This is a genomic window from Arsenicicoccus cauae, from assembly GCF_043162025.1.
GTDB lineage: Bacteria > Actinomycetota > Actinomycetes > Actinomycetales > Dermatophilaceae > Arsenicicoccus > Arsenicicoccus cauae.
Genome location: NZ_CP171001.1, coordinates 3,098,446 through 3,155,182 on the forward strand (window position 1 = coordinate 3,098,446; position 56,737 = coordinate 3,155,182).

Consider the following 56,737-nt stretch of genomic DNA (forward strand, 5'->3'; position numbering starts at 1 on the left):
CGGCTGGATCGATCACGCGGTCCCGGGTCTTGCAGTTGGTCTGACCGCACTCCATAGTGGCTTCAATGGTCTGACCGGAGGCGTCGGTCGACCGCGTGACCGACCTGAGAACTATGGAGTTCCCATGACCTTCCGCCCCGACCTGGACCCCGTCGGAGGCAGCCTCCTGCTGTCGGCCCTCGTGGCCCTCCTGCCCCTCGCCACGATCTTCGTGACCCTCGGCGCCCTGCGCTGGAAGGCCCACGTGGCCGGCCTCACCGCCCTCGCCGTCTCCCTGGTCGTGGCCGTGCTGGCCTTCAAGATGCCGGTCGGGCTGGCCCTGCTGTCCGCCACCGAGGGCGCGGTGTTCGGCCTCTTCCCCATCGTCTGGATCGTGTTCACCGCGATCGTGCTCTACCAGGTCACCGTGGTGAGCGGTCGGTTCGAGGACCTGCGCGCGGTGTTCAACATCATCAGCGACGACCCGCGGGTGCAGGCCATCTTGATCGCCTTCTGCTTCGGGGGGCTGCTGGAGGCCCTCGCGGGCTTCGGGGCTCCCGTGGCCATCACCGGCGTCATGCTCATGGCCGTCGGTTTCTCCGCCCTGCGCGCCGCCACCGTCGTGCTGCTGGCCAACACCGCACCCGTCGCCTTCGGCGCCATCGCCATCCCGATCATCACCGCGGGCAACCTCACCAAGATCCCGTACACCGAGATCGGCGCCTACGTCGGGCACCAGACCCCGGTCCTTGCGATGTTCGTCCCGCTGTTCCTCGTCTTCCTGGCCGACGGGCGACGCGGCCTGCGCCAGACCTGGCCGATCGCGCTCGTCACCGGCGTGGCGTTCGCCGTGGCCCAGTGGATCTCCGCGACCTGGGTGTCGGTCGAGCTGACGGACATCATCGCGTCCCTGGTCGGGCTCGCCGCGGCCGTCGTGATGCTTCGCCTCTGGCAGCCCGAGGGCCGCGACGCCGCCCTGGAGCGCATGAGCGAGGAGAAGCGCGAGGAGCGCGCGGGCATGACCGAAGAGCAGCGCGCCCAGCTGCCCAGCTCGTCCGACGCGCCCGCCGCGACCCACCTGGCGCCTTCCCGCATCGCCATGGCGTTGTTCCCCTACCTGCTCGTCATCGTGATCTTCTCGTTGTCCAAGCTGGTCTCCCCGATCAAGGCCTGGCTCGCCTCGACCGACGTCAAGGTCCGCTGGCCCGGCCTCGACGGGCACGTCCTCAACGCCGCGGGCAAGGTCAACGGCTCCACGGTCTACACCTTCCAGTGGCTCTCCAGCCCCGGCACCATGCTGCTGATCAGCACGGTGATCATCGCCCTCGTCTACCGGGTGAGCGCCCGCGACACCGCCCGGCAGCTCACCGAGACCGCCCACAAGCTGCGCTTCTCGATCCTCACCATCGCCTCGGTGCTGTCGCTGGCGTACGTCATGAACCTGTCTGGGCAGACGATCACGATCGGCACCTGGATCGCCGGGACGGGTGCGGCGTTCGCGTTCTTCTCCCCCGTCCTCGGCTGGCTCGGCACCGCCGTCACCGGCTCGGACACCAGCGCCAACGCGCTCTTCGCGACCCTGCAGCAGACCGCCGCCAAGCACGCCGGCATCGACCCCACGCTGCTCGTCGCCGCCAACACCTCCGGCGGCGTCGTGGGCAAGATGGTCAGCCCGCAGAACCTCACGATCGCGGCCACGGCCGTCGGTCTGCTCGGGCGCGAGTCCGAGATCCTGCGCCGCGTGATCTGGTGGAGCCTCGGCCTACTCGTCGTGCTCTGCCTGCTCGTCGGCCTGCAATCCACGCCCGTTCTTGCTTGGATGCTGCCATGAGCCCCGAGCGCCCCGGTGAGGGCAAGACCGTCGCGTTGTTCGCCACCTGCGTCAACGACACCATGTATCCCGGCACCCCCCAGGCCGTCGTGCGGCTCCTGGAGCGGTTGGGCTGCGAGGTCGCGTTCCCGCCCGAGCAGACCTGCTGCGGGCAGATGTTCACCAACACGGGCTACCTCGACGAGGCCCTGCCGACGGTCCGGACCTACCTCGCCGCGTTCGAGCGCTTCGACTACGTGGTGGGACCGTCGGGGTCCTGCATCGGGTCCGTCCGCGAGCAGCACCCGATGCTGGCGGAGCGGTCGGGCAGCACCGAGCTCCAGCGGCGGGTCGCCGACGTCGTGGCCAAGACCTACGACCTGCCCGAGCTGCTCGTGGACGTCCTCGGGGTCACCGACGTGGGGGCCTACTTCCCGCACCGGGTGACCTACCACCCGACCTGCCACTCGCTGCGTATCACCAAGGTCGGGGACCGCCCCTACCAGCTGCTGCGCGCGGTCCGCGGCATCGACCTGGTCGAGCTGCCGGACGCGGACCGCTGCTGCGGCTTCGGCGGGACCTTCGCGCTCAAGAACTCCGACGTCTCGGTCGCCATGACCGCCGACAAGGCCCGCCACATCGCCGACACCGACGCGGAGTACGTCGTGGCAGGAGACAACAGCTGCCTGATGAGCATCGGCGGCGTGCTCGCCCGCCAGCGCACCGGCATCCGCACCATCCATCTGGCCGAGGTGCTCGCCAGCACCGAGGAGACCATGGAGGAGCCCGTATGACCCAGCCCGCCCACCGCCTCACCCCCGCGCCGCCCTCGGGGGAGCTCGCCGACTCGCCGCCCTTCCCGGCCGCCGCGCGCCGTGAGCTGGCGAACCCCGTGCAGCGCAAGAACCTCCACCACGCCATGACCACCATCCGCGACAAGCGCGCCCGCGTGGTGGCCGAGCGGCCCGACTGGGAGCAGATGCGGGTGGCCGGCGAGGAGATCAAGGACCGCACCCTGCGGCACCTCGACCACTACCTGCTGCAGCTCGAGGAGTCCCTCACCCGGGCCGGCACGACCGTCCACTGGGCGAGCGACGCCGAGGAGGCCAACCGGATCATCGTGGGCCTGGTGCGGGACGCGCTGCGCGACCAGCCGCGCCAGGTGGACCCCACGGGGCGCGAGGTCCCCCCGGAGGTGGTCAAGGTCAAGTCGATGGCCACCCAGGAGATCGAGATGAACGAGGCCCTCGAGGCCGCGGGCATCGCCGCGTGGGAGACCGACCTGGCCGAGCTCATCGTGCAGCTGGGCCACGACCGACCCTCGCACTTCCTGGTCCCGGCGATCCACCGCAACCGCGCCGAGGTCCGCGAGATCTTCCTCGACGAGATGGGCGACTACGGCCGCCCCGCGCCGGACGACCTGGACGCCGAGCCCGCGCACCTCGCAGGGGCCGCCCGCCTGCACCTGCGCGAGAAGTTCCTGCGCGCCTCGGTGGCGATCTCGGGGGCGAACTTCGCGGTGGCCGAGACCGGCACGCTGTGCGTCGTCGAGTCCGAGGGCAACGGTCGCATGTGCCTGACCCTTCCCGAGACGCTGATCTCGGTGGTCGGGATCGAGAAGGTCGTGCCGACCTTTGCCGACCTCGAGGTCTTCCTGCAGCTGCTCCCCCGGTCCTCCACCGCCGAGCGGATGAACCCGTACACCTCGTTGTGGACGGGTCCGACGCCCGGTGACGGGCCGCAGCAGATGCACGTGGTCCTGCTCGACAACGGCCGCACCAAGGTGCTCGCCGACGACTTCGGCCGCACCGCGCTGCGCTGCATCCGGTGCTCTGCGTGCCTCAACGTGTGCCCGGTCTACGAGAAGGTCGGGGGCCACGCCTACGGCTCGGTCTACCCCGGGCCGATCGGTGCCGTGCTGACGCCGCAGCTGCGCGGCACCGCCTCCGCGGTCGACCGCTCGCTCCCCTACGCCTCATCCCTCTGCGGGGCGTGCTTCGACGTGTGCCCGGTGCGCATCGACATCCCCAGGATGCTCGTCCACATGCGCGGCAAGGTCGTCGAGGCCAAGAAGGCCGACCGGATGCCGCACTCCGAGGCGGGGGTGATGCGCGCCACCTCGTGGATGATGGCCGACCACCGGCGCTGGGGTGCCGCCATGAAGGGCTCCGGCCTGGCGGGGCGCCTGCTGGGGTCGCGGTTCGACCACTTCGGGACGCTGCCGTGGCCGGCGTCGAAGTGGACGAACGCGCGCGACGTGCAGATGCTGCCCACGGAGTCCTTCCGCGACTGGTGGGCCCGCGAGCGCGCAGATCGTCCCGGCACGCCGGGGCATGGCGGGCCTGCCGGTCCTCGGCACGACGCGTCCACCGAGGCGCACCGGGCGTCCGACCAGCGCGCGCACGGCAGCACCGAGCAGCCCGAGGCAGAGCAGCGATGAGTCGGGAGCAGATCCTCGGACGGGTCCGGGCCGCGCTGGCGGACGTGCCGCGCTCCACGCCCGAGGCGGACGTCCCCGTCGCCTGGGAGTACGCCCGCCCCACACCGGTGGACGACCTGCTTGGTCGGTTCGTCGAGCGGGTCGAGGACTACCGGGCCGTGGTGGAGCGGTGCGCCCCGGACGACGTCGGGGCCCGCGTGACGGCGGCCCTGCAGAGCCACGGTGTCGACACGGTCGTGCTCCCCGACGGGCTCGACGAGGGGTGGCGCGCCACCATCGCGGCCGCCGGGCTGTCGCTCCTCGAGGACGCGGACCTCACGGCCGCCCAGCTCAACGCGGTCGACGCCGTGGTCACGGGGGCGTCCGTGGGGGTGGCCGAGACGGGCACGATCGTGCTGGACCACGGCCCCGACCAGGGTCGTCGCGCCCTCTCGCTGGTGCCTGACGTGCACGTGTGCGTCGTGCGGGCCGACCAGGTCGTGTCGGACGTCCCCGAGGCGGTGGCCCGGCTCGCCGGTGTGGCCCGCACAGGTCGCCCGCTCACCTGGATCAGCGGGCCGAGTGCCACCAGCGACATCGAGCTGTCCCGCGTGGAGGGCGTCCACGGCCCCCGGACGCTGCACGTGATCCTCGCCGACTGACCCAGGGGCACACCCCTGGGTCAGCGGCGGGTGCGGGCCCCATGCCGCATCCCGGCCCCGCCCGTCAGAGCCCGAGGTAGTGCTCGAGCCCCACCGTCACGCCGGGGTGCTCCGCCACGCGCCGCACGCCCTCGACCACCCCGGGCATGAACGAGACCCGGTCGAAGGAGTCGTGCCGGATCGTCAGCTGCTCTCCCTCGGCACCGAAGAGCACCTCCTGGTGCGCGACCAGCCCGCGCAGCCGGACCGAGTGGACGGGGACGCCGTGCACACGGGCACCCCGGGCGCCGTCGGGGTCCTGCTCAGTCGCGTCCGGCACGTCGCCCAGGCCGGTCTCGGACCGGGCGGCCCCGATCAGGTCGGCGGTGCGGGCGGCCGTGCCGGACGGTGCGTCGACCTTGCGAGGGTGGTGCAGCTCGATGACCTCGACGGACTCGTAGAAGCGGGCCGCCTGCTCGGCGAAGGTCATCATGAGGATCGCGCCGATGGCGAAGTTGGGGGCGATGAGCACACCGGTCCCCTCGGGGGCCGCCGCCACCTGGTCGCGCAGCGTCTGCAATCGCGGCTCGGTCCAGCCGGTCGTCCCCACGACCACGTGGACGCCCTGCGCGACGCAGTGCGCGACGTTGGCCGGCGACGCGTCCGGCACCGAGAACTCCACGACCACGTCCGCGCCGGCCAGGTCGCCCAGCTCGTCCCCCACGTCGAAGCGCCCGACAAGCTCGAGGCCCTCCGCCGCGTCGACCGCGTCGCAGACGGTGGAGCCCATGCGCCCGGAGGCGCCGATGACAGAGACCTTGATGATGTCGCTCACGCCGTCCACCCTAGGCGCCGGTGCGGCGGCGCGCCGCGAGCGACCAAGCGCGCCGTGGCCGGGGCGAGCGGCATGCCGCGGCATAGAGTGGCAGGACCCCAACGACGAGGAGGTCGCTCGCATGACCGTCACGACCAGCGCACTGGATCGCAGCGTCGGCACCATCACCTCCCGCCGCCTGGTGGACCGGGTGTCCAAGGCCCACGACGCGTCCCACTACCTGCTCACGCCGCAGGCCGTGGTGACCGCGCGCACCGTCGATGACGTCGCCCGCACCCTCGCGGCGGCCCGGGCGGACGGCGTCCCCGTGACCTTCCGCTCTGGCGGGACCAGCCTGTCCGGGCAGGCGCTCTCCGACGGCATCCTCCTCGACACGCGCACCCACTTCCGTGGCGTCGAGGTGCTCGACGGGGGCGAGCGCGTCCGCTGCCGGCCTGGCGCCACGCTGCGCTCGGTCAACGCCCACCTGGCCCGCTACCGGCGACGTCTGGGGCCGGACCCGGCCAGCGAGATCGCCTGCACCGTGGGCGGGGTCGTGGCCAACAACTCCTCGGGCATGCAGTGCGGCACCGAGCTCAACACCTATCGCACCCTCGACTCCCTGGTCCTGGTCCTGCCGAGCGGCACCGTCGTCGACACCAGCCTCCCGGACGCCGACGAGTTCCTCCGCCGCGCCGAGCCGGAGCTGTGGGAGGGGCTCGCCGGGCTGCGCGACCGGGTGCGCGCCGACCCGGACTCGACGGCGCGCATCGCGCACCAGTACTCGATGAAGAACACCATGGGCTACGGCGTCAACGCGTTCGTCGACTTCGACGAGCCGGTGCGCATCCTCGAGCACCTGGTCGTCGGGTCCGAGGGGACCCTGGGCTGGGTGGCCGAGGTCACCTTCCGCACCGTGCCCATCAGCCCCTATGCCGCCACCGCCCTGCTCGTGGTCGACGAGATCGGCCAGGCCACCGACGCCCTCGGTGATCTCGTCGGGGCCGGCGCCAAGGCCCTCGAGCTGCTCGACGCCGCGTCGCTGCGCGTCGTGCAGCGCTACCGCGAGGCGAGCCCCGAGCTGGCCGGCCTCGACGTCGACCGGCACGCGGCCCTGCTCGTCGAGGCGACCACCGACGACAGCGCGGAGCTCGACCGCCGCATCGGCGAGCTCGACGACGTCGTCGCCTCCCTCGGCCTCCCTCACCGCGCCACCTTCACCCGCGACGCGCGCGAGCGGGCGGACCTGTGGCACCTGCGCAAGGGGCTCTACACCTCGGTGGCCGGGGCCCGGCCGCAGGGCACGACCAACCTGCTCGAGGACATCGCCGTCCCGCTGGCCTCGCTCAGCGCCACGGTCGCGGACCTGACGGAGTCCTTCCGGCGCCACGGCTACGACGACGCCGTCACCTTCGGTCACGCCAAGGACGGCAACCTGCACTTCATGATCAACCCGCGCCTGGACGACCCGGCCGCGCTCGAGACCTATGAGGCGTTCACCGAGGAGATGGTGTCTCTGGTGCTCGGGCACGAGGGCACCCTCAAGGCCGAGCACGGCACCGGGCGGATCATGGCGCCCTACGTGCGCCGGCAGTTCGGGGACGAGCTCTACGCCGTGATGCAGGAGGTCAAGCGCCTCGCCGACCCGTCCGGGGTGCTCAACCCCGGGACTCTGCTCGACGACGACCCCGGCGCTCACCTGCGGCACCTCAAGACGATGCCCGCCGTCGACCCGGCGGTGGACCGCTGCGTGGAGTGCGGCTACTGCGAGCCCGTCTGCCCCTCACGGGATCTCACCACCACGCCGCGGCGCCGCATCACGCTCCTGCGCGACCTCGGCCGGCTCCCCGAGGACCAGGCCGCGGAGCTCCGCGCGGCCTACGACTACGAGGCCGTGGACACCTGCGCGGTGGACTCGCTGTGCGTCAAGGCGTGCCCGGTCGGCATCGACACCGGCCTGTTCATGAAGTCCCTCCGCGCCGACCGCCACTCGGCGAGGACCCAGCGGGCCGGCATACGGCTGGCCGAGGGCTGGGGCACCACCATGACGATGTTGCGCACGGCCTTGGCGGTCGCCGACACGGTGCCCGGGCCGCTCAAGACCGGCGCGACCAGCGCTCTGCGGCGGGTGATCTCGCCGGACGTGGTGCCGCTGGTCGGCGACGACTTGCCGGGCCGCGGACCGCGCCGCCCGGCCCCCCAGCACCCGACGGGCGCGGCGTTCGTCTACTTCTCCTCCTGCCTCGGGTCGCTCTTCGCCCCCTCCGCGGACTCGACCGGCGCGGGCGTGGTCGACGCGTTCTTCGCCCTGACCCGCCGCGCCGGGCTGGAGGCGGTCGTGCCCGATGAGCTGCAGGGCCTGTGCTGCGGCACCCCCTGGGTCTCCAAGGGCCTCACGCAGGGAGCAGATGCCATGTCCCGCAAGGTCTTCCGGGCGCTGTGGCGCGCCACGGAGCAGGGGCGGCTGCCCGTCGTGTGCGACGCCGCGTCGTGCACCCACGGCCTGGCCGACCTCGCGCACCACCTTCCGGAGGAGGACGCCGAGCGGTGGGGTCGGGTGCGGGTGATCGACGCCGTGACGTATGTCGCCCGCGAGGTCCTGCCTCACGTCGAGGTCGGCGAGCCCCTCGGCACCGTGGCCGTGCACCCGACCTGCTCGACCGTGCACCTCGGCGTGGTGAACGACCTGGTGGCCTGCGCCCAGGCCGCGGCGCGCGAGGTCGTGGTGCCCGTCGACTGGGGCTGCTGCGGCTTCGCCGGCGACCGCGGCATGCTCCACCCCGAGCTGACGGCGTCCGCCACCCGGCTGGAGGCCCACGAGCTGGACGGGCGCGCCTTCGACGCCTACGTCTCCGCCAACCGGGCCTGCGAGCTGGGCATGTCCCGCGCCACGGGCCGCCCCTACCGCCACGTCCTCGAGGTGCTGGCCGAGCGCGTCCCGGGCTGCCGCTGACGGATCGGGGCCACTCCTGGTGGGCATAGCCACCAGAAGTGGCCCCGATCCCTGGACGTGGGCCGTGGCGCGCGGCAGGGGTCGACGCCCGGGGCGGGGCTACTCGGAGCCGTAGTACTCGTCCTCCATGTCCTTGAGCGACCGCTCGAAGGACACGTCGACCTGCTGGAAACCCTTGAGCCGGTTGGCGTTGACGAGTCCCTCGTAGTACTTCTTGTCGGCCTCGGTCAGCTCGACGTCGTCGGTGAACACCGTGAGCAGGGCCCGCGGCCACAGGTGCTTGGCAAGGACGACGTTGAGCTCGATGGCCATGACCACGCCGCAGGCCGCCAGGAAGCCCCACCCCATGAGGCCGAGGACCAGGGCGAAGACGCCGTATGCGTCGCTCGATCCCTTGACCACGAAGGACACGTACGCCGTGCCGACCGTCTGCAGCGTCTGCCACCACGCCGCCGCTGCCAGGGCGCCGGGGATGGAGCGGCGCCACCGCATCGGGTGCGCCGTCGCGATGCGAAAGATCAGCAGGAAGATCCCGGCGTTGAGCACCACGGCGAGCACGGTGAGCAGGTAGGCACCCGCGGTGCCGAGGTCCAGGCCATACGCCGAGGCCGAGCTGCCGATGCCGGAGATCACGGTGGTGACGATGAGGAACAACCCCGCCGTCACGATGAGCAGCAGGGACCGGCCGCGCGAGACGAAGGGGTTGGGGCGCTGGTTGCGCGGCACCGCCCAGCACACGTTGAGGGCGTTCTGCAGCGCCTGCCCCACGCCGAGGGCGCCGTACAACGCCACCAGCAGACCGATCGCGATGGCCTTCCAGTCCCCTTGCAGCCCCTGCGTGCTCAGCTGGGTGCCGATGACCGGGAACTGGCTGAGGGCCGACTCGAGCAGGCGCTGCTCGAGCTCGGGACGGTCCTGCAGGACGAAGCCGAGGACCGAGGACAGGAGCAGGAGCAGCGGGAAGGACGACAGGAAGCCGTAATAGGTGATCAGCGCTCCGAGGTAGGGCCCCTGGTCGTCGAAGAACTTGTAGAGCACCGCGAGCGGGAAGCCGACCCCACGGTGGCGCCGCTGGAACCGATCCACCTTGTCCACGAACGACATCCGCGCTCCCTCCGTCGCAGACATTCTGCCCCGCATCGCGCGGGACCTCCTGGTGTGGTCGACGCTGCGGCGAGCAGCCGTGCGCCCCCCGCCGCCGCGCCGCCCTGGATCAGTCCTGCTGGCCCTGCTGGTCGCGCCCGGTCGCCGCCTGGAGCCGGTCGATGTGCTCCGAGGCCTCGGCCTTGGTCAGGTCGGCGGGGATCTGCTCTCCCGCCTGGCGCGCCAAGGAGTCCAGGTAGGACTTCTGGGCGTCGGTGGCCGGCTGGTCACCCGTCACCCAGTCGTCGGGGTCCTTGACCGGGCCGTCGGTCGGGCCGGTGCCGGCGCCCAGCATCTCGCCGTCGCCGGAGGCCTGCTGGCTGCCGGAGGCCTGCTTGTTGCCCGACGCCTGCTGGTTGCCCTGGGCGGCGAACCCTTCGCGCGCGACGGTTGGGTCACCTGCGGGCGACCCGGCCCGGGCGGGGTCCACACCGACCTGCTCGGTCCCGGTCTGGTCGGAGGACGGACCGCGCTGGCCACGTTCGGCGTTCACGGGCACCTCCTCGGCGGCAGGCGGAGCCTCCTCCAGCGGCGGCTCGTCGAGGGGCGGGATCTGCTGGGTGGGGTCCTGTGCGTTCATGACGGTCGGCATACCCACCGGGGTGCTGTCCCCAACCCCCGTCCCCCGCCGGTCCGGTGCGCTTCGGTCCGGTGAGCACGTATGCCGGAGGGCCGGTCACCCTGTCCGGGGTGACCGGCCCTCCCTGCTGAGCCGGACGCTCAGGCTGCGGCTCAGGCGTCCTCGGAGGACGGCGTGGCCTCGTTGCCCGTGTCGCTGGAGTCGGCGAGGCGGTCCGCCTCTGGCGTGCCCTGGCCCTCCTCGACGTCGCTGCGACGGCGACGGGTGCGCGAGCGCGGGCGGCGGTCGCCGTCGCCCTCGCCGCGCTCCCCGGAGCGCTCGCGGTGGGGCCCGCGGTCACCGTTGCGGTCACCACGGTCGCTGCGCTCGCTACCACGGTCGCTGCGCTCACCACCACGGTCACCGCGCTCCGGGCGGGAGGCCCTGGCCTCCTCCGCGGCAGCGGCGTTGGCGGCCTCCTGCTCCTCGGTCAGGACAGCGGCCAGCGAGAGCTTGCCGCGGGGGTCGATCTCCTTGAGCTCGACCTGGACCTTCTGGCCCACGCCGAGGACGTCCTCGACCGCATCGATGCGCTTGCCGCCGACGAGCTTGCGCACCTCGGAGATGTGCAGCAGGCCGTCCTTGCCGGGCAGCAGCGACACGAAGGCGCCGAAGGTCGTGGTCTTGACGACCGTCCCCAGGAAGCGCTCGCCGACCTCGGGCATCTGCGGGTTGGCGATGGCGTTGACGGCCGCGCGGGCCGCCTCGGCCGAGGGACCGTCGGTCGCGCCAATGTAGACGGTGCCGTCGTCCTCGATGGAGATGTCGGCGCCGGTCTCCTCCTGGATCTGGTTGATCATCTTGCCCTTGGGCCCGATGACCTCGCCGATCTTGTCGACCGGGACCTGGACGGCGATGACGCGCGGCGCGTGCGGGCTCATCTCGTCCGGCACGTCGATGGCCTCGGCCATGACGTCCAGGATGTGCAGGCGGGCGTCGCGAGCCTGGGTGAGGGCGCCACGGAGCACGGAGGCGGGGATGCCGTCGAGCTTGGTGTCGAGCTGGATCGCCGTGACGAACTCCTTGGTGCCGGCGACCTTGAAGTCCATGTCGCCGAAGGCGTCCTCGGCGCCGAGGATGTCGGTGAGCGCGGCGTACTGCGTCTCGCCGTCGATCTCGGCGGAGACCAGACCCATCGCGATGCCCGCGACCGCGGCGCGCAGCGGCACGCCGGCGTTGAGCAGCGAGAGGGTGGACGCGCAGACCGAGCCCATCGAGGTGGAGCCGTTGGAGCCCAGCGCCTCGGAGACCTGACGGATCGCGTAGGGGAACTCCTCGCGGGTCGGCAGGACCGGCATGAGAGCGCGCTCCGCGAGGGCGCCGTGACCGATCTCGCGCCGCTTGGGCGAGCCCACGCGGCCGGTCTCGCCGGTGGAGAACGGCGGGAAGTTGTAGTTGTGCATGTAGCGCTTGCGCGTCACCGGCGACAGCGAGTCGATCTGCTGCTCCATGCGGAGCATGTTGAGCGTGGTCACGCCCATGATCTGGGTCTCGCCGCGCTCGAAGATCGCGGAACCGTGCACGCGGGGCAGCACCTCGACCTCGGCGGACAGGGCCCGGATGTCAGCGAGCCCGCGGCCGTCGATGCGAACCTTGTCGCGCAGGATGCGCTCGCGGACGAGCTTCTTCTGCACGGCGCGGTAGGCCGCGGAGATCTCCTTGTCCCGCCCGTTCAGCGGCTGGTGCGCGGCGCCCAGCTCGGCCTTGAGACGCTCCTTGAGGGCGTCGAGCTTGTCCTCGCGCTCCTGCTTGCCGGCGATCGCGAGGAGGTCCTTGAGCTCGCCCTCGGCGGCCTGCGCGACGGCCTCGTAGGCGTCGTCCTCGTAGTCGAGGAAGATCGGGAACTCCTGGACCGGCTTGGCGGCCTGCGCGGCCAGCTCCTCCTGCGCGGTGCACAGGACGGCGATGAACTTCTTGGCGGCCTCGAGACCCTCGGCGACGACCTCCTCGGTCGGCGCCTGCTTGCCCTCGTTCTTGACCAGGTCCCAGGTGCTGTCGGTGGACTCGGCCTCGACCATCATGATGGCGACGTCGTCCTGGCCGTCCTTGGTGGTGACCTTGCGGCCGGCCACCACCATGTCGAAGACCGAGCGCTCGCTGTCGCTGAAGTTGGGGAAGGCGACCCACTGGCCGTCGATCAGGGAGACGCGGACGCCACCGATCGGCCCGGAGAAGGGCAGCCCGGAGATCTGCGTGGACGCGGACGCCGCGTTGATGGCGAGGACGTCGTACCGGTGGTCGGGGTGGATCGACAGGACGGTGATGACGACCTGGACCTCGTTGCGCAGCCCCTTCTTGAAGGTCGGGCGCAGCGGCCGGTCGATCAGGCGGCAGGTGAGGATCGCGTCGGTGCCGGGGCGACCCTCGCGGCGGAAGAACGAGCCGGGGATGCGGCCCGCGGCATACATGCGCTCCTCGACGTCCACGGTGAGGGGGAAGAAGTCGAACTGGTCCTTGGGGGACTTGCCCGCGACCGTGGTCGACAGCAGCGTGGTCTCGTCGTCGAGGTAGGCGGTCACGGACCCGGCGGCCTGCTTGGCGAGGCGGCCGGTCTCGAACCGGATCGTGCGGGTACCGAAGGGGCCGTTGTCGATCGTGGCCTCGGTGAACGTGATGTCTGGACCCTCCATGGGTCCTCCTTGTCTTCGCTTCGTCGCTGACCACATCGTCGTTGTGCGGCAGCGTGTCTCCATCTGTGCGTGAGCGGCGTCAGACGCCGCCACTCACACTACGGGCTATGAAGTTGTCAGCTCGCAGGTACGCCGGAGGGAGCGGTCCCCTGATCACTCAGGAGCCGCTCCCTCCGGTGCACGACGAGAGTTATCGACGCAGACCCAGACGCTTGATCAGCGCACGGTAGCGCTCGATGTCGGTGGCCTCGAGGTAGCGCAGCATGCGCTTGCGACGGCCGACGAGCAGCAGCAGACCACGACGAGAGTGGTGGTCGTGCTTGTGGGCCCGGGAGTGCTCGGTGAGGTCCTTGATGCGCTGCGTCAGCATCGCGATCTGCACCTCGGGAGAGCCGGTGTCGCCCTCGTGCGTGGCGTACTCGGTCATGATCTTCTTCTTGACGTCTGCCTCCAACGGCATGGCGCGACTCCTTCTCCTAGCAGCGCGGTGCCCCCGGGCTCATCCCGAGGGCGCTCTTGATCCGCGGCCGGTCCACGGCAAGGTCCAAGGCTATCAGCCGGGCACAGGAGGCCCTAATCGCGCCGATGTCGCCGGCACGGCCGTCCACGCCCTACACGGGCCCGTCCCCGTGCAGCGTGTAGCCCATCAAGTACGCTCAGTGATGTCTATAGTTACTTTCGACCCGCACGGGGATGAATCGGGAGGCGCCGGGAACACCCGGCACACGTCCCACCAGCCCCACCAGTCCGGCTCCGACCCGTATCGACAGGCCACCCATGAGCAGCGCGATCCCCGAGGTGACGCACGGCGCCGTCGGTGACCGCTCGGTGCCTGCGCCGCCGGAGGCCGGGCACTCGCCTCCGCCGCCATGGGCCAACACCCCGGCCTACCGCGTCTACGCCGTCCTGGCAGCCCTCGCGGGGGCCGCCTCGCTGGCGCTGACGGTGCGATTCCCCGGCCAGGTGCTCCCGACGTCCACGGTCTACGTGGCGGGGTGCGTGGTCGTCCTGGTGGTCGTGACCACGCTGATCCTGCGCGGCGTGCGCGTGCCGGGGACCCTCGTCGGGGACCTCCCCGAGGCCCTGCTCACCACTCCCCTGCTCGCGGTCGCCCCGCACTGGGGCTACGTCGTGGCCACCGTCGCCGTCACCCTGTGGACCTGCCTGCGCTGGCGCCTCACCCCCCTCGACACGACCTTCAACGTCGGCATCGCCGCGATCTCCAGCGCCGCCGCGACCGGCGCCTACCACCTCACCGGCGGCGCTGCGCCGCACCAGATGGCCTGGCCGGTGGTGGTCGCCGCGCTCGCCGGGGTCCTCACGCAGTACGCCCTCAGCGAGGTCGCCGTCTGGATCGGCTGCGTGCTGGACGGCAAGCGCGAGCACGCCCCGACCCTCACCAGCTCGGCCACCCGGGTCGTGCCGCAGCTCATGGCCATCGGGCTCGCGTCGTGCTCCGTCGCGCTGGGGGCCCAGGGCACCCCGCTGGGCGCCCTGCTCGGCCACGCCCTGCTCGCCATCGTGCTCGTGCACCTGTCCGTCCAGGGACGCTCGGCCAACCAGCGGTGGATCGCCGAGCAGCTCTACACCGCCAGCGAGCGCCTCCGCAGCCAGACCGAGGTGGACGACGTGCCGCACGTGCTCGCCGAGGAGCTCGCCACCCTGTGGCAGACCCACGACTGGGTCGTCACCGAGCAGCCCAGCCGCGGCCAGGAGGCCTACCGGATCGGCGAGGACCAGTACATCGCGCTCGCGCCGGGCCGCGCTGTGCTGCCCGGCCCCACCCGCCAGGCCTCCGCCGCCCTCGTCGACACCGCGGCCGAGGTCAGGCGCTCCCTGGAGTTCGAGCGCGAGCTGCGGTGGCGGGCCACCCGTGACGCGTTGACCGGGCTCGGCAACCGCCACCGCCTCTGGGACGCCCTCGACGAGCGCCTCCCGGCGGCCGGTCGCGGGGCGCCCCTCGTGCTCATGTCCCTCGACCTGGACACCTTCAAGGCCATCAACGACACCTACGGCCACACCGTCGGCGACCACCTCCTCGTCGCCGTCGCCCGTCGGCTGACCGAGCACTGCGCCCCCGAGGACGTCCTGGCCCGCATGGCCGGGGACGAGTTCGTCATCCTCTCGGACGCCGCCGAGCCGGGCGAGGCCGTCCGACGGGCTCAGGTGCTCCAGCACGCGATCTCCGAGCCGTTCACCCTCGACCAGAACGTCGTCAACGTGACCTGCTCCATCGGCGTGCACCACGTGTGTCAGCCGACCACCCGCGCCAACGCCCTGTCGGCGGCCGACGCGGCGCTGACGCGGGCCAAGAAGTCCGGCCGCGGCACCGTCACCATGGCCACGCAGGAGATCGTGCTCGAGGCGCGGCGCCTGCTGCGGCTCGACGCCGAGCTGCGCGCGGCCATGCATCACGGCGAGTTCACCCTCCACTACCAGCCGATCGTCGACGCAGCGAGCGGCGAGGCCTTCGCCGTTGAGGCCCTCCTGCGGTGGGAGCGCGAGGGGGTCGTGCAGATGAGCCCCGGCGAGTTCGTCCCCTACGCCGAGGAGTCCGGGCTCATCTCGACGATCGGCCTGTGGGTGATGCGCCGTGCCTGCCTGCAGGTCAACGCCTGGAACCGCGCCAACCGACCCGACCGCCCCCTCCGCGTGACCGTCAACATCTCGACCGTCCACATCGCCCAGCCGACCTTCGTCGACGACGTCCGGCAGATCCTCGAGGACATCGGCTTCCCGCCCGAGCTGCTCATCCTCGAGGTGACCGAGACCTTCGCCACCCTGGACCTCGCGGCCTCCGTGTGCATCGGCACCGCGCTGAGCGAGGTGGGCGTCTCGCTGTGGCTGGACGACTTCGGGACGGGCTACTCCTCCTTGGAGTACCTCCGCCAGCTGCCCGTCGAGGTGGTCAAGCTCGACCGGTCCTTCCTCACCGACATCAGCACCGACCCCGGCGCCCGCCGCTTCATCGCCTCGATCGTCCAGCTGTGCCGCTCCATCGGACGCGAGCCCCTCGCCGAGGGCGTGGAGCAGGAGCAGCAGCGCCAGGTCCTGCTCGACCTCGGCTGCTCGGCGATGCAGGGCTACCTGTTCGCGCGTCCCGTCCCGGTCGAGCACCTCGTCGACGCCGTCCGGCCCCTCCCGCCGCAGGCCCGCGACGCCGACGGCGGACGCACCGCCTGAGCCGGGCCCCCTCACCTCGGTGAGCGTGGCGGGTCCCGTATGCCGGAAGGCGGGTGCCCGCGATGGGGCGACCCGCCTTCCGGCATACGGCATCCGGCCCGTGAGGGCGGACCGTCACAGGTTGATCATGTGTCCCGCGATGCCGTGCAGGGCCTCCTTGACCGCCTCGCCCAGGGTGGGGTGGGCAAAGACCACCCGGGAGACCTCGTCGGCGGTGAGGTCCCAGGTCTGCGCCGCGTTGAGGGCGGGGAGCAGCTCGGTCACGTCCGGGCCGATCATGTGGGCGCCGAGGATCTCGTTGTACTTGGCGTCTGCGACGATCTTGACGAAGCCGACGCCGTCGCCGAGGCCCATCGCCTTGCCGTTGGCCGAGAACGGGAACGACGCGGTCTTGACCTCGTGGCCGGCGTCCTTGGCCTGCTGCTCGGACAGCCCCATCGAGCCGATCTGCGGGTGGCAGTAGGTCGCCCGCGGGATGAAGCGGTAGTCGATCGGCATGGTCTCGGCGCCGGCGATGGTCTCGGCGGCAACGATGCCCTGCGCCTCGGCGACGTGCGCGAGCATCAGCTTGGCGGTGACGTCGCCGATGGCGTAGACGCCGTCGACGTTGGTACGCATGTAGTCGTCGATCTCGATGGCACCGCGCTCGGTGAGCCTCACGCCGGCCGCCTCCAGGCCGTAGCCCTCGGTGCGGGGGGCGAAGCCGATCGCGGAGAGGAGCTTGTCGGCCTCCAGCACCTGCTGGTCGCCGCCCTTGGCGGGGCTGACCGTGACCTTGACGCCGGAGCCGGTGTCCTCGACGGACTCGACCTTGGTGCCCAGCATGACCTTCACGCCGAGCTTCTTGTAGTGCTTGAGCAGCTCCTTGGACACGTCCGCGTCCTCGGTCGGGACCATGCGGTCCAGGAACTCCACGATGGTCACGTCGACGCCGAAGTTCTTCATGACGTAGGCGAACTCGACGCCGATGGCGCCGGACCCGGCGATGATGATCGAGCCGGGGAGCCCGTCGTCGAGGATCTGCTCCTCGTAGGTCACGACGTTCTGGGAGACCTCGACGCCGGGGAGCATGCGGGTCACGGCACCGGCCGCGATGATCAGGTTGTCGAAGGTGATGCTCCTGGTCTCGCCGCCCTCGACCGCGACGTCCATGGACCTCGGGCCGGTGAGGGTGCCCCAGCCGTCGATCTCGGTGATCTTGTTCTTCTTCATCAGGAAGTGGACACCCTTGACGATGCCCGCGGAGACCTGGCGGCTGCGCGCGTGGGTCGGGCCGTAGGACATGGTGGCGTCGCCCTCGATGCCGTACTTCTTCTTGTCGTGGGTCAGGGTGTGCGCCAGCTCGGCGTTCTTCAGCAGCGCCTTGGACGGGATGCACCCGACGTTGAGGCAGACTCCGCCCCAGTACTTCTTCTCGACGACCGCGACCTTCTTGCCGAGCTGGGAGGCTCGGATCGCCGCGACATACCCACCCGGGCCGGCGCCCAGGACCACCACATCGAAGTCAGCCATGGGCCCTACCCTACCCATTCCGTCGAAGGCGTCGTCCTGCCTCGCGGCGCATAACGATCCACCACCATTGGGCCCGGTGACCCGCATGGTCCTCCCTGCGCCCCGCACCGGGTCGCTAGCGTCACCATGGGGCGTCCGCCGCCCACCCCCTCCCCCTACCTCCCTGCAGGGCAGCCGGAGCACATCGAGAAAGACAGGAGACCCGGATGACCGTCAACGACGACCGCGTCCGCGCCGTGCGGAACGATCCCGACCTGCCCCCCGTGGCGGTCGAGGAACCATTCAGCCCCACGCCCGTCAAGAAGGGCGTCCTCGCCCTCATCGCCCTGGCCGCCGCCATCGGCTGGGTCATGCTGGCCGTGGTGCGCGGCGAGCACGTCAATGCCGTCTGGTTCGTGCTCGCGGCCGTGGGCAGCTATGTCATTGCGCTCACGTTCTACGCCCGCCTCATCGAGTACAAGGTGCTGCGGCCGCGCGACACCCGCGCCACGCCCGCCGAGGAGCTCAGCAACGGCAAGGACTTCATGCCGACCGACCGCCGCGTGCTGTTCGGCCACCACTTCGCGGCCATCGCCGGCGCCGGCCCCCTCGTCGGCCCCGTGCTCGCCTCCCAGATGGGCTACCTGCCCGGCACGCTGTGGATCATCCTCGGCGTCATCTTCGCCGGCGCGGTCCAGGACTACATGGTCCTGCACATCTCGATCCGCCGCCGGGGGCGCTCGCTCGGCCAGATGGCCCGCGACGAGCTTGGTCAGGTCGGCGGCTGGGCCGCCATCCTCGGCGTCCTCTCGATCATGATCATCCTCATCGCCGTGCTCGGCATCGTCGTCATCGGCGCGCTCGCCGAGTCGCCCTGGGGCGTCTTCTCCATCGCGATGACGATCCCGATCGCGCTGTTCATGGGCGTCTACCTGCGCTTCCTGCGCCCGGGCAAGGTCAACGAGGTCTCGATCCTCGGCGTCGCGCTGCTGCTGCTGGCCGTCGTCTCCGGGTCGTGGGTGGCCGAGTCGAGCTGGGGCGCCGAGCTGTTCACGCTGTCCCCACGGGCGCTGGCGCTGTGGCTGTGCGTCTACGGCTTTGCGGCGTCCGTGCTGCCGGTCTGGCTGCTGCTCGCACCGCGCGACTACCTGTCGACGTTCATGAAGGTCGGCACCATCGCCGTGCTCGCCCTCGGCATCGTCCTCACCGCCCCGCAGATCCAGATGCCAGCGGTGACGCCGTTCGCGCACACCGGGACCGGGCCCGCCTTCGCCGGCAACCTGTTCCCGTTCCTGTTCATCACCATTGCCTGCGGGTCCATCTCGGGCTTCCACGCGCTCATCAGCTCGGGCACGACGCCCAAGCTGATCGAGAAGGAGTCCCAGGCCCGGATCATCGGCTACGGCGGGATGCTGACCGAGTCCTTCGTCGCGATCATGGCGCTCATCACCGCCTGCATCCTCGACCAGCACCTCTACTTCGTCATGAACGCCCCCAAGGGCGTCACCGGCGGCACCCCCGAGACCGCGGCGACCTGGGTCAACTCCCTGCCGCTGCACTCCCCCGGCGGTGGGCCGCTCGAGCCCGCCACCGCCGACAAGATCGCGCAGGCGGCTGCCGACGTGCAGGAGAAGTCCATCGTCTCCCGCACCGGTGGCGCCCCGACCCTGGCATTCGGGATGTCGCAGGTCATGTCCTTCTTCGGCGGAGCCGGGATGAAGGCCTTCTGGTACCACTTCGCCGTGATGTTCGAGGCGTTGTTCATCCTCACCACCATCGACGCCGGCACCCGCGTCGCCCGGTTCATGTTCTCCGACGCGATCGGCAACATCCCCGGCCTCTCGAAGTTCAAGGACCCCTCCTGGCGCGTCGGCGCGTGGGTGTGCTCGGCGATCGTCGTGCTCGGCTGGGGCTCGATCCTCGTCATGGGCGTCACCGACCCGCTGGGCGGCATCAACACGCTGTTCCCGCTCTTCGGCATCGCCAACCAGCTGCTGGCCTGCATCGCCCTGTGCCTGGTCTTCACCGTCGTGATGAAGATGGGCCTCTTCCGCTGGGCGTGGATCCCGGGCCTGCCGCTCGTCTGGCTGCTCACGGTCACGCTCTCGGCGTCGTACCAGAAGATCTTCAGCAGCACCCCGGCCATCGGCTACTGGGCCAACCACGACAAGTACGTCAAGGCCCACGAGGCCGGCAAGGTCGTCGCCCCCGCCAAGTCGGCCGCTGACATGGAGGCCGTCATCCGCAACACCGTCGTCCAGGAGGTGCTGTCGGTCCTGTTCGCCGTCCTCGTGATCTTGGTCGTGCTCGCGACCATCTGGACGGCGATCAAGGCGTCGCGCGCTGGCGGGCTGCCCACCAGCGAGGAGCCGGACGTCCCGTCCCGGATCTTCGCCCCCAAGGGCTTCCTGCCGACGCCTGCGGAGAAGGCGGTCTACGCTGAGTGGAAGGCCGCCGGCCTCGACCCCTCGCCCCAGGGTGTCCACCACTGACGGAGGGCATCACGTGCAGACGCTCGGCAAGACCCTCAGCACCGCCCGGTGGTACTGGCGCGGCGTGACCGGCGCGGACGCCTACGAGCGCTACGTCGACCACCTGCGTCGGACCCACCCCGGTGCGCCGATCCCCACGGAGCGGGACTTCTGGCGGCAGAAGTACGCCGACCAGGAGCGCAACCCCACCAGCCGCTGCTGCTGAGCAGCGGCCCCGGCTGATGGCCCGTCACCCACGAGGGTGGCGGGCCGTCCGGCATGCTGGCCCGATCCCTGCCAGCGCACGAGAGTCCGCGTCCGGCAGCGCACCGGGATGCGCCGGCGCCGGGTCGCGGGGCAGTACACCGCGGACGTCGAGGCCTATGTCGCCGCCGGGGGCGACGACATGGTCCAGCGGGTCATCACGGCGGTCAACTTCGCCAAGCAGCTGGACCGCTGGTATGACGCGCAGCTCGCCGTCGTCCAGGACCCACCGCCTCGACAAGATGGTCGAACAGGGCTGGTGTCACGCGACCCCGACCCGGACAACCGCTCGCGCGTGCTGATCACGCTGTCACGCGGGCCCGGAGTCGTCGACCGGCTAGAGCGCGCTCAGGCGCCCTGGCCCCCGAACCAGATGCCGATCTCGCGCTCGGCGGACTCCGCGGAGTCCGAGCCGTGGACGATGTTCTTCTGCACGCCCGGGCCCCAGTCGCGGCCGAGGTCGCCGCGGATCGTGCCGGGCGCGGCCTTGGTCGGGTCGGTGGCGCCGGCCAGCGACCGGAAGCCCTCGATGCAGCGGTCGCCCTCGACGACGGCGGCGGTGACGGGGCCGGAGGACATGAACTCCAGCAGCGGCTCGTAGAACGGCTTGCCCTCGTGCTCGGCGTAGTGCTGCGCCAGGCGCTCGCGGTCGGGCGTGAGGATCTGCAGCTGGGCCAGCGTGTAGCCCTTGGCCTCGATGCGGCGGAGCACCTCGCCGGTGAGTCCGCGCTCGAACCCGTCCGGCTTGACGAGGACGAGGGTGCGCTCGGTGGTGGTCTCAGTCATGGCCACACCCTATCGACCGCCCGAGCCCCCCGGCGGCCGAGGCATCGGCGCGCCACGAGTGCGGACGGGCTCAGGTGGCGGAGGGGCCGGTGCTGCTCTCGGCGTCGTGCCGGCGGCGCGCCTCGTCCGCGAGGTCGTCGATCTTGTGCCCCTGGACGAGGGCGACCACCCACAGGCCGCAGAAGATCACGAACACCCAGAACATCATCGGCACCACGAGCGCCGACACGAGCGTCGCCAGGTGCAGGAACCAGCCGAGGGTCACGCCCCACGGGCGGCGCAGCATCCCGGCGTCGACGACGCAGAGCACCGCGAGGATCGAGCCGAGGACCAGCCAGGTCGTGCCCGACCCGCCCTCGGTGCGGTCCAACGACATGGCGACCAGCGCGCCGAAGAAGACGACGACCGACTCGGACGCGATGACGGCCGCGAGCAGGCGTCGGGTGAGGGCGCGCGGGACGCCGTGGAGCATCAGACCTCTCACGCGCTGGTCACCCCGAGGAGCATGCGGGCCTCGGCGGCGGTGGTCACCGAGCCGGTGACGACGACCCCGGCTCCGGCCCCGCCGGCCATGGCGTCGGCCTCGGCGAGCGCCGCGGCCTGCTCGAGCGCGTCCGGCAGGGACTCGACGACCGTGACCCGGTCGTCGCCGAAGATCTCGCGGGCCAGGCGTCCGAGCGCCCTCGGCGAGAGGGCCCGCGGTGACGTCGAGCGCGTGACGACGACCTCGTCGAAGGCTGGTTCGAGCTCCTCGAGGATGCCCAGCACGTCCTTGTCCTCGAGGATCGCGAGGACCCCGACGAGACGGGTGAACGCGAACGAGTCGCTCAGCGCGAGGCGCAGCGACCGGGCCCCCTGGGGGTTGTGCGCGGCGTCCACGATGACGGTGGGGCTGCGACGCACGATCTCCAGACGTCCGGGTGAGCTGGCCCGGGCGAACGCCGCGCGGACGACCTCGGGGTCCAACGCCTGCTCGCCCCCACCGATGAAGGCCTCGACCGCCGCCAGCGCCAGCGCGGCGTTGCCCGCCATGTGCTCGCCGTAGAGGGGCAGGAGGACGTCGGGGTACTCCCCCGCCAGCCCCTTGATCGTGAGGAGCTGGCCCCCGACCGCCTGGTCGCGGGCGACGACCTCGAGCTCCTGCCCGGCCCAGGCGATCTGGGCGCCGACCTGCTCGGCCCGCTCGACCAGGACCTCGACGACCTCGGGCTCCTGCTCGGCGCTGATGGTGATGGCGCCGGCCTTGATGATCCCGGCCTTCTCGGAGGCGATGTCCTCGAGGGTGTCGCCGAGGAACTTCTGGTGGTCGATGCCGATCGGGGTGATGACGCTGACCTGACCGTCGGCGACGTTGGTGGCGTCCCAGCTGCCGCCGAGCCCCACCTCGACGACCGCGACGTCCACGGGTGCGTCGGCGAAGGCGGCATACGCGACGGCCACGATGACCTCGAAGTAGCCCATGGGCCGGCCGCCCTCGGCGACGCTGCGCCCGTCGACCATCTCGACGAACGGCAGGACGTCGTCGTAGGCCGCGACGAAGCGCTCCGGGCTGATCGGCTGACCGCCGATGGCGATCCGCTCCCGTATGTCGTGCAGGTGCGGCGACGTGAATCGCCCTGTCGTCAGGCCGTGCTCGGTCAGCAGCGTCTCGATCAGCCGGGTGGTGCTCGTCTTGCCGTTGGTGCCCGTCAGGTGGATCACCGGGAACGTCCGCTGCGGGTCGCCCAACAGCTCCATGACCGCCTGGATGCGGTCGAGCGAGGGGGTGACGTCGTTCTCGGGGATGCGCCCGAGGATGTCCCGCTCGATCTCGCGCATCCGCTTGGCCGTCGCGAGCCGCTCGGCGGCGTCGCGCTGCGCCGCGTCGGGGCGACCGCTGCGGGCCACGGCACGCTCGCCCGGGCCCAGCGGGTCCAGACCCATCAGCTCGTTGAGGTCCTCGTTGCCCGAGAGGTCGACGGCGTCGTGGCCGTCGGTCTCCTCGGTGCCGTCGGTGCCCTCGTAGACGCCATAGCCGTCGCGGTCGTGGGGCAGGTCGTGCCGGTCGTTGCTCACGGGAGCCTCTTCACCAGGATGCGTGCGTGGTAGCCGTCGCCGACCTCGACCTCGGTGACGCCGTCACCGTCGATCGCGAGCGGGTTGGGCGCGGAGCCGAACTGGCTGGCCAGGGTCTCCTCGACGAGCAGGTCCTGGTGGTGGACCGTCGCGTCGTAGACCTCCTGGGCGCCGGTGACCGTCAACGAGATCCGGTCGGACACCTCGAAGCCGGCGTCGCGACGCGCCTGCTGGACGGCGCGGACGAGGTCGCGCGCCACGCCCTCGCGCGCGAGCTCGGGGGTGACCTCGGTGTCGAGGACCACGAAGCCGCCGCCGGGCAGCATGGCCGTCGCGTGGTGGTCCGGGCCGTCGCCCGCGCTCACCGTCTCGAGGGTGAACTCGCCCTCGTGCAGCTCGAGCCCACCGGCGGTGACGACGCCGTCGGAGGCGACCGACCAGTCGCCGGACTTCGAGCCCTTGATGGCGCGCTGCACGTCCTTGCCGAGCCGGGGACCGGCGGCGCGCGCGTTGACCGTGAGGCGCTGCGAGATGCCGAAGTCCTCCTCGCTGACCTCCCCCACGTCGCGCAGCGTGACCTCGCGGACGTTGACCTCGTCCCTGACGATGTCGGCGAAGGCGGCGAGACCGGCGGCGTCCTCGGTGACCACGGTGAGGTCGGCGAGGGGCAGGCGGACGCGCAGGTTCTGGGCCTTGCGCAGCGAGGACGCCACCGAGCAGATGTCGCGGGCGCGGTCCATGCGCGCGACCAGCTCGTGGTCGCTCGGCAGCTGCGTGGCGTCCGGCCAGTCGGCCAGGTGGACCGAGCGGCCGCCGGTGAGGCCGCGCCAGATCTCCTCGGTGACCAGCGGCAGTAGCGGCGCGCAGGTGCGGGTGACGACCTCGAGGCAGGTGTAGAGCGTGTCGAACGCCTGCGTGGTCGCTTCGCGGTCGGCACCACCGGTGTCCCAGAAGCGCTCCCGCGAGCGGCGGACGTACCAGTTGGTCAGCACGTCCAGGAAGCCGCGCATGGTCTCGCAGGCGGACGCGACGTCATACGCGTCCATCTGCTGCTGCATCGCCTCCACGAACTCCCGCAGCTTGGCCAGGAGGTAGCGGTCGAGCAGGTCCCTGGAGCCGGTCGACCAGCGCGCCTCGTAGCCGCGCCCGCCGTCGAAGGCGTTGGCGTAGAGCGTGAAGAAGTACCAGGTGTTCCACAGCGGGATGAGGACCTGACGGACCCCGTCGCGGATGCCCTTCTCGGTGACGATCAGGTTGCCGCCGCGCAGGATCGGGCTGGACATGAGGAACCAGCGCATCGCATCGGCGCCGTCCCGGTCGAAGACCTCGGACACGTCCGGGTAGTTGCGCAGCGACTTGCTCATCTTGGCGCCGTCCGAGCCGAGGACGATGCCGTGAGAGACGCAGCTGCTGAAGGCGGGTCGGTCGAACAGCGCCGTCGCGAGGATGTGCAGCGTGTAGAACCAGCCGCGCGTCTGCCCGATGTACTCGACGATGAAGTCGCCCGGGAAGTGGTGCTCGAACCACTCGGCGTTCTCGAAGGGGTAGTGCACCTGGGCGAAGCTCATCGACCCGGAGTCGAACCACACGTCCAGGACGTCCTCGACGCGGCGCATCGTGCTCTGGCCGGTCGGGTCGTCGGGGTTGGGCCTGGTCAGCTCGTCCACGAACGGACGGTGCAGATCAGGCTCGCCGTCGTGGTTGCGGGGCACCCGGCCGAAGTCGCGCTCGATCTCCTCGAAGGAGCCGTAGACGTCGATGCGCGGGTACGCGGGGTCATCGGATCGCCACACGGGGACCGGGCTGCCCCAGAAGCGGTTTCGCGTGATCGACCAGTCGCGGGCGTTCTCCAGCCACTTGCCGAACTGCCCGTGCTTGATGTGCTCGGGGGTCCAGGAGATCTGCTCGTTGAGCTCGAGCATGCGGTCCTTGAACGCCGTGACCTCGACGAACCAGCTCGACACGCCCTTGTAGATCAGCGGCTGACGGCAGCGCCAGCAGTGCGGGTAGGAGTGGTCGTAGGTCTCGCGGCGCACGAGGACGGTCCCCTCGGTCGCCGCCCCGGTCTCCCCCTCGCCGCGCGTGGCGGCCTTGAGGTGGTCCATGACGTGCGGGTTGGCGTCGAAGACGAGCATCCCGGCGTAGTCGACGACGGGGTGGGTGAACCGGCCGTCGGCGCCCACGGGCATGACGGGCTCGATGCCCTCACGGTCGGTCACGACCTTGTCGTCCTCGCCGAACGCGCCGGCCGTGTGCACGAGCCCCGAGCCGTCGGTGGTCGTGACGAACTCCGCCTCGACGATGCGGAAGGCGTTGTCGTGCCCCAGGTAGTAGGAGAAGGGCGGCTGGTAGTGGTGGCCCGCGAGCTCGGACCCCTTGAGCCGCTTGACGATCCGCGACTCGACGTCACCCTTGGGGTCGCCGGTCAGCTCCCGGGCGTAGGACGCGAGCCGCGCCTCGGCGAAGACATAGCGCTCGGTGCTGCCCGTGGGGACGTCCGACCCGACCACGACGTAGTCGATGTCCCCGCCGACCATGATCGCGAGGTTGGACGGCAGGGTCCACGGCGTGGTGGTCCAGACGACGGCCAGCGCCCCGTCGAGGTCGTCGTCCGGGCCGTTGCCCTCGATCCGCAGGCCCACCGTGACGGCCGGGTCCTGGCGCACCTGGTAGACGTCGTCGTCCATGCGCAGCTCGTGGTTGGACAGGGGGGTCTGGTCGTTCCAGCAGTAGGGCAGGACGCGGAAGCCCTCGTAGATCAGGTCCTTGTCGTAGAGCGTCTTGAACGCCCAGATGACGCTCTCCATGTAGTCCGGGTTGAGCGTCTTGTAGTCGTTGTCGAAGTCGACCCACCGCGCCTGGCGCGTGACGTAGTCCTGCCACTCGTCGGTGAACGTCAGGACGGACTCGCGGCACTTGGCGTTGAACGCGTCGATGCCGAGCTCGACGATCTCGTCCTTGGTCTTGATGCCGAGCTGGCGCATGGCCTCGAGCTCGGCGGGCAGGCCGTGCGTGTCCCAGCCGAAGCGCCGCTCGACATGCCGGCCGCGCATCGTCTGGTAGCGCGGCACGATGTCCTTGACGTAGCCCGTCAGCAGGTGGCCGTAGTGCGGCAGGCCGTTGGCGAAGGGCGGGCCGTCGTAGAAGACGAACTCGTTGGCGCCGTCCTCCCCCACGGGCCGGTTGGCCACCGACGCCTGGAAGGTCCCGTCCTCGTCCCAGTAGCGCAGGATGCGCTCCTCGATCTCCGGGAAGCGCGGGCTCGGGACCACGCCGGAGGGCGCGGCGGGCAGCTGCGGGTCGGTGGAGACCTTGGGGTAGGTCATGGGTGAGGCTCCCTGGGGACGAGTCGCGGTGATCCGGACGGTGCTGATCACGAGGACGATCGCGCCGTGCGGCGCTCCCGCGGTGCCACCTCGCTTGCCGGGCGCGGGATCTCGTCATACGGGGCTCGTATGACGACCGCGGCCGGCCGCTCTGGTCGAAGGCTGTGACGGGCCCACCCGTCCGGGTCTACTAGGCGCTGCGCTGGTGGCGGAGCGCCGTTCTTCCGGAGACTCGCCGGTGATAGCGGCTCAGACGTCTGTGGCCCCAGTCTATCGGAGACCGCAGGGACACCTCGAATCCCCACCTCTCGCTACTGTGTGCCAATGCGGTCACCTGCTTGCTGCTAGCCCAATCGCGAGTCCTGGCAATGGCATTGACCCAATGGCCAGGGTCGGCCTGGCAGCCGGGAGGTGGTGGCGGATGGACCTGGAGCAGCTCCTGGGAGCGCCTGACGTGACCGCCGCCGTCGAGGCCCTCCTCGTCGCCGTGGCCGACGCGTATGCCGCCGCGCAGGCCCGCTCCGGGTCGCCGGTCTCGCCGCGGACACCCCCTGAACGCGCGAGTCTCGCGCGCCTGGTCACCGCCGAGCGCGCGGTGGGGCTGCTCGCCGCCGAGGGCCTGGTCGCGCACGAGAGCCTCGTCGCGGCGATCGCCGACGAGGTCGAGGTCGAGCACTGCTCCCTCGGGCGCCCGTCCGCCCGGTCGCGGGTCCTGGACGACGCACGCGTCCTGGCGGGCGACGAGATCGTGGCCGCGACGGGGCTGGGGGTGCACGAGGTCCGGCGTCGCTCACAGGTGATCACCGCTCCCCCGGTGGTGCGCGAGCGCCTGCTGAAGCGATGCGCACGGGGTCCGCGACGCTGCAGCGCGCGACCACGGTGGTCGACGAGGTGTGCTCGAGCAGCCTGCCGCGCGAGGTCGACGCCCTCCCCGACGCGGCGGCGGCCCGGCGTGCCCGCCTCGGTCGCGCGGGACATCGCCCAGGGCCCGTGGACCGTCTGGCACCGCCTGGTCCACGACCCGGTCACGGGGGTCGCCATGGACCGGACCGCGAGCGGCTATCGCATCCCGCAGGGCCTGCGAGACGACGTGGTGGCCCGGGACGTGACCTGCCGGGCGCCCGGGTGTGCGCCGACCTCGCTGCAGGCGGACCTGGCGTGGCCGGAGCGGGCGGGGCGCCTGGAGGTGACCACTCCGGCGCGCCCGTGGCCCCCGCCGGAGTCACCGCCGTACTGACGGCGCCGGCCCTGCCCGCCGGGGCGCACGGCATACGGCCTCAGGGGCGCCAGTCCGGGCGCAGGGGAAAGCTGCTGGCGCCGTCGGCGCCCACCTTGGTGGCGAGGACCTGGTGCAGCTGCAGCCAGTTGGCCTCGAAGGCCATCCGCGAGCCGGCCATGTAGAGGCCCCAGACGCGCGCCGTGGCCAATCCCGCGTCGGCGACGCAGAAGTCCCAGGAGTCCACGAGGTTCTGGCACCAGCGCTGCAGGGTGAGGGCGTAGTGCAGCCGGAGGTTCTCGTCGTGCTGCACCTCGAAGCCCGCGTCGTGGCAGGCGCTCATCACCAGTCCCGGCGGGGCGAGCTCGCCGTCGGGGAAGACATAGCGGTCGGTGAACGGCTCGGGACGGAACCCCGCCCGTCCGTCGGCGCGCGTGATGCAGTGGTTGAGCAGCCGACCGCCCTCGCGCAGCCGGCCGTGCAGGAAGCGGAAGTAGCCGTCATAGCCACGCACCCCGACGTGCTCCGTCAGGCCGATCGAGCTGACGGCGTCGAAGTCCCCCTCGGTGACGTCGCGGTAGTCGGCGTGCCGGACCTCCACCTGCCCGGACAGCCCGGCGCGCCCCACCGCCTCCCTCCCCCACGAGGCCTGCTCGCGGGACAGGGTCACCGCCAGCACCGACACCCCGTGCTCGCGGGCGGCATGCATCGCCATCCCTCCCCAGCCGCAGCCGACGTCGAGCAGCCGCTGGCCGGGACGCAGCGCGAGCTTGTCCGCGACGAGGGCGAACTTGCGCTCCTGCGCCTGCTCGAGCGTCGCGTCGGGGCTGTCGAAGACGGCGCAGGTGTAGGCCATCGACGGGCCGAGGACCCGCTCGTAGAAGGCGTTCGACACGTCGTAGTGCGACGAGATCGACGCGGCGGCACGCTGTCTCGGGTCCAGCGAGCGCACGGCGCGGCGCCAGCGCGGCAGGGCCTCCATCGCCGGGGCCGGGGGCGGGACGACCACGCGCGGGCCGAATCCCCGCAGCAGCGCGGCCAGCTCCTTGGGGGCGGGTCGTCGGCTCCGGACCTCGCGCTTGATCCGCCGGAAGAGCTCGTAGGGGTCCCCCTCGTGCACACCGCGCAGGACGAGGTTGTCGGTGAGGTAGGCCCGCGCCATCCCGAGGTCCCCCGGGGCCGAGACGATGTAGCGCAGGCCCTCCTCGCTCGCGACGTGCACCGCGACGTCGCTGTCGCGGGGGCCGAGGTCGGTCCCGTCATACGCCGTCAGCCGCAGCGGCAGCGGCCCCTCGGTCACGGCCTCCACCAGGTCGCCCACGCGGGGCGTGCCCCCGGCCCTCGCCATCATCGACCACACACCTTGTCGTACATCGTCGGGAAGCGGCCGGACGGGTCGTACCGGTCGCGGACGGTGCGCCAGGCCGGCCCGCCGTAGAGGCGGTCGAAGGTGGCGCGGTCGTAGCAGGCGTCGGAGTAGAGGGACTTGTGGCCGTCCAGGGCACTGACCTGGTCCTCGATCATCCGGTTGACGTCGCCGTCGCGGCGGCCCGGCTCGATCGGCACCGTCCCCCAGAAGCCGACGTTGACGTAGGTGCGCCCCGGCTCGAGCGGGTAGAGCGGCCAGGACCTGGCGGCGCGGGCGCCCCCCGGCCCGTCGACCTCGCGAAGGCGCAACGGGCACAACCAGATCGGTCGCATGGGCACGTGCTCTAGGAACCACCCCACGAACTCCTCGAGCCGCTCCAGCGGCACCTCCACGTCCTGCACCACCCGCTCCCGCTCGGGCAGGCCGCGGCGCCGGTCGATGGCCGCCGCGACGCCGAAGCGGTTCTCCAGCCGCACGATCCGGTGGTAGACGTCGCTGCGCCGCCACCGGCGCGGCCACGCGCGCCGCACCAGCGGATGCTGCGCCCCGAACGCGCCCGAGCACCAGAACCAGTCGGTGTCCCAGCGCCACAGGTAGTCCACCCCGCTGAGCCGGTCCCGGTCGTAGCGCTGCAGCGAGCGGTAGTAGACGTCCTGGCCGGTGTAGTCGCTCGCTGGGCTGACGGTGTCGCTGTCGAAGGTCGCCAGCGTCAGCACCGCCTCGCCCGGCCCGAAGACCACCCCGTCCATCGCGTCGACGGGCTGCCGCTCGTAGCTGCGCTCCTCGCTCACCCGGGCCACGAGCCGCACCAGCTCGCCGAGGTCGCTCAGGTGCAGGTGCCGCAGCGCGACCTGCCGGCCCAGCGGCTGCAGCTCGATCCGCAGCCGGGTGGCGTAGCCGAGGCTGCCGTAGGAGTTGGGGAAGGCCGCGAACAGGTCGGCGTGCTCCCCGTCGGGCCGGGCGGTGACCACGTCGCCGGACCCGGTGAGGACGTCCAGCTCGAGCACCGACTCGTGCGGGAGGCCGTTGCGGTAGGACGTGGCCTCGATGCCCAGCCCGCTGACGGCGCCGCCCAGGGTGATCGTCCGCAGCTGCGGCACGACCAGCGGCATCAGCCCGTGGGCGGCGGTGGCCTCGACGAGGTGCTCGTAGGTGCACATCCCCTGGACCTCGGCGACCCGGGCGACCGGGTCGACATCCAGGACCCGGGTGAGCCCCGAGACGTCGAGCCCCCGCGGTGCGCGCCCGCGCGGGCGGAACAGGTTGGTCGTCGCCTTGGCCAGGCGCACCGGATCACCGGCGGGTATGGCGGCCAACGACTCCCGCAGCCGGGCCACCCCGGCCGCGTGGTCGACGAGCTGGCGGTGCGGCCCCATGCCCCGACGCTACGACTGCCCGGACCTCGCCGCCACCCCCGACCACATGGTGAACGGGCGTTCACCATGTGGGGGTTCGCGGGTGCGCGTCAGGCCAGCCCGAGCCCCCGCGCGCCCTCCCACAGCGACTCGCGCACGTCCGGGTGGGCGGCGTTCTCGATGATGTTGCGGGCCTGGACCTTCTCCGGGTGGCCGAAGACCTCGGCGACGCCCTGCTCGGTGATGACCGCGGAGTGCTGGAAGGACGTCGTCGGCTCGGTGAGCATCGGCACGATCGTCGACACGTCGGCCTTGGGGTGCCAGGACCGCAGCGCCATCATGGCCTGACCACCCCTGGAGTGCAGCGCCCCGACGATGAAGTCCGTCTGCCCGCCGAAGCCGGAGTGGATGCGGGCGCCGATGCGCGAGGCGTTGGCCTGCGAGAGCAGGTCCACCTGCAGCGCCGTGTTGATGGAGGTCATCTGCGGCTGCTTGGCGATCTGGCCCGGGTCGTTGGTGATCTCGGTGCGGCGCATGATGATCCGGTTGTTGAGGTGGCACCACTGGTAGAGCGCCTCGCTGCCGAACGCGAACGACGCGACGATGGGTCGCATCTCGTCGAGGGCCCCCACGCGGTCGAGCAGCAGCACGCCGTCGGAGAACATCTCGGTCCAGATGCCGAGGTTGTGCCGGCGGGCGAGGCCGGGCAGCGTGGCGTCGGGGACCGCGCCGATGCCCAGCTGGAGCGTGGCGCCGTTGCCGACCCGTCCGGACACCAGCTCGCCGATGAGCGAGGTCGCGTCGTCGGGCTTGGCCTGGGACTGGACGGCGGCGATCGAGGCGTCGGCCTCGATGAAGGCGTCGAAGATGTCGACCGGGAACTCGCCGTCGCCGTAGGTGTAGGGCATGTGCTTGTTGATCTGCGCCACCAGGATCCCGCCGCGCTCCTTGACCGCCTCGATGGCGGCGACCATGACGTTGACCTCGACGCCGAGCGACACCTTGCCGCCGATGGGGGCGCTCACGTGGACGGCGACGACGTCCGGGGCGAGGGTGGTGCGAAAGAGCATGGGCACCAGGGACAGTCGGGTCGGCGTGTAGTGCAGCGTGGGGAGCTTGCGCATCCCCACCCCGACGAAGCAGGACTCGTGCTCGACGCCCTCGCGGGTGGAGATGCCGGCCGGCGCGTTGAGCATGTTGAGCCGATAGGTGGGCAGCGCCTCGTCGACGATCTCGAGCAGCGCCCAGGGGGGCACGTGGTTGCCCGTGGCCACGACGCGGGGGTTCTCGGGGGCGCGCTCGAGCAGGGACTTCATCTGGGCGGTGCTGATCACGTTCATGGTCCTAGCCTGCCGGACGGCCCTGGCGGGTCGGCAGGCACCCCCCCGGCATCACCGGGTCGTGGTGGAATGGCGCCATGAACCTCCCCGACGTCGATGCCTCGGCCGCCTGGCTCAGCCACGAGACTCTGGAGCAGGCCCGCGAGCGCCTGCCCATCCTGTACGTCGATGTCGTGCCCGTGCGCGTGGACGACCGGGGCGAGGTCACCCACCTCGGGACGCTTCTGCGCGTGTCCGGCAACGGCGAGATGGCTCGCGAGCTGGTGAGCGGGCGCGTGCTCTACCACGAGCGGCTGCGGGACGCGCTGCTCCGGCACATCGAGAAGGACCTCGGGCCCCTGGCGATGCCGCGGATTCCTGTCAGCCCTCAGCCGTTCACGGTCTCGGAGTACTTCCCCACCCCGGGCGTCACGCCCTTCCACGACCCGCGCCAGCACGCGGTGGCGCTGGGCTATGTCGTGCCCGTGGCCGGGGACTGCGCGCCCTCCCAGGACGCCCTGGACCTGGCCTGGCTCACCCCCCGCGAGGCGTGCAGCCGCGCCGTCGCCGAGGAGATGGGCCGTGGCCACGCGACGCTGCTGCGTCAGGCCCTCGCTCACCTCGGCTTCGCGGTCTGACCTACCCCCGGTAGTCCGATCGACCGGCCTTCGCACCCCAGGCCGATGGTCCTACCCCCGGCGGGTTCACGAGTAGTCGGCCCACACCCGCTGCTGCTCCCCGTCGACGGTCATGACGCCACCGTGCGGGAGGATCCACTGTGGCCGGGTGTGACCGAAGGGGATGCCCACGCACACCACGGCGTCCGGGTTGTACCGCGCGATCATCTGCACGGCCGCCTCCCGCTGGGCGGCCCGCAGCCGAGCCCGGTCCTCGACCCCCGGGCGTACCTCGAAGCTCGACACCGGCGGGCGCGCCACCAGCACCGCGTCGACGGCGGCCAGCAGACCCCGCTCCCCCATCGACCGCAGGATGCGACCGACATCGACGGCGGAGGGCAGCTCCTCGGAGGTCTCGACCAGCAGCACCCCGCCGTCGAGCACGCCCGGGTCGGCCGGGAAGCGCCCCGCCGTCAGGATCCACTGCAGCACCTCCAGGCAGCCACCCCAGGTCGGGCCGGTGACCGCGCGCCGCGGACCGTGCCACGTCCAGGGCTCCGTCGGCTCGCGCGGCCCGCCCTCGGTCAGCGCCCGCGGGTCGCCCCAGTCCAGGCCCAGGTCCTGCGACTCCCCCGGATCCGTGATCTCCAGCCGCTCCCCCGTCAGCAGCGCCGCTCGCAGCGACGCCGCATGCACCTCGTCCACGCCCGGCCCCGGGCCCAGGTGCACCTGCGACGAGCCGCCGTAGAAGCTCGCCACGCCCGCGCCCCACAGCCACGCGTGCAGGTTGGTGTTGTCGCTGGTGCCGAGGAAGGGCTTCGGGTCGCGGCGCACCACCTCGGGGTCGAGGTGCGGGACCACGGTGATCTGGTCGTCACCGCCCACGACGGCCAGCACGGCGCGGACCTGCGGGTCGGTGAAGGCCGCCATGAGATCCCGCGCCCGGTCCTGCGGCGAGGCCCCGAGCTCGCGCGTCGTGGGGTACTCCACCGGCACCAGCCCGGTCACCTCAGCGAGGCGACGCATCCCCTGCTCGTGCACCTGCGGATAGACGGCAGGCGCGGCGAAGGACGGGGAGACCACGGCGATGCGGTCCCCCGGTGACGCCTTGGGCGGGAGGGCGAGGGGGTGCGGCATACGGCCATCGAACCATCCCCGCGAGACCGCCGTCTGCACGATCAGCAGGGTGGCCCTGCCTGCCGTATGACGTCCACCGCCCGCCGCCGGGCGGGGGCGACTGCCCGAGGGAGGTCAGCCCTGGACGCCCTCGGCGCGCAGCCGCGCCTCCAGCACCGCCGCCTCCTCGGGCGTCGGCGCCGTGCCGCCGAGACGCACCGGCACCAGGTGCCGCTCGGTCTCGGGCACGGGCGGGTAGACCTCCTGCAGCTCGTGCAGCATCCGCGTGATCGTGTCGCGCACGTGCGCGGTCACCTCGACGACGTCGTCCTCGGGCCGCACCCGGATCGGCTCGCCCACCGTGATGCCGATGGGCACGTTGGTGCGACCGAGCCGCTTGGGGTGGCCCTTGGTCCACACCCGCTGCGAGCCCCAGATCGCCACGGGGAGGATCGGCGCGCCCGTCGCCTGCGCCATCCGCACCCCGCCGCTCTTGAACGCCTTGGGCTCGAAGGACATCGAGATGGTCGCCTCCGGGAAGACGCCCACGATCTCTCCGGCTCTGAGGGCGTCCAGGGCGTGCCCGTAGGACGCCGCCCCGGCCGCCCGGTCCACCGAGATGTGCCGCATCCCCCGCAGCAGCGGGCCGCTCACCGGGTGACGAAAGACGCTCTCCTTGGCCATGAACCGCACGAGGCGACGCGACGGGAGAGCCGCCAGACCGGCATACGTGAAGTCGAAGTAGCCGGTGTGGTTGATCATCATCACCGCCGGCCCGGTCTCGGGCACGTGGTGCTCCCCGGTGATCCGGAAGCGCAGTCCCTGCAGCGCGAAGACCCCCTTGAACGCCTCGACCACGGGGGTGTAGACGGGATCACGTCGCAGCATCTGCCAGAAGCTCGCCATGGGGCAGACCCTACCGGCGGGTCACCCTGGTCGGGACGGGACCCGGGCGACGGCATACGGATTGGCCGTCCGCGCTCGCGCTCTGGGATGATCACGCCCATGACCACTGACACGCCGCGCACCCACGTCCCGGACAAGCCGTCGCTCGACGGCCTGGAGGACAAGTGGCTGCAGGTATGGCGTGACCAGGGCACCTACCGCTTCGACCGGGCGCGGGCGATGGACCTGCCCCGCGAGCAGATCTGGGCGATCGACACGCCCCCGCCCACCGCGTCGGGGTCGCTGCACATCGGGCACGTCTTCGGCTACACGCAGGCCGACTGCCTCGCGCGCTACAAGCGGATGACCGGGCACGAGGTGTTCTACCCGATCGGGTGGGACGACAACGGCCTGCCGACCGAGCGGCGCGTGCAGAACTACTACGGCGTGCGCGGCGACGCGACCCTGCCCTATGTCGAGGGCTTCACCCCGCCGCACGAGGGCGCCGACGGCAGGTCGGTCAAGGCCGCCGACCAGGTCGCGATCAGCCGGGCCAACTTCATCGAGCTGTGCGACATCCTGACCGTCAAGGACGAGGTGACCTTCGAGGACACCTTCCGCTACCTCGGGCTGTCCCTCGACTGGGACGTGCAGTACCGCACCATCGACGACCACTCCCGCGCAACCGCCCAGCAGGCCTTCCTGCGCAACCTCGCGCGCGGCGAGGCCTACCAGGCCGAGGCGCCGGGCCTGTGGGACGTGACCTTCCAGTCCGCGGTGGCGCAGGCCGAGCTGGAGGCGCGGGACTACCCGGGCGCCTACCACCGGGTGTCCTTCCACGCCGCCGACGGGGACACGGTCGCCATCGAGACCACCCGCCCCGAGCTGCTGCCCGCGTGCGTCGCGCTGATCGCGCACCCGGACGACGAGCGCTACCAGGGGCTGTTCGGTATGACGGTCCGGTCGCCCCTCTTCGGGGTCGAGGTGCCCGTGCTCGCCCACCCGGCCGCCGAGATGGACAAGGGCGCCGGCATCGCCATGTGCTGCACCTTCGGCGACCTGACCGACGTCCAGTGGTGGCGCGAGCTGCAGCTGCCGACCCGCTCGGTCATCACCCGCAACGGGCGCATCCAGGCGGAGACGCCGGACTGGATCACCTCCGAGACCGGCCGCAAGGTCTACGCCGAGATGGCGACCAAGACGACGCACTCCGCCCGCGAGGCGGTCGTCGCGGCGCTGCGCGAGTCCGGCGACCTGGACGGCGAGCCGAAGAAGACCCAGCGCAAGGCCAACTTCTTCGAGAAGGGCGACAAGCCCCTCGAGATCGTCACCTCGCGCCAGTGGTACATCCGCAACGGGGGCCGCGACGAGGACCTGCGCGAGGCGATGCGGGCCCGCGGCCGTGAGCTGGACTTCCACCCGTCCTACATGCGCTCGCGCTATGACAACTGGGTCGGCGGGCTCAACGGCGACTGGCTGATCTCGCGGCAGCGGTTCTTCGGCGTGCCGATCCCGGTGTGGTACCGCGTGGATGACCAGGGCGAGGTGCTGTGGGACGAGCGGATCGTCCCCACCGAGGAGCAGCTGCCCGTCGACCCGGCCTCGCAGCCGGCCCCGGGGTATGACGAGTCCCAGCGCGGTCAGGCGGGCGGTTTCGTCGGGGACGCCGACGTCATGGACACCTGGGCCACCTCGTCGTTGACCCCTCAGATCGCTGCGGGCTGGCGCGCGGGCGGGCAGGGCTCGGACCCCGAGCTCTTCGCCAAGATCTTCCCCTTCGACCAGCGGCCGCAGGGCCACGACATCATCCGCACCTGGCTCTTCGCCACCGTGGTGCGGGCCCACCTGGAGCACGGCTCGCTGCCCTGGACCAACGCCACGGTCAACGGCTGGATCCTCGACCCCGACCGCAAGAAGATGTCCAAGTCCAAGGGCAACGCGACGACGCCCAAGGACATGCTGCAGCAGCACGGCACCGACGCGATCCGCTACTGGGCCGCCGCCGCCCGCCTCGGCACCGACACGGCGCTGGACGAGGCGCAGATGAAGGTCGGGCGCCGCCTGGCCATCAAGCTGCTCAACGCCAGCAAGTTCGCGCTCGGGTTCGGCGAGGTGTCCGGAGACCTCGAGGCCCAGGTGACCGAGCCGCTGGACCGGGCCATGCTCGCGTCCCTGGCCGAGGTCGTGGACGCGGCCGGCAAGGGCTACGAGGCGATGGACTACACCCGCGCCCTCGAGGCCACCGAGACCTTCTTCTGGACCTTCTGCGACGACTACATCGAGCTCGTCAAGGACCGGGCGCACGGCGGACGCGGTGACGCGGGCGCCGCCTCGGCCCGGGCGGCGCTGCGGATCGCGCTCGACGTCCTGCTGCGCCTCTTCGCCCCGGTGCTGGTCTACGCCACCGAGGAGGTGTGGAGCTGGTTCCGCGAGGGGACCGTCCACCGTCAGCCCTGGCCGACCATCGACGAGCTGAGCACCGTTGCAGCGCAGGGCGACTCGTCGCTGCTCGACACCGTGTCCGCCGCGCTGATCGGGGTGCGCAAGGCCAAGTCCGAGGCCAAGGTCGGCATGCGCAGCGAGATCACCGCGATGACCTTGACCGCCCCCGCGGCCCAGGTCGAGCAGCTGCGCCTCGCCGAGGCCGACCTGCGGGCCACCGGCACCATCACCGGCCTGGAGTATGCCGAGGGCGACACGCTCGCGGTGAGCGACGTCGAGCTGATCCCCGCCGAGAAGCGCGCCAAGGCCTGACCCCACGGATTCGTCCGGTCCCTACCCCCACCGCCCCTTCCCCACCGCCGAGTGGTCAGTTCCCGACGTCGACGACTGACCACTCGGCGGCGTCGGCGCGTGGACCCGGAGCACGTCCCACCACCAGCCACGGCCGGCTCCAGCCGGCCAGCGACAACCGCCCCGCCACGAACGCCGAGAGATCCAGCTCCAGCACCTCGCCGGCGGACGGCTCGAAGACGTCCACCCCCACGCCGTCGGCGGCGGGCACGAGCATCGTCACGTGGCGAGGCAGCCACCGGCTCCCGACATACAGCAGGACCGGTCCGTCCGAGGCGAGAGAGCTCTCCCAACGGCGCAGCAGCTCGGCGCGCGCCGACCGGCCGGCCCAGCGGATGACCCGCCAGCGCACCCCGCGACGGCCCACCCCGAGCAGCCGGGCCAGCTCACGCGCGGCTCCCCACGGCGGGGTCCCCAAGGCGCGGGGCCAGGGCACCTGCCAGGAGGTCGGCGTCGCCAGGAGGCGGTTGGTGCGGTTGCGCACGGTCAGCTCCTCGGCGGCCAGGCCCCGGCGCCGCACCCGCTCGGCATAGGCAGTGTCGGTCAGCATGCGGGCCACCACCAGGCAGATCGAGCCGCAGGTCGTCGGCGTCGACTGCTGCGGGGCGGGCCTGCCACGGCGCAGGGCGAAGGCGGGAGCCATGGCACCACCTCACCACGTCGGCGCTCTCACGCCCACCCCCCAGCACATCCCGAGCCGGCGGACGTGGCAGGATCACGGGGCACGCAGCGATCGGGGGTGGAGCACGGTGAGCACGCGTAGGGGCTTGGGGCTGCTGGCCGTCGTGCTGGCGCTGGTGGGGATCGCCCTCGTGTGGGCCACCGTGCGGGGGCCGACGCTGATCACGTCGAGGTCGCTCACCACCGCCTCCCCCGAGCGCGATGCCCAGGACCCGCGGGCCGTGCCCGCCTCCGGGGTCGGCACCCCGACCGTGACCCCCGCCCAGGCGCACGGCGGGGACGGGTGGGAGGGGCTGCCCGGCTGGCTCCCCTGGCTGCTCCTGGCCGCGGCACTGGTGCTCGCCGTCGTCGTCGGCCGTCGGGTCCTCCGACGGGCGCGGGCGCTGCCGCGGGACGAGCGCGACGACGCCCCGCTGGCCCCGGACCTGGCGCCCGAGCCCGTGCTCGACGAGGAGGCCGCACGACAGCAGCGGGCCGCCCTGGCCGGCGGCACGCCCCGCAACGGCATCGTCGCCTGCTGGGTGGAGCTGGAGCGCCTCGCGGCGGCCGCGGGCAGCACCCGGCGCGCGGCCGAGACGTCCGCGGAGTTCACCCGCCGCGTCCTCGCGGAGCAGCACGTGCCCGAGGACGCGATCGCCGCCCTGGCCGAGGCCTATCGCGAGGCGAGGTTCTCCAGCCACGAGGTCGGCGAGGAGCTGCGAAGCGCAGCCGGTCTGGCGCTCGACCGCCTGCACGACGCGCTGCTCGGCCACGCCGCCCCCACCGGCCCCGCCGCCGCTCACCGCGGGGAGGGGCGACCATGAGCCGCACCCTCGTCCGCCGGACCCTGCTGGCGCTCGTCCTGTGCCTCGTGGTCCTGGGTGGCGCCGCCCTGCTCGGCCTGCGGCTCCACCCGGTCGTCGTGCCCGCCGCCCTGGCAGCGGTCCTCGCCACCTCGTGGCGGCTCGCGGACCGGGCGCGCGCCGAGCACCCCGGGTGGTCGGCGCCGTGGGCGCGGGACCGGGAGGTCCACGCCACCCCCACCCACGACCGGCGGCTCAGCGCGCTGGCCTGGGCGGTCCACGGCCTGCGCGACGGACGCACCTGGGAGCGCACCCTCTCGCCGCTGCTGGTGGACCTGGTCGACCACCGCCTGCTCACCCGCCACGGCGTGGACCGCGCCACCGACCCCGACCGCGCGAGGCAGCTGCTCGGCCCCGAGCTGACCCGCCTGGTCGATGACCCGCTGACCCCTCCGCGCTCGCAGGGAGCGCTCACGACCCTGATCGCGAGGATCGAACAGCTATGACCAGCAACGACTCCCGTCCCACCGACGTCACCGGCACGTGCGCCCGGGTCCTTGACGCGGTCGAGACCGCCGTCGTCGGCAAGCGGCCGGCTCTCGAGCTCGTCCTCGCCGGCATCCTCGCGGGCGGTCACGTGCTGCTCGAGGACTACCCCGGCCTGGGCAAGACGCTCGCCGCGAGGTCCTTCGCCCAGGCGCTCGGGCTGCGGTTCACCCGAGCCCAGTTCACCCCGGACCTGCTCCCCTCGGACCTGACCGGGTCGTTCCTCTACAACCAGGCCACCCACGAGTTCGAGTTCCGCGAGGGGCCGTTGTTCACCGGGCTGCTGCTGGCCGACGAGATCAACCGCACCCCGCCCAAGACCCAGGCCGCCCTGCTCGAGGCGATGCAGGAGCGCCAGATCACGGTGGAGGGCCGCACCTTCCGGCTGGCCGAGCCCTTCCACGTGCTCGCCACCGCCAACCCCGTCGAGCACGAGGGCACCTATCCCCTGCCCGAGGCCCAGCTCGACCGCTTCCTGCTGCGGGTCTCCTTCGGCTATCCGACGCCCGAGGAGGAGTCAGAGGTGGTGCTCCGTCGCCTCGGGCGCCGGTCCGAGGCGCAGCAGGTCGAGCAGGTCCTGGCGCCCGGCGAGCTGCTCGAGGCCCAGCGCGCGACCGAGCTGGTCGAGGTCGACCCCACCGTCGTCGACTACTGCGTGGACCTGGTCGCGGCCACCCGCCGGCACGGGTCGGTCCAGGTCGGCAGCTCTCCCCGCGGCTCGCTGGCTCTCGTGACGGTGGCCCGCGCGTATGCCGTGGTGCGGGGCCGGGACTACGTCACGCCGGAGGACGTCAAGCACGTCGCCGTCCCCGCCCTCGCGCACCGGCTCACCGTCAAGCCCGAGCTGTGGATGACCCAGGTGTCCGGCGCCACCATCGTGCGGTCCCTGCTCGACAGCGTGCCGACGCCCGCCGCCCTCACCGGTGGCCTCAGCCGATGACGGCACCCATCCGTGACGGGCGCGCCGGCGCGGCGACCCGGCAGGCGGGCTGGTCGGCGACGCCGCACCACCTCGGCGTCGTGGGGGTGGGCGTAGCCCTCGCGGTCGCTGCCGTGCTCGGTCACCGGATGGACCTGCTGGTGGTCGCCACACCGCTGCTCGTCGTCGCCGTCCTGGGCGCGCTGGGCCGCCCCGAGCGACCCAGCCGGCTGCGGACGGCGGTCCGGTCGGACCGGCTGCGCGAGGGGTCCACGACGACGGTCACGGTGGACGTGGAGCACGACCCCCGCGCGGAGGTGCTGGGTGTGGATCTGGCGCCGAGCGACCGGCTCCGTCCCGCAGTGCCGCACGGCGCCACCAGCACCCTCCTCGACGGCGCGCGGCACCACGGCGAGCATCTGGTGTCGCCGACGGTGTGGGGGCGGCACTCCGTCGTCCGCGGCGAGGTGCGGCTGTCGTCTGCCTGGGCGGCGCACAGCAGCAGGTTCCGGGCCGGCGAGGGCCACCGGCTGCTCGCGCTGCCCTCCCCCGAGCGGCTGCCGTTGCGCTCCGACCAGCTGCGCCCCGCGCAGCAGCTCGGGCGGCACCTGTCCCGGCGCGCGGGCGAGGGCTCGGAGTTCGCCGAGATCCGCCCCTTCCGCCCCGGCGACCGCGTCCGGCGCATCCACTGGCCGACCTCCGTCCGCACCGGCAGCCTGCAGGTCCGGACGATGTCTGCCGAGCAGGACGCCCAGGTCATGCTGCTGGTGGACGTGCTGAGCGACATCCCGCACGCCGACCCGGGCGCGCCGAGCAGCGTCGAGGCCGCGGTGCAGGCAGCCGCGCACGTCGCCGGCCACTTCAGCGCCGCCGGGGACCGGGTCGGGCTGCGCGTGCTCGGGGACGCCACCATCCTCCCCGTCGCGGCCGGGACGGGCGGGCGGCACCTGCAGCGGCTGCTCGGCGCCCTCGCGACCGTGGACCCCGCCAGCGACCGGCAGCCGGACGTGCAGCAGCTCAGCCTGGGGCTGACACCCGGCTCCCTGCTGCTGGCTCTCACCCCGCTCACCTCGCGCGTGGTGGTCGACGCCGTCGTCGCCCTCTCGCGGCGCGGGCTCGACGTGGCGTGCATCGACGTCACCCCCACCGCGACGACGACGGACGAGGACGTCGAGGCGGTCGCGTGGCGCCTGCTCACTCTCGAACGCCTCCGCACGGCGGACCTGCTCGAGCGGGAGGGCATCCCGGTCGTCGCCTGGCAGGACGCCTCCTCCGTCGAGGAGCTGCTACGACGCCTCCAGGCCCGCCGCGAACGGGCCCGGGCATGAGTGCCGCGAGGAGCCCCTCGACGACCGAGCGGGCGCTCGTCCGCAAGCTGGCGGAGGCACGCTCCACCTCGCGCTCCCAGCTCGCCGTCCGCCTGCTCGGGATGCTGTGCGCCTGCGCGGTCCCGCTCGTCGCGCCGAGCGGGCACCAGCTGTCACCGGTGGCCGTCACGCTCGTCGTGCTCGGGGCGCTGCTCGCGGCCGCCCGACCGGAGCCCGCCGGTGGGCCTGTGGCCCTGGCGGCGCTGGGGGCCTACCTGCTCGTGGCGACGCAGGACCCCGGGTCGCCGAGGGTGCTGGTCGTGGCGGCGCTCGTGGTGGTGCACCTGGCCTGCGTGGCCGTGTCGACGACCGCGCCGGGGTCCGCGCGGCTGGACCCCCGTCTGCTGCGGCGCTATGTCGAGCGGTGCACCGCGCTCACGGCCCTCGGGGTCGTCGCGTGGGGCGCAGGGATGGTGGCGAGGGCATCCCTGCCGGCCGCGCCGGTCCCGGTCGTCATCGCCGCCCTGCTGGGGGTCGCTGCGGTGGGCTGGGCCGCCACGACCGAGCGGCCACGCTGACGGCATACCCCACCAAACCGGTCAGCCGGGCCAGACCGGTCAGGCGGACGCCTTGCGACGCTTGTCGGTCGCGCGGACCACGACGGGCGTGGCGCCCTCCTCGACGGTCTCGCGCGTCACGGAGACCTCGACGATGTCGTCGTCGGAGGGCACGTCGAACATCACCGGCAGGAGGATCTCCTCCATGATCGCGCGCAGCCCGCGCGCGCCGATGCCCCGCGCGATGGCCTTGTCGGCGATCGCGTCGACCGCCTCCTGCGTGAACGACAGCTCCACGCCGTCGATGTCCAGCATCTTGCGGTACTGCTTGACCAGGGCGTTGCGCGGCTCGGTGAGGATCCGGACGAGGGCCGCCCGGTCGAGCTCGTCCACCGTGGCCACGACCGGCAGGCGGCCGATGAACTCGGGGATGAGGCCGAACTTCATGAGGTCGTCCGGCTGCAGGTCCGCGAAGCGCGGTGCCCCGGCCTCGCGATGCGTGGCGATCGAGGCACCGAAGCCGAGGCCGCGCTTGCCCGCACGGGCGGTGATGATCTGCTCCAGGCCGGCGAAGGCGCCACCGACGATGAACAGCACGTTGGTCGTGTCGATCTGGATGAACTCCTGGTGCGGGTGCTTGCGCCCGCCCTGCGGAGGCACGCTCGCCGTGGTGCCCTCGAGGATCTTGAGCAGCGCCTGCTGCACGCCCTCGCCGGACACGTCACGGGTGATCGAGGGGTTCTCGGACTTACGGGCGATCTTGTCGATCTCGTCGATGTAGATGATGCCCGTCTCGGCCTTCTTGACGTCGTAGTCGGCCGCCTGGATGAGCTTGAGCAGGATGTTCTCGACGTCCTCGCCGACATAGCCCGCCTCGGTCAGGGCGGTGGCGTCGGCAATGGCGAAAGGCACGTTGAGCATGCGCGCCAACGTCTGGGCCAGGTAGGTCTTGCCGCAGCCGGTGGGTCCGATCATCAAGATGTTGGACTTGGCGATGTCGACCTGCTCGTCGCCGCGCTTGGAGGCCGAGGTGCCCGTGGCGGACCCGGTCGCTCCGGCGTTGATGCGCTTGTAGTGGTTGTAGACCGCGACCGCGAGGGAACGCTTGGCGTCCTCCTGGCCGATGACATAGGACTCGAGGAAGGCGAAGATGTCGCGCGGCTTGGGCAGCTCGTCGAGCCCCGAGTCGGGAGCCTCGGACAGCTCCTCCTCGATGATCTCGTTGCACAGGTCGATGCACTCGTCGCAGATGTAGACACCCGGACCCGCGATGAGCTTCTTGACCTGCTTCTGCGACTTGCCGCAGAAGGAACACTTCAGCAGGTCTCCACCGTCGCCGATGCGAGCCATCTGCCACCTCCACCTGTGCGAGACCGCCCCCTCCGGGCCGGTCCTGGACCGCCGGCGCCGCAGCGCCGTGTCTTGAGGACGGTACCTGGACGCTCGGCCCCAGCACCTGTTATCGCCCGCGCGTCACGCCGAGCCCCGGGGAGTTCAGCCAACAGCGCAATGCCCCTGTCGTGCATCGGGCTGCCCGGCCGGCGTCGCCGATCGGGCAGCCCGCCCGCTGGTGCGGGTCAGTCCAGCGTGGCCTTGCGGCTCGTCAGGACCGCGTCGATCAGGCCGTAGTCCTTGGCCGCGGCGGCCGACAGGATCTTGTCGCGCTCGATGTCGTCGCGGACCTGCTCGGCCGTGCGGCCGGAGTGCTGGGCCAGGGTCTCCTCGAGCCAGGTGCGCATGCGAAAGATCTCGTTGGCCTGGATCTCGATGTCGCTGGCCTGGCCACCGCCGCCCTCGACGGCCGGCTGGTGGATCAGGACCCGCGCGTTGGGCAAGGCGTACCGCTTGCCGGGCGCGCCAGCGGCGAGCAGCACCGCGGCGGCCGAGGCGGCCTGCCCCACCACGAAGGTCTGCACGTCCGGACGGATGTACTGCATCGTGTCGTAGATGGCCGTCATCGCGGTGAACGAGCCGCCGGGGCTGTTGATGTACATCGTGATGTCGCGGTCCGGGTCCTGGGACTCGAGCACGATGAGCTGCGCGATGATGTCGTCCGCCGACGCGTCGTCCACCTGCACGCCGAGGAAGATGATGCGGTCCTCGAAGAGCTTGGTGTAGGGGTCGGTCCGCTTCATGCCGTAGGAGGTGCGCTCCTCGAACTGCGGCAGGATGTAGCGGCTCGTGGGCGTGGCCGCGCCGGACCGGCCGGCTGCGGCATACGGGAGCTGGGGGTGCTGGATCATCTGGGTCTCCGAGAGGGTCGTGTCGGTATGGCGATCAGGCGTCCGTGCCGCCGCTGCCAGGCGTCTGGATGGCGCGCTCGAAGACGTAGTCGACGAATCCGTAGTCCTTGGCCTCGGCCGCGGTGAACCAGCGGTCGCGGTCGGAGTCGGCGCTGATCTTGTCCACCGGCTGACCGGTGTGCTCCGCGATGAGCTCGGCCATCTCCTTCTTCATCGCGAGGAGGAGCTCGGCCTGGATCTTGACGTCGGTGGCGGTGCCGCCGATGCCGCCGAGAGGCTGGTGCATCAGGATCCGGGCGTGGGGCGTCGCGTAGCGCTTGCCCCGGGCACCCGCGGAGAGCAGGAACTGCCCCATGGAGGCGGCCATGCCCATCGCCACGGTGCAGACGTCGTTAGGGATCCACTGCATGGTGTCGAAGATGGCCATGCCGGCAGTCACCGAGCCGCCCGGGCTGTTGATGTAGAGCCAGATGTCCTTGTCGGGGTCCTCCGCCGAGAGCAGGAGGAGCTGGGCGCAGATCGCGTTGGCGTTGTCGTCGCGGACGTCCGAGCCGAGGAAGATGATGCGGTCCTTGAGGAGCCGCTGGTAGATGTGGTCGTCGAGACCGCCCTGGGGCGCGGCCGCTGCGACCGGGGTCGCGGGGACGTTGCTCTGGCTCACCGTGAGTCTCATCTCTCTGTCGCACTGGGTGGCGCCCTGCCGTGGACCGGTCTCGAGCGTCGCTTGCTGATGACACTAACGCCCGGTGCCGACACACCCTTCCCGCCGGGGCGCGTGTTCGCCGTGAGCGCACACCGAGGGCGCGCAGCGAGCCCGCCCTCGCGACGGCGAGGAGCCCGCCACCTCGCGGTGACGGGCTCCCCGTGGGGTGGTGCCGTAGCGGGCGTGCGGATCAGGCGTCCGCAGCGTCCTCGTCCTTGGCGGCCTTCTTGGCCGGGGCCTTCTTGGCGGGAGACTTCTTGGCGGGAGCCTTCTTGGCCGGCTTGGCCCCCTCGGAGTCCTCGCTCGCCGCGGCCTCATCAGCGGACTTCTTGGCCGGGGCCTTCTTGGCCGGGGACTTCGTCGCCGGAGCCTTCTTGGCCGGCTTGGCCTCCTCGGCGCCCTCGGCGGAGTCCTCGCTCACCGCGGCCTCGTCAGCGGCCTTCTTGGCCGGAGCCTTCTTGGCCGGGGACTTCGTCGCCGGAGCCTTCTCGGCCGGCGTGGCCTCGGCGTCGTCGGCGGCCTCGTCGTCAGCGCCCTCGACCTCGACGTCCAGGTCGGACAGGTTGACGACGTTGCCGGAGGCGTCCTTGATGGTGATGTCCTCGAGCACCGTGGCCAGCGCCTTGCGGCGAGCCACCTCGCTGACCATGGCGGGCACCTGGCCGTTGGAGTCCATGATCTGGGCGAACTGGTTGGGGTCCATGCCGTACTGCTGGGCCTGCATCACGAGGTACTCGATGAGCTCCTGCTGCCCGACCTGGACCTCGCGCTCCTCGGCGATGGCGTCGAGGAGGAACTGACCCTTCATGGCCTCGCGGACGTTCTTGGCGACCTCCTCGCGGTGCTCGGCCGTGTCGTGACCCTCCTCCGAGCCCTCGGCGAAGTGGGACTCGACCTCGGCCTCGACCAGGGCCTCGGGCAGCGGGATCTCGACCGTCTCGAGCAGCTGGGCCAGGACCTTGTCCCGGGCCTGCGTGCCCTGCTCGAACTTCTTGGCGCGCTCGGTCTGCGCGGTCACGTCGGCCCGCAGCTCGTCGATCGTGTCGAACTCCGAGGCCAGCTGGGCGAACTCGTCGTCCAGCTCGGGCAGCTCGCGCTCCTTGACGGACAGGACGGTGATGGTGATCTCGGCCTCCTGACCGGCGCGGTCGCCACCGGCCAGCGGCGCGGTGAAGGTCGTGCTCTCGTCGGCCTTGACCCCGACCAGGTGGTCGTCCATGCCCTCGAGCATGTTGCCGGAGCCGATCTCGTAGGAGACGCCGGAGACCGAGTCGATCTCCTCCCCGTCGATGGACGCGGCCAGGTCGATCGACACGAAGTCGCCGGTCCGGGCGGCGCGGTCGACACCCACGAGGCTCCCGAAGCGCTCCTGCAGCTGAGACAGGTTGGCGTTGACGTCCTCCTCGGTCACCTCGACGTCGTCGACGTCGACCGTGAGGCTCGTGAAGTCCGGCATCTCGATGGTCGGGCGAACGTCGAGCTCGGCGGCGAAGGCCAGCTGCTGGCCGTCCTCGAGGGGGATCTCGGTGACGTCGACCTCGGGCTGCGAGAGCGGCTTGAGGCCGGTCTCGTCGATGGCCTGGCCGTAGAACTGCGGGAGCGCCTCGTTGACGGCCTCCTGCAGCACGGCGCCCTTGCCGATGCGCTGGTCGATGATGCGGGCGGGGACCTTGCCGCGGCGGAAGCCGGGAACCTGCACCTGCTGGCCGATGGTCTTGTACGCCGCGTCGATGCTCGGCTTGAGCTCCTCGAAGGGGACCTCGACGGTCAGCTTGACCCGGGTCGGGCTGAGGTTCTCGACGGCACTCTTCACTGCGGTTGCTCCATGGTCTGTGCTAGAGGTCTGTGGCCCTCGCCGGCGCCCCACCGCCACGCCTCGGTGGAGGATCGGGAGGCGGCCGGCGACATCGACAAGGGGCCTCGGCCGAGCCGAGGCTCTCGCCATGCTATCGGCTCGCCCCGCCTATCCCTAACGGTCATCGGGACACGAAGCCGCCACCGGGCCACGCCCGGCAGCGTCAGCCGAGGTCGACGGTGAAGTCGCAGCCGGTCTTGTCGCGGATCTCGTCCTCGGTGACGCCGTCGAACAGCTCGCGCAGGACCAGGCCCTGCGCGGTGACGTCGAAGACGCACAGGTCGGTGATGATCCGCTGGACCACGCCCTTGCCGGTGTAGGGCAGCGTGCACTCCGCGAGGATCTTGTGCGCGCCCCCCTTGGCGGTGTGCTCCATGAGGACGATGACCTTCTTGGCGCCGTGCACCAGGTCCATCGCGCCGCCCATCCCCTTGACCATCTTGCCGGGGATCATCCAGTTGCTGATGTCGCCATGCTCGGACACCTGCATGGCCCCGAGGATGGCGGCGTCGACCTTGCCGGAGCGGATCATCCCGAAGGACGTCGCCGAGTCGAAGAAGCTGGCGCCCTTGCGGACGGTGACGGTCTCCTTGCCGGCGTTGATGAGGTCGGGGTCCTCGGTGCCTTCCACGGGGTAGGCACCGGTGCCGAGGATGCCGTTCTCGGACTGCAGGACGAGCTCGACGTCGTCGGCCACGTAGTTGGGGACCAGCGTCGGCAGCCCGATGCCCAGGTTGACGTAGTCGCCGTCGTGCAGCTCCTGGGCGGCCCGCTCGGCCATCTGCTCACGCGTCAGCGCCATCGCTCACGCCTCCTTCTGCTCGTCTGCGGTGGGTGCGGTGGCTGCCGGACGGACCGTGCGGCGCTCGATCCGCTTGTCGGCGACCTCCTCGGGCGTCAGCGCCACGACGCGCTGGACGTAGATCCCGGGCAGGTGCACGTCGCCCGGGTCGAGATCCCCGGGCTCGACCAGCTCCTCGACCTCGGCGATCGTCACGCGGCCCGCCATCGCGCACACGGGGTTGAAGTTGCGGGCGGCCTCGCGGAAGACGAGGTTGCCGTGCCGGTCGCCGCGCCAGGCGCGCACCAGACCGAAGTCACAGCTGATGGCCTCCTCGAGCACGAAGGTCTTGGGCTCGCCGTCGACGTCGAAGACCTTGGTCTCCTTGGGCGGCGAGGTCTTGACGACCCTGCCGTCGGCGTCGTGCAGCAGGGGCAGGCCACCCTCGGCCACCTGGGTGCCGGCCCCGGTGAGGGTGTAGAAGCCGGCGATCCCCGAGCCGCCGCAGCGGAGCTTCTCGGCGAGGGAGCCTTGCGGGGTGAGCTCGACCTCGAGCTCCCCGGAGAGGTACTGCCGCTCGAACTCCTTGTTCTCCCCGACGTAGGACGCCTGGATGCGGCGGATCTTTTTGTCCGCCAGAAGGATCCCCATCCCCCAGTCGTCAACGCCGCAGTTGTTGGAGACGAGCTCGAGGTCCGTGGCCCCCTGCTCGTGCAGCGCCCGGATCAGCACGCTCGGGATGCCGCACAGGCCGAAGCCGCCGACCGCCAGCGAGGCTCCGTCGCCGATGTCGGCCACGGCCTCCTCGGCGGAGGACACCACCTTGTCCATGTCTTTCCTTCCTCACTTCGTCGTGACGGATGCCGCCACCCTATCGGCGGCCCGAGCAGACCCGCCTCAGGGGCGGGAGAGCAGCATGGCGACACCCTGGCCGACGCCGACGCACATGGTGGCGAGGGCGTGGTCGTGGCCACCGTCGGCGAGCGAGATCGCCGCGGTCAGGGCCAGGCGGGCACCGCTGATGCCGAGGGGGTGGCCGAGCGCGATGGCCCCGCCGTGCGGGTTGACGTGCGCCGCGCCGTAGCCCATCACCCGGGGCGCCAGGCCGGCCGCCGCCGCGCCGTCGATGCGGGCCAGCGGCTCCAGGGAGAACTCCTCGACGGCGCGCTCGCTAGCCACCAGCAGGGCCGCGGCACCGTCGCTGACGCCCCTGGCGCTGGGGGATCATGACGGGCGCGATCTCGGTCGCCAGCCGATCGTCGAGTCGTGCACCTCGGCTCTGCGGCGGTAGGCGCTCTCGGCCTTGGCCATCACGAACGGCGCCCGGCTCATCGACTCCACCCCGCCTGCGAGGTAGAGATCCCCGCCGCCGGCGAGGATGCCACGGGCCGCCGTCACGGCCCCCAGCCATGCTACGGCCGAGCGGCCCCCGCCGACGCGGACGACCAGACGCGCGAGGGCCCGCCGGAGACGTCCGGCGGGCCCTCGCGTGGTCGGGCTGACAGGATTTGAACCTGCGACATCGTGCTCCCAAAGCACGCGCGCTACCAAGCTGCGCCACAGCCCGTGAAGCCTCGATCCTACCGGTCCCGGCGCGCGGCCCCGCACGCGCGAACGGCGAGGCGGGGTGTCGGATTTCCCGCGGGCCCGGTGCGGCCACTACCCTGTGCAGTGCCCGTCATGACGGTTCCCCGTCGTGCCACGCTGCGGGTGTAGCTCAATGGTAGAGCCCTAGTCTTCCAAACTAGCTACGCGAGTTCGATTCTCGTCACCCGCTCCAGCCCGCCCCGCCGGGCGGCGCGAAGGCCCCGTCGCCTCTCCTCGGAGGGCGGCGGGGCCTTCGGCATCCAGGCAGGTCAGCGCTGGCGACGGTCCAGCATCGTCCAGAATCCGCCGACGGCGGCGACCAGTCCGACCAGGGACGCGAGCGCGAAAGGCGCCATCCCCATCACGACCGTGACCACCGCGGCGAGCGCGAGGAGCACCCCGAGGGCGACCAGGGCCGGGGCGACGAGCCAGGTGAGGACGGGGGCCTGCGGGGTGCGGGTGGGGTGACCGACGTGGACGGCCATGAGGACTTCCTCCGTGATGGGGAGCGAGCGGGATGCTCGGTCTCCACTAGAGCAGACCGAGGGACGCTGCGTGCCCGAAACACCCGAACGAGATGCGCCGTTCGCCTGACCTTCACCCGGACGGTCCGGTGCAGGGTGGACACAACGGACATGGCCTGGACACGCACAGTGACGGCCGCGACGACGCCTCAGCCGTCACCCGCGCCCCAGGAGTCACACCGCCGGGGTCTCAGCGGGCGCTGTCGGGCAGGTCCGGCAGCTCGCCCGTGGCCTCGTAGCGGTCGAGCATCGCGATGCGGCGGGCGTGCCGCTCCACCCCGGAGAACGGCGTGGCCACGAAGGCGTCGGCGATCGCCAGGGACTCCTCGGGCGTGGTGAACCGCCCACCGATCGAGCAGATGCGGGCATCGTTGTGCTCCCGCGCCAGCTGGGCCAGCTCGGGGCCGTAGCAGAGCGCGGCGCGCACGCCGGCGACCTTGTTGGCTGCCATCTGCTCGCCGTTGCCGGACCCGCCGAGCACGAAGCCCAGCGCGTCGTCGTCGGCCGCGACGGCCTCGGCGGCGCGCAGGCAGAAGACGGGGTAGTCGTCCTCCGCGTCGTAGACGAAGGGGCCGTGGTCGGTGACATCGTGACCGGCCTGGCGGAGATGATCGATGAGGGCCGTCTTGGCCTCGAGGGCGGCGTGGTCGGCGCCGACGTGGATGCGCATGGCGGGGCTCCTGCAGGTGAGGTGGGCGGGTGCGGGGTCGGCCGGACGGGCCTGCCCGAGGCAGACTCAGTCGAAGATGGGGCCGACGTCGCGCGTGCGCTTCAGCTCGAAGAAGCCGGGCGTCCCCGCGACGAGCACGCACCCGTCGAACAGCTTCACCGCGTCCTCGCCCTTGGGGGCCGGGGACACCACGGGTCCGAAGAACGCCACGCCGTCGACGATGACGATCGGGGTGCCGACCTCGTCGCCCACCGCGGAGATGCCGCGCTCGTGCGAGGCGCGCAGGGCGCGGTCGGTCTCGTCGCCTGCGGTGGGCTCGGCATACGACGCGAGCTCGGCCGGCAGACCGACCTCGGCGAGCGCTCCCTGCACCACCGACCGGAAGTCCTTGTCGCCCTGGAGGTGGATGCGCGTGCCCATCGCGTCGTAGAGCCGCTTGACGACGTCCTCGCCGTGCTCGCGAGCCGCGGCGATGATCACACGGACCGGACCCCAGGCGCGGTCCATCAGGTCGCGGTAGTCCTCGGGCAGGTCACGGCCCTCGTTGAGCACCGCGAGGCTCATCACCGACCAGGTGACGGTGATCCCCTTGGCGCGCTCGACCTCCATGAGCCAGCGGGAGGTCATCCACGCCCACGGGCAGGCCGGGTCGAAGAACATCTCGACGGACGGGTAGTTGGTCTGGGGCTGCGTGGTCTCGGTCGTGTCGCTCACGACGCCATCCTGCCAGCACGCACCCCACCCGTGCGTCATCGCGCGACGGGTCGAGTGCGCTGCCGCGATCCGTGGGGACGTCGGGCGGGATTCCTGCAAGGATGAGGCGGCCATCCGCTTCCCCGCGCTCCGGGGCGCGCCAGCACCACCGAAAGGCCCATCCGTGCCAGGCACCAACCTCACGCGCGACGAGGCGCGTGTCCGGTCCCAGCTCGTGAGCGACGTGTCCTACGACGTGCAGCTCGACCTGACGACCGGCCAGACGACCTTCAGCACCACCACCACCGCGCGGTTCGGCGCCGCGCAGGAGGGGGCGAGCACGTTCATCGACTTCATCGGGACCTCGGTGGAGCAGATCGTCCTCAACGGCGAGTCGCTCGACCCCGCCACGCACGTCGCCGACGCGCGGATCTCCTTGCCGGGCCTGCAGGCTCGCAACGAGCTGACGGTGCGGGCGACTGGGACCTACATGAACACCGGCGAGGGCCTGCACCGGTTCGTCGACCCCGCGGACGGGGAGGTCTACCTCTACACGCAGTTCGAGGTGCCCGACTCGCGGCGGATGTTCGTCGTCTTCGAGCAGCCCGACATCAAGGCGGAGTTCACGTTCACCGTGACGGCGCCGGCGCACTGGCAGGTCATCAGCTGCTCCCCCACCCCCGAGCCCACACCGGTGGCCCGTGCGGACGGGGACGAGTCCGCAGCGCCGGCTGCCACCTGGGCCTTCGAGGCGACCCCGCGCATCTCGTCATACGTCACCGCCCTGGTCGCCGGCCCGTATGACGTCGTCCGCGACACCGTCTCGACGCGCGCCGGCGAGATCCCGCTCGGCATCTTCAGCCGGCGCTCGCTGACGCCGTACGTCGACCATGACAACCTGTTCGACTGCACCAAGCGAGGATTCGCGTTCTTCGAGGAGGAGTTCGACCAGCCCTTCCCATTCGCGAAGTACGACCAGGTCTTCACGCCGGAGTACAACATGGGCGCGATGGAGAACGTCGGGGCGGTGACCTTCCACGAGATGTACGTCTTTCGCGCCAAGGTGTCCGACGCCCTCGTCGAGCGTCGTGCCCTGACGATCCTGCACGAGCTGGCGCACATGTGGTTCGGCAACCTCGTCACGATGACCTGGTGGGACGACCTGTGGCTCAACGAGTCCTTCGCCGAGTGGGCGTCCACGACGGCGCAGGCCGAGGCGACCCGGTGGGAGTCCGCGTGGACGACCTTCGCGACGGCGGAGAAGGCCTGGGCCTACCGCCAGGACCAGCTCTCGTCCACCCACCCCATCGCCGCCGACATCCGCGACCTGCACGACGTGGAGACCAACTTCGACGGGATCACCTACGCCAAGGGCGCATCCGTGCTCAAGCAGCTCGTGGCCTACGTCGGGCGGGAGGCCTTCCGCGACGGGATCCGGGCCTACTTCGCCAAGCACGCGTGGGGCAACACCACCATCGGTGACCTCATGACCGAGCTGGAGGCGACGTCCGGGCGCGACCTCGGTCGCTGGCAGCAGCTGTGGCTCGAGCAGGCCGGCGTCAACACGCTCACCCCGGACCTGTCGGTCGTCGACGGCGTGATCGAGTCGGCGGCGATCGTGCAGACCGCCCCCGCCGACCTCCCCGTCCTGCGGCCGCACCGCCTGGCGGTGGGGTGCTATGCGCTGCAAGGAGACTCGCTGGTGCGGGTGGCGCGCCACGAGGTCGACGTCGACGGCGGGCGCACCGAGCTGCCCATGCTGGTCGGCCAGCCCGTGCCCGACCTGCTGCTGGTCAACGACGACGACCTCGCCTACGCCAAGCTGCGGCTCGACGAGCGCTCCCTGGCGACCGTGGTCGAGCACCCGCGGGCGTTCACCGACTCCCTCCCCCGCGCGCTGGCCCTCGCGACCGCGTGGGACATGACCCGGGATGCCCAGATGCGGGCCCGGGACTACGTCGCGCTGGCCCTGCGGGCGATCGACGGCGAGGCGGACGCGACCCTGCTGCGGGTGCTGCTCGGCCAGCTGTCCACCGCGCTCGCGGCCTACGTGGCGCCGGACCATCGGGCCGAGGCGCGCGCCACCGTGGCCGCCGAGCTGCGGCGCCTCGTCGAGACGGCGGCCCCGGGCGGCGACGCCCAGCTCCAGCTGGTGTCGGCCCTTGCGTCCATCTCACGCCGACCGGAGGACCTGGACCTGCTCGAGGGCCTGTATGCCGGGGAGCTCGTCCTGGACGGCCTGGCCGTGGACACCGACATGCGCTGGACGCTGCTCACCGCCCTGGCCACCGCGGGCCGCGTGGGGCGTGCCGAGGTGGAGGCCGAGCTCGGGCGCGACCGGACGGCGTCGGGCCAGGAGCACGCCGCCGTGGCTGTCGCCGCGCTCCCGACTGCCGAGGCCAAGGCCGAGGCCTGGCGCCGCGGCGTGGAGGACGGGTCCGAGTCCAACACCATCGTGGGGGCCACGGGGCAGGGCTTCACCCGGGTCCACGACGTGACGCTGCTCGAGCCGTACGTCGAGCGGTACTTCGCGATGCTGCGGGACATGTGGGCGCGGCACTCGTTCGCTCTGGCCGAGGTCGTGGCGGACGCGTTCTATCCGATGCCGCTCGCGGACCGGCGGCTGCTCGACGCCACGTCGGCCTGGCTGACGGCCAACGCCGACGCCCCCTCGGGGCTGGTGCGGGCGATCTCGGAGCACCGGGACACGGTGGAACGGGCGCTGCGGGTGCAGACGCGCGACGCCTCCGCCTGACCCGCCGGGGGTAGTACCGACCCACCGGGGGCAGGGGCATCGACCGGCCTTCGTTCGCCAGGCTGATGTTCCTACCCCCGGCGGGTGCAGTCGTGCGCCGGGGCGGGGTTCCGGCGTGCGCCGGGTTGGGGGCTCCGGGGTGCACAACTGCCCCCCCACCCCGCTGCCGCGGTGGGGTGGGCGGAGGCGCGGCGAGATGGGCGGGTGGCGCCGGATGCAGTCGCTCGGCGAGACGGCGGCCGGTCCGGCATACGGCCCGAGTCCCCAGCTGCCCTCGGTCAGGTCCGCCCGGGGTGGCAGACCAGACGGACACGACCTGAGATCGTCACAGGACGCGGGAGAGGAAGCGCCGCAGCCGCTCGCTCGCCGGTCGCTCGAACAGCACGTCCGGTGCCGCATGCTCGGCCACGACCCCCTGGTCCATGAAGGCCACCTGGTCGGCCGCCTCGCGCGCGAAGCCCATCTCGTGCGTCACCACGAGCATCGTCAGGCCCGACGCGCCGAGGTCGCGCATGATGGCGAGCACGCCCTTGACGAGCTCGGGGTCGAGCGCGGACGTCGCTTCGTCGAACAACATGATCCGCGGGTCCATCGCCAGCGCCCGCGCGATCGCGACGCGCTGCTGCTGACCGCCGGACAACGACGACGGCCGCACGTCCGCCTTGTGCGCGAGCCCCACCGACTCCAGGTGCGTCAGGGCCCGCGACCGCGCCTCGTCACGGGACAGACCCAGCAGTGTGCGCGGCCCGAGCGCGACGTTGTCGGCGACGGTCTTGTGCGGAAACAGGTTGAAGTGCTGGAAGACCATGCCGACGTGCCGGCGCAGCTCGTCGGGGTCGTCGCGCAGGACGCTGCGCCCGCCGAGGAGCACGTCGCCGCGATCCGGCTCGAGCAGCCGGTTGACGACGCGCAGCAGCGTCGACTTGCCGGACCCGGAGGGCCCGATGACGCAGGTCGTGCTGCCGGCCGGGACCTCGAGGTCGACCCCGCGCAAGACCCGGTTGCGCCCGAAGGCCAGGTGCACGTCGCGCAGCTCCACGGAGAGCGGGTCGACGGAGCGCTGGTCGGCGGCCGGCCGGTCGATGCGCAGCTGGTCGGCGGACGACGGTTCGCGGGTCATCAGTGGGCCTCCTGGGTGAGGGCGAGGGCGTCCGCGTCCGGAGAGTCCGGCGCGTCGGAGCCGCGCGCGCCGGGCTCCTCGCCGTCCGACCGGCGCCCGTGGCGCAGCCGGTGGTCGATGGCGTTGACCACGTGGGTCAGCGGCACCGTGATGACGAGGTAGAACAGCCCGGCCAGCAGTAGCGCGGACTGGTTGCCGGTGTTGGCGGCGTAGTCCTGCCCGATCCGGAACAGCTCGCGCTGGCTGGCCAGCAGCCCCAGGAAGTAGACCAGCGAGGACTCCTTGATCAGCGAGATGAACTGGTTGACCAGGGCCGGGAGCACGCGGCGGACACCGAGGGGTATGACGACCAGCCGCATCGCGGCGTTGTGGCTGAACCCCAGGGCCCGTGAGGCCTCCATCTGCCCGGCCTCGACGCTCTGGATGCCGGAGCGAAAGATCTCGCCGATGTAGGCCGACGCGATCAGCGACAGCGCGAGGATGCCGAGCGGGTAGGGGTTGTTGCCCCAGATCTGCAGCCCCACGGGCGCGAGACCGACACCGATGAGCAAGATGGTGACGGCGGCCGGCAACCCGCGGAAGATGTCGGTCCAGACGCGTGCAGGCCACCGCAGCCAGCGGTGCCGCGACAGGCCGGCGACCGCGAGCGCCATACCGAGGATCGTCCCGATGACGGCGGACACGACCGCGAGGAGCAGGGTGTTGGGCAGCCCGACCGTGATCAGGTCAGGCAGCGCCTCCCGCATCGCGTCGAGGTCGAAGAAGGTCTCCCTGAGGGTGTCGAGGACATCCACCGCGCGTCACCGCGTGATCGTGACCGCGCCGCTGCCCGGCGTGAAGTCCGCCGGAGTCTTGCGGCCCGGGTAGTACTGGTTGACCAGCTTCTGCCAGGTGCCGTCCTTGATGACCTCGTCCAGGCCCTTGTCGAGCGCGTCCTTGAGCTTGGTCTTGTCCTGGGCGACGGCGTAGGCCATTGGCGTCGGGCTGAGCTCCTTGGCGGCAAGGCGCACCTTGCCCCCGGACTCGCCCGCGAGCTTCTCGCCGATCTCGGCGGGGCTGATCCACGCGTCGACGGTGCCGGCCTTGAGCTGGTTCATCGCGCCGTTGTAGTCGGGGACGCGCACGGGATCGAGCTTCTTGCTGGTGGCGTAGTCGTCCTGGACCGTGCCCTGCACCACCACGACGCGCTTGCCCGCGAGCTGGTCGAAGCTCGTGAGGGACGACCCGGCGGGCACGTTGAGCCCGAGGTACCCGAAGTCATAGCCGTTGGTGAAGGCGACGGTCTGCTTGCGCTTCTCGGTGATGGTGATCGAGGACGAGCCGACGTCATACTTGCCCGACTTGACCTGCGAGAGCAGGCCCGAGAAGTCCGTGCCCGCGAACTCGACCTTGAGGCCCTGCTTGGCGGCGACGGCCTTGAGCAGGTCGTTGTCGAAGCCGGTGAACTGGCCGTCCTTGAGGTAGACGTTGGGCGGGGCGTCGGTGAGCGTGCCCACGTGCAGGACGCCAGGGCGCTGCAGGCCGAGCGGGTTGTCCGCCGCCTGGTCCGAGCCGGAGCCGGAGCCGCACGCCGTCAGCGTCAGCATCATCGCCGCGCCGGCGGCGGCGAGGGCGGTGCGACGGGTGGTCCAGGGCGTGCGAGACATGAGTGTCCTCCGGGGCGGGGCGCGGTCGGCGCCGGCGTAGGTGGGATGGCCTGCCCACCGATGGGCTGACCGAAGGTCACCTTATGCATAGGCAAACATTTGGTAATCCGAGCG

At 71.7% G+C, this 56,737-nt stretch carries 47 protein-coding genes and 2 tRNA genes; 18 read left to right on the forward strand and 31 right to left on the reverse strand.

Annotation, left to right across the window (positions count from 1 at the left end):
* The first annotated feature begins 124 nt into the window (after positions 1-124).
* Genes ACF3NS_RS14460 through ACF3NS_RS14475 form a run of 4 tightly spaced genes read left to right on the forward strand, consistent with a single transcriptional unit; the run spans position 125 to position 4,870 of the window.
* Positions 125-1,810 (forward strand): L-lactate permease, encoded by a 1,686-nt coding sequence (locus ACF3NS_RS14460; protein WP_154592565.1) that lies wholly within the window; start codon positions 125-127, stop codon positions 1,808-1,810.
* Complete coding sequence (locus ACF3NS_RS14465; protein WP_154592566.1) at positions 1,807-2,583, forward strand: (Fe-S)-binding protein; 777 nt, start codon at positions 1,807-1,809, stop codon at positions 2,581-2,583. Before ACF3NS_RS14460 ends, ACF3NS_RS14465 begins: the two co-directional genes overlap by 4 nt.
* Entirely contained in the window at positions 2,580-4,229 is a 1,650-nt protein-coding gene (locus ACF3NS_RS14470; protein ID WP_082176893.1) for a lactate utilization protein B, read from the forward strand. Before ACF3NS_RS14465 ends, ACF3NS_RS14470 begins: the two co-directional genes overlap by 4 nt.
* Entirely contained in the window at positions 4,226-4,870 is a 645-nt protein-coding gene (locus ACF3NS_RS14475; RefSeq protein ID WP_288799136.1) for a lactate utilization protein C, read from the forward strand. The genes ACF3NS_RS14470 and ACF3NS_RS14475 overlap by 4 nt, the downstream gene beginning before the upstream one ends.
* A gap of 64 nt (positions 4,871-4,934) precedes the next feature.
* On the opposite strand, the gene dapB is transcribed toward ACF3NS_RS14475, so the two are convergent.
* Positions 4,935-5,684: a 4-hydroxy-tetrahydrodipicolinate reductase gene (gene dapB / locus ACF3NS_RS14480; protein WP_288799135.1), complete on the reverse strand. Its 750-nt coding sequence runs from the start codon at positions 5,682-5,684 to the stop codon at positions 4,935-4,937.
* Positions 5,685-5,805: 121 nt separating this feature from the next.
* On the opposite strand from dapB, the gene ACF3NS_RS14485 reads away from it, so the two are divergent.
* Entirely contained in the window at positions 5,806-8,616 is a 2,811-nt protein-coding gene (locus ACF3NS_RS14485) for an FAD-binding and (Fe-S)-binding domain-containing protein (RefSeq protein ID WP_392466935.1), read from the forward strand.
* A 99-nt stretch (positions 8,617-8,715) separates the two neighbouring features.
* Here the strand turns inward: ACF3NS_RS14485 and ACF3NS_RS14490 are convergent, their stop codons facing one another.
* The 4 genes from ACF3NS_RS14490 to rpsO all read right to left on the reverse strand — a co-directional run bounded on the left by ACF3NS_RS14490 (position 8,716) and on the right by rpsO (position 13,468).
* A complete protein-coding gene (locus tag ACF3NS_RS14490; protein ID WP_154592569.1) occupies positions 8,716-9,720 on the reverse strand; it encodes a YihY/virulence factor BrkB family protein in 1,005 nt (334 codons plus the stop codon).
* A 109-nt stretch (positions 9,721-9,829) separates the two neighbouring features.
* A complete protein-coding gene (locus tag ACF3NS_RS14495; RefSeq protein WP_392466938.1) occupies positions 9,830-10,339 on the reverse strand; it encodes a DUF3072 domain-containing protein in 510 nt (169 codons plus the stop codon).
* A gap of 152 nt (positions 10,340-10,491) precedes the next feature.
* Positions 10,492-13,008, reverse strand: coding sequence for a polyribonucleotide nucleotidyltransferase (locus tag ACF3NS_RS14500; protein ID WP_392466941.1), 2,517 nt, complete (start codon positions 13,006-13,008; stop codon positions 10,492-10,494).
* A 190-nt stretch (positions 13,009-13,198) separates the two neighbouring features.
* The gene (gene rpsO, locus ACF3NS_RS14505) at positions 13,199-13,468 is read right to left on the reverse strand and encodes a 30S ribosomal protein S15 (RefSeq protein WP_154592571.1); all 270 of its coding nucleotides are present in this window, start codon (positions 13,466-13,468) and stop codon (positions 13,199-13,201) included.
* Between the two features lie 317 nt (positions 13,469-13,785).
* Here rpsO and ACF3NS_RS14510 point away from each other — a divergent pair, with 317 nt between their 5' ends.
* Positions 13,786-16,191, forward strand: coding sequence for a bifunctional diguanylate cyclase/phosphodiesterase (locus ACF3NS_RS14510; protein ID WP_288797906.1), 2,406 nt, complete (start codon positions 13,786-13,788; stop codon positions 16,189-16,191).
* 114 nt (positions 16,192-16,305) lie between these two features.
* Here ACF3NS_RS14510 and lpdA read toward each other — a convergent pair whose 3' ends face one another.
* Complete coding sequence (gene lpdA, locus ACF3NS_RS14515; protein WP_392466945.1) at positions 16,306-17,703, reverse strand: dihydrolipoyl dehydrogenase; 1,398 nt, start codon at positions 17,701-17,703, stop codon at positions 16,306-16,308.
* Between the two features lie 206 nt (positions 17,704-17,909).
* Between lpdA and ACF3NS_RS14520 the strand changes: the two genes are divergently transcribed.
* A complete protein-coding gene (locus ACF3NS_RS14520; protein WP_392466947.1) occupies positions 17,910-20,174 on the forward strand; it encodes a carbon starvation CstA family protein in 2,265 nt (754 codons plus the stop codon).
* A gap of 13 nt (positions 20,175-20,187) precedes the next feature.
* Positions 20,188-20,379 carry a YbdD/YjiX family protein gene (locus tag ACF3NS_RS14525; protein WP_019284212.1) on the forward strand — a complete coding sequence of 64 codons (192 nt, stop codon included), beginning with the start codon at positions 20,188-20,190 and terminating at the stop codon, positions 20,377-20,379.
* Positions 20,380-20,765: 386 nt separating this feature from the next.
* On the opposite strand, the gene ndk is transcribed toward ACF3NS_RS14525, so the two are convergent.
* The 4 genes from ndk to ileS form a co-directional block, all read right to left on the reverse strand.
* Complete coding sequence (gene ndk / locus ACF3NS_RS14530; RefSeq protein ID WP_154592576.1) at positions 20,766-21,203, reverse strand: nucleoside-diphosphate kinase; 438 nt, start codon at positions 21,201-21,203, stop codon at positions 20,766-20,768.
* Between the two features lie 70 nt (positions 21,204-21,273).
* Positions 21,274-21,675, reverse strand: coding sequence for a DUF4233 domain-containing protein (locus ACF3NS_RS14535; protein WP_154592577.1), 402 nt, complete (start codon positions 21,673-21,675; stop codon positions 21,274-21,276).
* An 8-nt stretch (positions 21,676-21,683) separates the two neighbouring features.
* Positions 21,684-23,126: a bifunctional folylpolyglutamate synthase/dihydrofolate synthase gene (locus ACF3NS_RS14540; RefSeq protein ID WP_392469138.1), complete on the reverse strand. Its 1,443-nt coding sequence runs from the start codon at positions 23,124-23,126 to the stop codon at positions 21,684-21,686.
* 128 nt (positions 23,127-23,254) lie between these two features.
* A complete protein-coding gene (gene ileS / locus ACF3NS_RS14545; protein WP_392466951.1) occupies positions 23,255-26,584 on the reverse strand; it encodes an isoleucine--tRNA ligase in 3,330 nt (1,109 codons plus the stop codon).
* A 421-nt stretch (positions 26,585-27,005) separates the two neighbouring features.
* Here ileS and ACF3NS_RS14550 point away from each other — a divergent pair, with 421 nt between their 5' ends.
* Complete coding sequence (locus tag ACF3NS_RS14550) at positions 27,006-27,821, forward strand: hypothetical protein (protein WP_392466954.1); 816 nt, start codon at positions 27,006-27,008, stop codon at positions 27,819-27,821.
* A gap of 40 nt (positions 27,822-27,861) precedes the next feature.
* Here ACF3NS_RS14550 and ACF3NS_RS14555 read toward each other — a convergent pair whose 3' ends face one another.
* The 3 genes from ACF3NS_RS14555 to ACF3NS_RS14565 all read right to left on the reverse strand — a co-directional run bounded on the left by ACF3NS_RS14555 (position 27,862) and on the right by ACF3NS_RS14565 (position 31,864).
* Positions 27,862-29,151, reverse strand: coding sequence for a cyclopropane-fatty-acyl-phospholipid synthase family protein (locus tag ACF3NS_RS14555; protein WP_154592580.1), 1,290 nt, complete (start codon positions 29,149-29,151; stop codon positions 27,862-27,864).
* Positions 29,148-30,545: an FAD-binding oxidoreductase gene (locus tag ACF3NS_RS14560; RefSeq protein WP_392466957.1), complete on the reverse strand. Its 1,398-nt coding sequence runs from the start codon at positions 30,543-30,545 to the stop codon at positions 29,148-29,150. Before ACF3NS_RS14560 ends, ACF3NS_RS14555 begins: the two co-directional genes overlap by 4 nt.
* A gap of 89 nt (positions 30,546-30,634) precedes the next feature.
* Positions 30,635-31,864, reverse strand: a complete 1,230-nt coding sequence (locus tag ACF3NS_RS14565) for an acetyl-CoA hydrolase/transferase family protein (protein ID WP_392466960.1) — start codon at positions 31,862-31,864, stop codon at positions 30,635-30,637.
* 77 nt (positions 31,865-31,941) lie between these two features.
* Between ACF3NS_RS14565 and ACF3NS_RS14570 the strand changes: the two genes are divergently transcribed.
* Complete coding sequence (locus tag ACF3NS_RS14570; protein ID WP_154592583.1) at positions 31,942-32,481, forward strand: DUF4916 domain-containing protein; 540 nt, start codon at positions 31,942-31,944, stop codon at positions 32,479-32,481.
* A gap of 66 nt (positions 32,482-32,547) precedes the next feature.
* Here ACF3NS_RS14570 and ACF3NS_RS14575 read toward each other — a convergent pair whose 3' ends face one another.
* Both ACF3NS_RS14575 and ACF3NS_RS14580 read right to left on the reverse strand, forming a co-directional pair.
* A complete protein-coding gene (locus ACF3NS_RS14575) occupies positions 32,548-33,597 on the reverse strand; it encodes a S66 peptidase family protein (RefSeq protein WP_154592584.1) in 1,050 nt (349 codons plus the stop codon).
* A 114-nt stretch (positions 33,598-33,711) separates the two neighbouring features.
* The gene (locus tag ACF3NS_RS14580; RefSeq protein WP_392466964.1) at positions 33,712-34,482 is read right to left on the reverse strand and encodes a lysophospholipid acyltransferase family protein; all 771 of its coding nucleotides are present in this window, start codon (positions 34,480-34,482) and stop codon (positions 33,712-33,714) included.
* 99 nt (positions 34,483-34,581) lie between these two features.
* On the opposite strand from ACF3NS_RS14580, the gene valS reads away from it, so the two are divergent.
* Positions 34,582-37,215: a valine--tRNA ligase gene (gene valS, locus ACF3NS_RS14585; protein ID WP_392466966.1), complete on the forward strand. Its 2,634-nt coding sequence runs from the start codon at positions 34,582-34,584 to the stop codon at positions 37,213-37,215.
* 55 nt (positions 37,216-37,270) lie between these two features.
* On the opposite strand, the gene ACF3NS_RS14590 is transcribed toward valS, so the two are convergent.
* Positions 37,271-37,897: a hypothetical protein gene (locus tag ACF3NS_RS14590; RefSeq protein ID WP_154592586.1), complete on the reverse strand. Its 627-nt coding sequence runs from the start codon at positions 37,895-37,897 to the stop codon at positions 37,271-37,273.
* 106 nt (positions 37,898-38,003) lie between these two features.
* On the opposite strand from ACF3NS_RS14590, the gene ACF3NS_RS14595 reads away from it, so the two are divergent.
* Genes ACF3NS_RS14595 through ACF3NS_RS14615 form a run of 5 tightly spaced genes read left to right on the forward strand, consistent with a single transcriptional unit; the run spans position 38,004 to position 42,067 of the window.
* The gene (locus ACF3NS_RS14595) at positions 38,004-38,738 is read left to right on the forward strand and encodes a DUF4129 domain-containing protein (protein WP_154592587.1); all 735 of its coding nucleotides are present in this window, start codon (positions 38,004-38,006) and stop codon (positions 38,736-38,738) included.
* Positions 38,735-39,223: a hypothetical protein gene (locus ACF3NS_RS14600; protein WP_154592588.1), complete on the forward strand. Its 489-nt coding sequence runs from the start codon at positions 38,735-38,737 to the stop codon at positions 39,221-39,223. The genes ACF3NS_RS14595 and ACF3NS_RS14600 overlap by 4 nt, the downstream gene beginning before the upstream one ends.
* Complete coding sequence (locus tag ACF3NS_RS14605; protein WP_154592589.1) at positions 39,220-40,203, forward strand: MoxR family ATPase; 984 nt, start codon at positions 39,220-39,222, stop codon at positions 40,201-40,203. Before ACF3NS_RS14600 ends, ACF3NS_RS14605 begins: the two co-directional genes overlap by 4 nt.
* Positions 40,200-41,510, forward strand: coding sequence for a DUF58 domain-containing protein (locus ACF3NS_RS14610; RefSeq protein ID WP_392466970.1), 1,311 nt, complete (start codon positions 40,200-40,202; stop codon positions 41,508-41,510). Before ACF3NS_RS14605 ends, ACF3NS_RS14610 begins: the two co-directional genes overlap by 4 nt.
* Positions 41,507-42,067: a hypothetical protein gene (locus ACF3NS_RS14615; RefSeq protein ID WP_392466972.1), complete on the forward strand. Its 561-nt coding sequence runs from the start codon at positions 41,507-41,509 to the stop codon at positions 42,065-42,067. The genes ACF3NS_RS14610 and ACF3NS_RS14615 overlap by 4 nt, the downstream gene beginning before the upstream one ends.
* Positions 42,068-42,106: 39 nt before the next feature.
* Here ACF3NS_RS14615 and clpX read toward each other — a convergent pair whose 3' ends face one another.
* From clpX to ACF3NS_RS14660, 9 genes are all read right to left on the reverse strand, one after another.
* Positions 42,107-43,396: an ATP-dependent Clp protease ATP-binding subunit ClpX gene (gene clpX / locus ACF3NS_RS14620; RefSeq protein ID WP_154592592.1), complete on the reverse strand. Its 1,290-nt coding sequence runs from the start codon at positions 43,394-43,396 to the stop codon at positions 42,107-42,109.
* A 227-nt stretch (positions 43,397-43,623) separates the two neighbouring features.
* Entirely contained in the window at positions 43,624-44,289 is a 666-nt protein-coding gene (locus ACF3NS_RS14625; protein ID WP_154592593.1) for an ATP-dependent Clp protease proteolytic subunit, read from the reverse strand.
* Positions 44,290-44,323: 34 nt separating this feature from the next.
* Entirely contained in the window at positions 44,324-44,950 is a 627-nt protein-coding gene (locus ACF3NS_RS14630; RefSeq protein WP_392466976.1) for an ATP-dependent Clp protease proteolytic subunit, read from the reverse strand.
* A 232-nt stretch (positions 44,951-45,182) separates the two neighbouring features.
* Complete coding sequence (gene tig, locus ACF3NS_RS14635) at positions 45,183-46,805, reverse strand: trigger factor (RefSeq protein ID WP_289033584.1); 1,623 nt, start codon at positions 46,803-46,805, stop codon at positions 45,183-45,185.
* 205 nt (positions 46,806-47,010) lie between these two features.
* Positions 47,011-47,649 carry a CoA transferase subunit B gene (locus ACF3NS_RS14640; RefSeq protein ID WP_288799143.1) on the reverse strand — a complete coding sequence of 213 codons (639 nt, stop codon included), beginning with the start codon at positions 47,647-47,649 and terminating at the stop codon, positions 47,011-47,013.
* Positions 47,650-47,652: 3 nt separating this feature from the next.
* Complete coding sequence (locus tag ACF3NS_RS14645) at positions 47,653-48,459, reverse strand: CoA transferase subunit A (RefSeq protein ID WP_154592597.1); 807 nt, start codon at positions 48,457-48,459, stop codon at positions 47,653-47,655.
* 66 nt (positions 48,460-48,525) lie between these two features.
* Positions 48,526-48,807 (reverse strand): hypothetical protein, encoded by a 282-nt coding sequence (locus ACF3NS_RS14650; RefSeq protein WP_288799142.1) that lies wholly within the window; start codon positions 48,805-48,807, stop codon positions 48,526-48,528.
* Between the two features lie 45 nt (positions 48,808-48,852).
* Positions 48,853-49,026, reverse strand: coding sequence for a hypothetical protein (locus ACF3NS_RS14655; RefSeq protein ID WP_283809749.1), 174 nt, complete (start codon positions 49,024-49,026; stop codon positions 48,853-48,855).
* Positions 49,027-49,118: 92 nt separating this feature from the next.
* Positions 49,119-49,195, reverse strand: a tRNA-Pro gene (locus tag ACF3NS_RS14660).
* A gap of 139 nt (positions 49,196-49,334) precedes the next feature.
* On the opposite strand from ACF3NS_RS14660, the gene ACF3NS_RS14665 reads away from it, so the two are divergent.
* Positions 49,335-49,408 (forward strand) — tRNA-Gly (locus ACF3NS_RS14665).
* A gap of 76 nt (positions 49,409-49,484) precedes the next feature.
* Here the strand turns inward: ACF3NS_RS14665 and ACF3NS_RS14670 are convergent.
* The 3 genes from ACF3NS_RS14670 to ACF3NS_RS14680 all read right to left on the reverse strand — a co-directional run bounded on the left by ACF3NS_RS14670 (position 49,485) and on the right by ACF3NS_RS14680 (position 51,069).
* Complete coding sequence (locus ACF3NS_RS14670) at positions 49,485-49,700, reverse strand: hypothetical protein (protein ID WP_154592598.1); 216 nt, start codon at positions 49,698-49,700, stop codon at positions 49,485-49,487.
* A 229-nt stretch (positions 49,701-49,929) separates the two neighbouring features.
* On the reverse strand, positions 49,930-50,409 hold the full coding sequence (locus ACF3NS_RS14675; protein WP_154592599.1) for a ribose-5-phosphate isomerase: 480 nt from the start codon (positions 50,407-50,409) through the stop codon (positions 49,930-49,932).
* 66 nt (positions 50,410-50,475) lie between these two features.
* Positions 50,476-51,069, reverse strand: a complete 594-nt coding sequence (locus ACF3NS_RS14680; protein WP_154592662.1) for a disulfide bond formation protein DsbA — start codon at positions 51,067-51,069, stop codon at positions 50,476-50,478.
* 217 nt (positions 51,070-51,286) lie between these two features.
* Here ACF3NS_RS14680 and pepN point away from each other — a divergent pair, with 217 nt between their 5' ends.
* A complete protein-coding gene (pepN, locus tag ACF3NS_RS14685; protein ID WP_311966414.1) occupies positions 51,287-53,857 on the forward strand; it encodes an aminopeptidase N in 2,571 nt (856 codons plus the stop codon).
* 325 nt (positions 53,858-54,182) lie between these two features.
* Here the strand turns inward: pepN and ACF3NS_RS14690 are convergent, their stop codons facing one another.
* From ACF3NS_RS14690 to ACF3NS_RS14700, 3 genes are read right to left on the reverse strand one after another with little or no spacing between them, the layout of a single operon-like run.
* A complete protein-coding gene (locus ACF3NS_RS14690) occupies positions 54,183-54,977 on the reverse strand; it encodes an amino acid ABC transporter ATP-binding protein (RefSeq protein ID WP_154592601.1) in 795 nt (264 codons plus the stop codon).
* Positions 54,977-55,771: an amino acid ABC transporter permease gene (locus tag ACF3NS_RS14695; RefSeq protein WP_288799138.1), complete on the reverse strand. Its 795-nt coding sequence runs from the start codon at positions 55,769-55,771 to the stop codon at positions 54,977-54,979. Before ACF3NS_RS14695 ends, ACF3NS_RS14690 begins: the two co-directional genes overlap by 1 nt.
* Positions 55,772-55,777: 6 nt before the next feature.
* Positions 55,778-56,623 (reverse strand): ABC transporter substrate-binding protein, encoded by an 846-nt coding sequence (locus ACF3NS_RS14700; RefSeq protein WP_230082677.1) that lies wholly within the window; start codon positions 56,621-56,623, stop codon positions 55,778-55,780.
* Positions 56,624-56,737: the final 114 nt, after the last annotated feature.

Coding starts and splice junctions, on each gene's coding strand:
- ACF3NS_RS14465 (WP_154592566.1), top strand. CDS start 1,807: ATGAGCCCCGAGCGCCCCGGTGAGGGCAAGACCGTCGCGTTGTTCGCC.
- ACF3NS_RS14580 (WP_392466964.1), bottom strand. CDS start 34,482: ATGGCGAGCTTCTGGCAGATGCTGCGACGTGATCCCGTCTACACCCCC.
- ACF3NS_RS14490 (WP_154592569.1), bottom strand. CDS start 9,720: ATGTCGTTCGTGGACAAGGTGGATCGGTTCCAGCGGCGCCACCGTGGG.
- clpX (WP_154592592.1), bottom strand. CDS start 43,396: ATGGCTCGCATCGGCGACGGTGGAGACCTGCTGAAGTGTTCCTTCTGC.
- valS (WP_392466966.1), top strand. CDS start 34,582: ATGACCACTGACACGCCGCGCACCCACGTCCCGGACAAGCCGTCGCTC.
- ACF3NS_RS14485 (WP_392466935.1), top strand. CDS start 5,806: ATGACCGTCACGACCAGCGCACTGGATCGCAGCGTCGGCACCATCACC.
- ACF3NS_RS14520 (WP_392466947.1), top strand. CDS start 17,910: ATGACCGTCAACGACGACCGCGTCCGCGCCGTGCGGAACGATCCCGAC.
- ACF3NS_RS14615 (WP_392466972.1), top strand. CDS start 41,507: ATGAGTGCCGCGAGGAGCCCCTCGACGACCGAGCGGGCGCTCGTCCGC.
- ACF3NS_RS14605 (WP_154592589.1), top strand. CDS start 39,220: ATGACCAGCAACGACTCCCGTCCCACCGACGTCACCGGCACGTGCGCC.
- ACF3NS_RS14510 (WP_288797906.1), top strand. CDS start 13,786: ATGAGCAGCGCGATCCCCGAGGTGACGCACGGCGCCGTCGGTGACCGC.
- ACF3NS_RS14700 (WP_230082677.1), bottom strand. CDS start 56,623: ATGTCTCGCACGCCCTGGACCACCCGTCGCACCGCCCTCGCCGCCGCC.
- ACF3NS_RS14675 (WP_154592599.1), bottom strand. CDS start 50,409: ATGCGCATCCACGTCGGCGCCGACCACGCCGCCCTCGAGGCCAAGACG.
- ACF3NS_RS14690 (WP_154592601.1), bottom strand. CDS start 54,977: ATGACCCGCGAACCGTCGTCCGCCGACCAGCTGCGCATCGACCGGCCG.
- ACF3NS_RS14600 (WP_154592588.1), top strand. CDS start 38,735: ATGAGCCGCACCCTCGTCCGCCGGACCCTGCTGGCGCTCGTCCTGTGC.
- ACF3NS_RS14565 (WP_392466960.1), bottom strand. CDS start 31,864: ATGAACGTGATCAGCACCGCCCAGATGAAGTCCCTGCTCGAGCGCGCC.
- ACF3NS_RS14495 (WP_392466938.1), bottom strand. CDS start 10,339: ATGAACGCACAGGACCCCACCCAGCAGATCCCGCCCCTCGACGAGCCG.
- ACF3NS_RS14640 (WP_288799143.1), bottom strand. CDS start 47,649: ATGGCGCTGACGCGTGAGCAGATGGCCGAGCGGGCCGCCCAGGAGCTG.
- ACF3NS_RS14535 (WP_154592577.1), bottom strand. CDS start 21,675: ATGCTCCACGGCGTCCCGCGCGCCCTCACCCGACGCCTGCTCGCGGCC.
- rpsO (WP_154592571.1), bottom strand. CDS start 13,468: ATGCCGTTGGAGGCAGACGTCAAGAAGAAGATCATGACCGAGTACGCC.
- ACF3NS_RS14475 (WP_288799136.1), top strand. CDS start 4,226: ATGAGTCGGGAGCAGATCCTCGGACGGGTCCGGGCCGCGCTGGCGGAC.
- ACF3NS_RS14575 (WP_154592584.1), bottom strand. CDS start 33,597: ATGCCGCACCCCCTCGCCCTCCCGCCCAAGGCGTCACCGGGGGACCGC.
- ACF3NS_RS14470 (WP_082176893.1), top strand. CDS start 2,580: ATGACCCAGCCCGCCCACCGCCTCACCCCCGCGCCGCCCTCGGGGGAG.
- ACF3NS_RS14570 (WP_154592583.1), top strand. CDS start 31,942: ATGAACCTCCCCGACGTCGATGCCTCGGCCGCCTGGCTCAGCCACGAG.
- ACF3NS_RS14590 (WP_154592586.1), bottom strand. CDS start 37,897: ATGGCTCCCGCCTTCGCCCTGCGCCGTGGCAGGCCCGCCCCGCAGCAG.
- ACF3NS_RS14540 (WP_392469138.1), bottom strand. CDS start 23,126: ATGGGTCTGGACCCGCTGGGCCCGGGCGAGCGTGCCGTGGCCCGCAGC.
- ACF3NS_RS14560 (WP_392466957.1), bottom strand. CDS start 30,545: ATGGGGCCGCACCGCCAGCTCGTCGACCACGCGGCCGGGGTGGCCCGG.
- ACF3NS_RS14625 (WP_154592593.1), bottom strand. CDS start 44,289: ATGATCCAGCACCCCCAGCTCCCGTATGCCGCAGCCGGCCGGTCCGGC.
- ACF3NS_RS14680 (WP_154592662.1), bottom strand. CDS start 51,069: ATGTTCTTCGACCCGGCCTGCCCGTGGGCGTGGATGACCTCCCGCTGG.
- ACF3NS_RS14460 (WP_154592565.1), top strand. CDS start 125: ATGACCTTCCGCCCCGACCTGGACCCCGTCGGAGGCAGCCTCCTGCTG.
- lpdA (WP_392466945.1), bottom strand. CDS start 17,703: ATGGCTGACTTCGATGTGGTGGTCCTGGGCGCCGGCCCGGGTGGGTAT.
- ileS (WP_392466951.1), bottom strand. CDS start 26,584: ATGACCTACCCCAAGGTCTCCACCGACCCGCAGCTGCCCGCCGCGCCC.
- ACF3NS_RS14645 (WP_154592597.1), bottom strand. CDS start 48,459: ATGGACAAGGTGGTGTCCTCCGCCGAGGAGGCCGTGGCCGACATCGGC.
- ACF3NS_RS14500 (WP_392466941.1), bottom strand. CDS start 13,008: ATGGAGGGTCCAGACATCACGTTCACCGAGGCCACGATCGACAACGGC.
- ndk (WP_154592576.1), bottom strand. CDS start 21,203: ATGACTGAGACCACCACCGAGCGCACCCTCGTCCTCGTCAAGCCGGAC.
- ACF3NS_RS14670 (WP_154592598.1), bottom strand. CDS start 49,700: ATGGCCGTCCACGTCGGTCACCCCACCCGCACCCCGCAGGCCCCCGTC.
- ACF3NS_RS14610 (WP_392466970.1), top strand. CDS start 40,200: ATGACGGCACCCATCCGTGACGGGCGCGCCGGCGCGGCGACCCGGCAG.
- ACF3NS_RS14555 (WP_154592580.1), bottom strand. CDS start 29,151: ATGATGGCGAGGGCCGGGGGCACGCCCCGCGTGGGCGACCTGGTGGAG.
- ACF3NS_RS14550 (WP_392466954.1), top strand. CDS start 27,006: ATGGACCTGGAGCAGCTCCTGGGAGCGCCTGACGTGACCGCCGCCGTC.